This window comes from Spiroplasma endosymbiont of Andrena trimmerana (assembly GCF_964019575.1).
In the GTDB taxonomy this organism is placed as follows: domain Bacteria; phylum Bacillota_I; class Bacilli_A; order Mycoplasmatales; family VBWQ01; genus Spiroplasma_E.
This window is the reverse complement of the sequence record NZ_OZ026455.1, coordinates 980,416-1,038,086: the sequence shown is the minus strand read 5'-3', so window position 1 is coordinate 1,038,086 and position 57,671 is coordinate 980,416. Positions and strand designations below refer to the sequence as shown.

General features: G+C 23.2%; 67 protein-coding genes and 4 pseudogenes (1 of these 71 running past the window's edge). 42 read left to right on the top strand and 29 right to left on the bottom strand.

Annotated elements, in window-relative coordinates; all coding sequences use genetic code 4:
• The 3 genes from AACL03_RS06100 to AACL03_RS06090 all read left to right on the top strand — a co-directional run.
• Window positions 1-450 carry the 3' portion of a hypothetical protein gene (locus AACL03_RS06100; protein WP_339039843.1) on the top strand. Its footprint begins 63 nt before the window's first position, so only the last 450 of its 513 coding nucleotides appear in the window; its start codon lies beyond the left edge, outside the window; the stop codon is at window positions 448-450.
• An 86-nt stretch (window positions 451-536) separates the two neighbouring features.
• Window positions 537-1,487, top strand: coding sequence for an IS30 family transposase (locus AACL03_RS06095; RefSeq protein WP_339038665.1), 951 nt, complete (start codon window positions 537-539; stop codon window positions 1,485-1,487).
• A 202-nt stretch (window positions 1,488-1,689) separates the two neighbouring features.
• Entirely contained in the window at window positions 1,690-3,015 is a 1,326-nt protein-coding gene (locus AACL03_RS06090; protein ID WP_339039842.1) for a hypothetical protein, read from the top strand.
• Here AACL03_RS06090 and AACL03_RS06085 read toward each other — a convergent pair.
• Complete coding sequence (locus tag AACL03_RS06085; protein WP_339039841.1) at window positions 3,012-3,293, bottom strand: hypothetical protein; 282 nt, start codon at window positions 3,291-3,293, stop codon at window positions 3,012-3,014. The genes AACL03_RS06090 and AACL03_RS06085 overlap by 4 nt on opposite strands.
• Window positions 3,294-3,443: 150 nt before the next feature.
• Window positions 3,444-5,150: a hypothetical protein gene (locus AACL03_RS06080; protein ID WP_339039840.1), complete on the bottom strand. Its 1,707-nt coding sequence runs from the start codon at window positions 5,148-5,150 to the stop codon at window positions 3,444-3,446.
• Window positions 5,151-5,223: 73 nt separating this feature from the next.
• Here AACL03_RS06080 and AACL03_RS06075 point away from each other — a divergent pair, with 73 nt between their 5' ends.
• The 3 genes and pseudogenes from AACL03_RS06075 to AACL03_RS10015 all read left to right on the top strand — a co-directional run bounded on the left by AACL03_RS06075 (window position 5,224) and on the right by AACL03_RS10015 (window position 7,727).
• Window positions 5,224-6,165 (top strand): hypothetical protein, encoded by a 942-nt coding sequence (locus AACL03_RS06075; RefSeq protein ID WP_339039839.1) that lies wholly within the window; start codon window positions 5,224-5,226, stop codon window positions 6,163-6,165.
• Between the two features lie 32 nt (window positions 6,166-6,197).
• Window positions 6,198-6,479, top strand: a complete 282-nt coding sequence (locus AACL03_RS06070; protein ID WP_339039838.1) for a hypothetical protein — start codon at window positions 6,198-6,200, stop codon at window positions 6,477-6,479.
• 2 nt (window positions 6,480-6,481) lie between these two features.
• Window positions 6,482-7,727: pseudogene (locus AACL03_RS10015) on the top strand (ISNCY family transposase).
• Window positions 7,728-7,867: 140 nt separating this feature from the next.
• On the opposite strand, the gene AACL03_RS06055 reads toward AACL03_RS10015, so the two are convergent.
• Window positions 7,868-8,179, bottom strand: a complete 312-nt coding sequence (locus AACL03_RS06055; RefSeq protein ID WP_339039837.1) for a hypothetical protein — start codon at window positions 8,177-8,179, stop codon at window positions 7,868-7,870.
• A gap of 127 nt (window positions 8,180-8,306) precedes the next feature.
• On the opposite strand from AACL03_RS06055, the gene AACL03_RS06050 reads away from it, so the two are divergent.
• On the top strand, window positions 8,307-9,023 hold the full coding sequence (locus AACL03_RS06050; RefSeq protein WP_339038935.1) for a hypothetical protein: 717 nt from the start codon (window positions 8,307-8,309) through the stop codon (window positions 9,021-9,023).
• A 12-nt stretch (window positions 9,024-9,035) separates the two neighbouring features.
• On the opposite strand, the gene AACL03_RS06045 is transcribed toward AACL03_RS06050, so the two are convergent.
• Complete coding sequence (locus AACL03_RS06045; protein ID WP_339038665.1) at window positions 9,036-9,986, bottom strand: IS30 family transposase; 951 nt, start codon at window positions 9,984-9,986, stop codon at window positions 9,036-9,038.
• Between the two features lie 295 nt (window positions 9,987-10,281).
• Here AACL03_RS06045 and AACL03_RS06040 point away from each other — a divergent pair, with 295 nt between their 5' ends.
• Window positions 10,282-10,773, top strand: a complete 492-nt coding sequence (locus AACL03_RS06040; protein WP_338980346.1) for a hypothetical protein — start codon at window positions 10,282-10,284, stop codon at window positions 10,771-10,773.
• 141 nt (window positions 10,774-10,914) lie between these two features.
• Here AACL03_RS06040 and AACL03_RS06035 read toward each other — a convergent pair whose 3' ends face one another.
• Complete coding sequence (locus AACL03_RS06035) at window positions 10,915-12,159, bottom strand: ISNCY family transposase (protein ID WP_339038937.1); 1,245 nt, start codon at window positions 12,157-12,159, stop codon at window positions 10,915-10,917.
• 113 nt (window positions 12,160-12,272) lie between these two features.
• Window positions 12,273-13,250, bottom strand: coding sequence for a rolling circle replication-associated protein (locus AACL03_RS06030; protein ID WP_339039836.1), 978 nt, complete (start codon window positions 13,248-13,250; stop codon window positions 12,273-12,275).
• 40 nt (window positions 13,251-13,290) lie between these two features.
• On the opposite strand from AACL03_RS06030, the gene AACL03_RS06025 reads away from it, so the two are divergent.
• Window positions 13,291-14,241, top strand: coding sequence for an IS30 family transposase (locus AACL03_RS06025; protein WP_339038665.1), 951 nt, complete (start codon window positions 13,291-13,293; stop codon window positions 14,239-14,241).
• Window positions 14,242-14,253: 12 nt separating this feature from the next.
• On the opposite strand, the gene AACL03_RS06020 is transcribed toward AACL03_RS06025, so the two are convergent.
• Window positions 14,254-14,970 (bottom strand): hypothetical protein, encoded by a 717-nt coding sequence (locus AACL03_RS06020; RefSeq protein WP_339038935.1) that lies wholly within the window; start codon window positions 14,968-14,970, stop codon window positions 14,254-14,256.
• A gap of 127 nt (window positions 14,971-15,097) precedes the next feature.
• On the opposite strand from AACL03_RS06020, the gene AACL03_RS06015 reads away from it, so the two are divergent.
• Window positions 15,098-15,409 (top strand): hypothetical protein, encoded by a 312-nt coding sequence (locus AACL03_RS06015; protein WP_339039837.1) that lies wholly within the window; start codon window positions 15,098-15,100, stop codon window positions 15,407-15,409.
• 140 nt (window positions 15,410-15,549) lie between these two features.
• Here the strand turns inward: AACL03_RS06015 and AACL03_RS10010 are convergent.
• Window positions 15,550-16,795, bottom strand: a pseudogene (locus AACL03_RS10010) (ISNCY family transposase).
• Window positions 16,796-16,908: 113 nt separating this feature from the next.
• Window positions 16,909-17,886 (bottom strand): rolling circle replication-associated protein, encoded by a 978-nt coding sequence (locus AACL03_RS06000; protein ID WP_339039836.1) that lies wholly within the window; start codon window positions 17,884-17,886, stop codon window positions 16,909-16,911.
• 40 nt (window positions 17,887-17,926) lie between these two features.
• Between AACL03_RS06000 and AACL03_RS05995 the strand changes: the two genes are divergently transcribed.
• The gene (locus AACL03_RS05995) at window positions 17,927-18,877 is read left to right on the top strand and encodes an IS30 family transposase (protein ID WP_339038665.1); all 951 of its coding nucleotides are present in this window, start codon (window positions 17,927-17,929) and stop codon (window positions 18,875-18,877) included.
• Between the two features lie 705 nt (window positions 18,878-19,582).
• Complete coding sequence (locus tag AACL03_RS05990; protein WP_339039835.1) at window positions 19,583-20,869, top strand: hypothetical protein; 1,287 nt, start codon at window positions 19,583-19,585, stop codon at window positions 20,867-20,869.
• Window positions 20,870-20,911: 42 nt separating this feature from the next.
• Here AACL03_RS05990 and AACL03_RS05985 read toward each other — a convergent pair whose 3' ends face one another.
• The 8 genes from AACL03_RS05985 to AACL03_RS05950 all read right to left on the bottom strand — a co-directional run bounded on the left by AACL03_RS05985 (window position 20,912) and on the right by AACL03_RS05950 (window position 28,577).
• The gene (locus AACL03_RS05985) at window positions 20,912-21,862 is read right to left on the bottom strand and encodes an IS30 family transposase (protein ID WP_339038665.1); all 951 of its coding nucleotides are present in this window, start codon (window positions 21,860-21,862) and stop codon (window positions 20,912-20,914) included.
• A gap of 187 nt (window positions 21,863-22,049) precedes the next feature.
• Complete coding sequence (locus AACL03_RS05980; protein WP_339039834.1) at window positions 22,050-22,448, bottom strand: hypothetical protein; 399 nt, start codon at window positions 22,446-22,448, stop codon at window positions 22,050-22,052.
• Window positions 22,417-23,334 carry a hypothetical protein gene (locus AACL03_RS05975; RefSeq protein WP_339039833.1) on the bottom strand — a complete coding sequence of 306 codons (918 nt, stop codon included), beginning with the start codon at window positions 23,332-23,334 and terminating at the stop codon, window positions 22,417-22,419. The genes AACL03_RS05980 and AACL03_RS05975 overlap by 32 nt, the downstream gene beginning before the upstream one ends.
• A 217-nt stretch (window positions 23,335-23,551) precedes the next feature.
• Window positions 23,552-23,674 (bottom strand): hypothetical protein, encoded by a 123-nt coding sequence (locus tag AACL03_RS05970; RefSeq protein ID WP_256468302.1) that lies wholly within the window; start codon window positions 23,672-23,674, stop codon window positions 23,552-23,554.
• Between the two features lie 303 nt (window positions 23,675-23,977).
• Window positions 23,978-24,340 (bottom strand): hypothetical protein, encoded by a 363-nt coding sequence (locus AACL03_RS05965; RefSeq protein WP_252318892.1) that lies wholly within the window; start codon window positions 24,338-24,340, stop codon window positions 23,978-23,980.
• A gap of 24 nt (window positions 24,341-24,364) precedes the next feature.
• Entirely contained in the window at window positions 24,365-24,784 is a 420-nt protein-coding gene (locus tag AACL03_RS05960; protein WP_339039832.1) for an HIT family protein, read from the bottom strand.
• 51 nt (window positions 24,785-24,835) lie between these two features.
• On the bottom strand, window positions 24,836-26,521 hold the full coding sequence (locus AACL03_RS05955; RefSeq protein ID WP_339039831.1) for a hypothetical protein: 1,686 nt from the start codon (window positions 26,519-26,521) through the stop codon (window positions 24,836-24,838).
• Between the two features lie 16 nt (window positions 26,522-26,537).
• Window positions 26,538-28,577: a hypothetical protein gene (locus AACL03_RS05950; protein WP_339039830.1), complete on the bottom strand. Its 2,040-nt coding sequence runs from the start codon at window positions 28,575-28,577 to the stop codon at window positions 26,538-26,540.
• A 305-nt stretch (window positions 28,578-28,882) separates the two neighbouring features.
• Here AACL03_RS05950 and AACL03_RS05945 point away from each other — a divergent pair, with 305 nt between their 5' ends.
• The 5 genes and pseudogenes from AACL03_RS05945 to AACL03_RS05925 all read left to right on the top strand — a co-directional run.
• Window positions 28,883-30,166: an aminotransferase class V-fold PLP-dependent enzyme gene (locus AACL03_RS05945; protein ID WP_338957699.1), complete on the top strand. Its 1,284-nt coding sequence runs from the start codon at window positions 28,883-28,885 to the stop codon at window positions 30,164-30,166.
• Window positions 30,153-30,614, top strand: coding sequence for a Fe-S cluster assembly sulfur transfer protein SufU (gene sufU / locus AACL03_RS05940; RefSeq protein WP_339039829.1), 462 nt, complete (start codon window positions 30,153-30,155; stop codon window positions 30,612-30,614). Before AACL03_RS05945 ends, sufU begins: the two co-directional genes overlap by 14 nt.
• Window positions 30,598-31,158 (top strand): 5-formyltetrahydrofolate cyclo-ligase, encoded by a 561-nt coding sequence (locus AACL03_RS05935; RefSeq protein WP_252319030.1) that lies wholly within the window; start codon window positions 30,598-30,600, stop codon window positions 31,156-31,158. Before sufU ends, AACL03_RS05935 begins: the two co-directional genes overlap by 17 nt.
• Window positions 31,159-31,499: 341 nt before the next feature.
• Complete coding sequence (locus tag AACL03_RS05930) at window positions 31,500-32,579, top strand: SGNH/GDSL hydrolase family protein (RefSeq protein ID WP_339039828.1); 1,080 nt, start codon at window positions 31,500-31,502, stop codon at window positions 32,577-32,579.
• 39 nt (window positions 32,580-32,618) lie between these two features.
• A pseudogene (locus AACL03_RS05925) lies at window positions 32,619-33,938 on the top strand (oleate hydratase); the annotation flags it as partial.
• An 82-nt stretch (window positions 33,939-34,020) separates the two neighbouring features.
• Here AACL03_RS05925 and AACL03_RS05920 read toward each other — a convergent pair.
• Genes AACL03_RS05920 through AACL03_RS05900 form a run of 5 tightly spaced genes read right to left on the bottom strand, consistent with a single transcriptional unit; the run spans window position 34,021 to window position 36,351 of the window.
• Window positions 34,021-34,383, bottom strand: a complete 363-nt coding sequence (locus AACL03_RS05920; RefSeq protein WP_339039826.1) for a hypothetical protein — start codon at window positions 34,381-34,383, stop codon at window positions 34,021-34,023.
• A gap of 9 nt (window positions 34,384-34,392) precedes the next feature.
• A complete protein-coding gene (locus AACL03_RS05915) occupies window positions 34,393-34,881 on the bottom strand; it encodes a hypothetical protein (RefSeq protein ID WP_339039825.1) in 489 nt (162 codons plus the stop codon).
• Between the two features lie 13 nt (window positions 34,882-34,894).
• On the bottom strand, window positions 34,895-35,950 hold the full coding sequence (locus AACL03_RS05910) for a hypothetical protein (RefSeq protein ID WP_339039824.1): 1,056 nt from the start codon (window positions 35,948-35,950) through the stop codon (window positions 34,895-34,897).
• Between the two features lie 2 nt (window positions 35,951-35,952).
• Window positions 35,953-36,144 carry a hypothetical protein gene (locus tag AACL03_RS05905; protein WP_338957709.1) on the bottom strand — a complete coding sequence of 64 codons (192 nt, stop codon included), beginning with the start codon at window positions 36,142-36,144 and terminating at the stop codon, window positions 35,953-35,955.
• Window positions 36,145-36,153: 9 nt separating this feature from the next.
• The gene (locus tag AACL03_RS05900) at window positions 36,154-36,351 is read right to left on the bottom strand and encodes a hypothetical protein (RefSeq protein ID WP_338957711.1); all 198 of its coding nucleotides are present in this window, start codon (window positions 36,349-36,351) and stop codon (window positions 36,154-36,156) included.
• Between the two features lie 756 nt (window positions 36,352-37,107).
• Here AACL03_RS05900 and AACL03_RS05895 point away from each other — a divergent pair.
• The 21 genes from AACL03_RS05895 (at window position 37,108) to AACL03_RS05795 (ending at window position 49,743) form a co-directional block, all read left to right on the top strand.
• Complete coding sequence (locus tag AACL03_RS05895) at window positions 37,108-37,239, top strand: hypothetical protein (protein ID WP_338957288.1); 132 nt, start codon at window positions 37,108-37,110, stop codon at window positions 37,237-37,239.
• A 12-nt stretch (window positions 37,240-37,251) separates the two neighbouring features.
• Complete coding sequence (locus AACL03_RS05890; protein ID WP_339039823.1) at window positions 37,252-37,770, top strand: hypothetical protein; 519 nt, start codon at window positions 37,252-37,254, stop codon at window positions 37,768-37,770.
• A gap of 134 nt (window positions 37,771-37,904) precedes the next feature.
• Entirely contained in the window at window positions 37,905-38,060 is a 156-nt protein-coding gene (locus AACL03_RS05885) for a hypothetical protein (protein WP_339039822.1), read from the top strand.
• A gap of 2 nt (window positions 38,061-38,062) precedes the next feature.
• The gene (locus tag AACL03_RS05880; RefSeq protein WP_339039821.1) at window positions 38,063-38,254 is read left to right on the top strand and encodes a hypothetical protein; all 192 of its coding nucleotides are present in this window, start codon (window positions 38,063-38,065) and stop codon (window positions 38,252-38,254) included.
• Window positions 38,255-38,477: 223 nt separating this feature from the next.
• Complete coding sequence (locus tag AACL03_RS05875) at window positions 38,478-38,771, top strand: hypothetical protein (protein WP_338957297.1); 294 nt, start codon at window positions 38,478-38,480, stop codon at window positions 38,769-38,771.
• A 176-nt stretch (window positions 38,772-38,947) separates the two neighbouring features.
• Window positions 38,948-39,298 (top strand): hypothetical protein, encoded by a 351-nt coding sequence (locus AACL03_RS05870; RefSeq protein WP_338957301.1) that lies wholly within the window; start codon window positions 38,948-38,950, stop codon window positions 39,296-39,298.
• Window positions 39,291-39,428 carry a hypothetical protein gene (locus AACL03_RS05865; protein WP_281747958.1) on the top strand — a complete coding sequence of 46 codons (138 nt, stop codon included), beginning with the start codon at window positions 39,291-39,293 and terminating at the stop codon, window positions 39,426-39,428. The genes AACL03_RS05870 and AACL03_RS05865 overlap by 8 nt, the downstream gene beginning before the upstream one ends.
• Complete coding sequence (locus AACL03_RS05860; protein WP_174480108.1) at window positions 39,428-39,664, top strand: hypothetical protein; 237 nt, start codon at window positions 39,428-39,430, stop codon at window positions 39,662-39,664. Before AACL03_RS05865 ends, AACL03_RS05860 begins: the two co-directional genes overlap by 1 nt.
• Window positions 39,665-39,675: 11 nt before the next feature.
• Window positions 39,676-40,482 carry a hypothetical protein gene (locus AACL03_RS05855; RefSeq protein WP_339039820.1) on the top strand — a complete coding sequence of 269 codons (807 nt, stop codon included), beginning with the start codon at window positions 39,676-39,678 and terminating at the stop codon, window positions 40,480-40,482.
• A gap of 16 nt (window positions 40,483-40,498) precedes the next feature.
• Entirely contained in the window at window positions 40,499-40,657 is a 159-nt protein-coding gene (locus tag AACL03_RS05850) for a hypothetical protein (RefSeq protein WP_174481559.1), read from the top strand.
• Between the two features lie 40 nt (window positions 40,658-40,697).
• A complete protein-coding gene (locus AACL03_RS05845; protein WP_174481134.1) occupies window positions 40,698-40,886 on the top strand; it encodes a hypothetical protein in 189 nt (62 codons plus the stop codon).
• A gap of 1 nt (window position 40,887) precedes the next feature.
• Window positions 40,888-41,073 (top strand): hypothetical protein, encoded by a 186-nt coding sequence (locus tag AACL03_RS05840; RefSeq protein WP_281748210.1) that lies wholly within the window; start codon window positions 40,888-40,890, stop codon window positions 41,071-41,073.
• A gap of 17 nt (window positions 41,074-41,090) precedes the next feature.
• A complete protein-coding gene (locus AACL03_RS05835; RefSeq protein ID WP_339039819.1) occupies window positions 41,091-41,228 on the top strand; it encodes a hypothetical protein in 138 nt (45 codons plus the stop codon).
• Between the two features lie 72 nt (window positions 41,229-41,300).
• Window positions 41,301-42,251 carry an IS30 family transposase gene (locus AACL03_RS05830; protein WP_339038665.1) on the top strand — a complete coding sequence of 317 codons (951 nt, stop codon included), beginning with the start codon at window positions 41,301-41,303 and terminating at the stop codon, window positions 42,249-42,251.
• Window positions 42,252-42,491: a hypothetical protein gene (locus AACL03_RS05825; protein ID WP_339039818.1), complete on the top strand. Its 240-nt coding sequence runs from the start codon at window positions 42,252-42,254 to the stop codon at window positions 42,489-42,491.
• Between the two features lie 313 nt (window positions 42,492-42,804).
• The gene (locus AACL03_RS05820) at window positions 42,805-43,659 is read left to right on the top strand and encodes a hypothetical protein (protein ID WP_339039817.1); all 855 of its coding nucleotides are present in this window, start codon (window positions 42,805-42,807) and stop codon (window positions 43,657-43,659) included.
• Window positions 43,660-43,673: 14 nt separating this feature from the next.
• Window positions 43,674-44,339 (top strand): hypothetical protein, encoded by a 666-nt coding sequence (locus tag AACL03_RS05815; RefSeq protein WP_339039816.1) that lies wholly within the window; start codon window positions 43,674-43,676, stop codon window positions 44,337-44,339.
• The gene (locus AACL03_RS05810; RefSeq protein ID WP_339039815.1) at window positions 44,317-46,584 is read left to right on the top strand and encodes a hypothetical protein; all 2,268 of its coding nucleotides are present in this window, start codon (window positions 44,317-44,319) and stop codon (window positions 46,582-46,584) included. Before AACL03_RS05815 ends, AACL03_RS05810 begins: the two co-directional genes overlap by 23 nt.
• A gap of 200 nt (window positions 46,585-46,784) precedes the next feature.
• A complete protein-coding gene (locus tag AACL03_RS05805; RefSeq protein WP_338957331.1) occupies window positions 46,785-46,907 on the top strand; it encodes a hypothetical protein in 123 nt (40 codons plus the stop codon).
• Window positions 46,908-46,925: 18 nt separating this feature from the next.
• The gene (locus AACL03_RS05800; RefSeq protein ID WP_339039814.1) at window positions 46,926-48,173 is read left to right on the top strand and encodes a hypothetical protein; all 1,248 of its coding nucleotides are present in this window, start codon (window positions 46,926-46,928) and stop codon (window positions 48,171-48,173) included.
• Window positions 48,118-49,743 (top strand): hypothetical protein, encoded by a 1,626-nt coding sequence (locus AACL03_RS05795; RefSeq protein WP_339039813.1) that lies wholly within the window; start codon window positions 48,118-48,120, stop codon window positions 49,741-49,743. The genes AACL03_RS05800 and AACL03_RS05795 overlap by 56 nt, the downstream gene beginning before the upstream one ends.
• A gap of 12 nt (window positions 49,744-49,755) precedes the next feature.
• On the opposite strand, the gene AACL03_RS05790 is transcribed toward AACL03_RS05795, so the two are convergent.
• The gene (locus tag AACL03_RS05790) at window positions 49,756-50,706 is read right to left on the bottom strand and encodes an IS30 family transposase (RefSeq protein ID WP_339038813.1); all 951 of its coding nucleotides are present in this window, start codon (window positions 50,704-50,706) and stop codon (window positions 49,756-49,758) included.
• Window positions 50,707-50,973: 267 nt separating this feature from the next.
• Between AACL03_RS05790 and AACL03_RS05785 the strand changes: the two genes are divergently transcribed.
• On the top strand, window positions 50,974-51,165 hold the full coding sequence (locus tag AACL03_RS05785) for a hypothetical protein (RefSeq protein ID WP_339039812.1): 192 nt from the start codon (window positions 50,974-50,976) through the stop codon (window positions 51,163-51,165).
• A gap of 76 nt (window positions 51,166-51,241) precedes the next feature.
• On the opposite strand, the gene AACL03_RS05780 is transcribed toward AACL03_RS05785, so the two are convergent.
• From AACL03_RS05780 to AACL03_RS05770, 3 genes are read right to left on the bottom strand one after another with little or no spacing between them, the layout of a single operon-like run.
• Window positions 51,242-51,520: a hypothetical protein gene (locus AACL03_RS05780; RefSeq protein WP_338958492.1), complete on the bottom strand. Its 279-nt coding sequence runs from the start codon at window positions 51,518-51,520 to the stop codon at window positions 51,242-51,244.
• Between the two features lies 1 nt (window position 51,521).
• Complete coding sequence (locus tag AACL03_RS05775; RefSeq protein WP_338957603.1) at window positions 51,522-51,866, bottom strand: hypothetical protein; 345 nt, start codon at window positions 51,864-51,866, stop codon at window positions 51,522-51,524.
• Between the two features lie 6 nt (window positions 51,867-51,872).
• Window positions 51,873-52,181 carry a hypothetical protein gene (locus tag AACL03_RS05770; protein ID WP_339039811.1) on the bottom strand — a complete coding sequence of 103 codons (309 nt, stop codon included), beginning with the start codon at window positions 52,179-52,181 and terminating at the stop codon, window positions 51,873-51,875.
• A 296-nt stretch (window positions 52,182-52,477) separates the two neighbouring features.
• Here AACL03_RS05770 and AACL03_RS05765 point away from each other — a divergent pair, with 296 nt between their 5' ends.
• The 3 genes from AACL03_RS05765 to AACL03_RS05755 all read left to right on the top strand — a co-directional run bounded on the left by AACL03_RS05765 (window position 52,478) and on the right by AACL03_RS05755 (window position 55,252).
• Complete coding sequence (locus tag AACL03_RS05765) at window positions 52,478-53,605, top strand: Mbov_0401 family ICE element transposase-like protein (RefSeq protein WP_339039810.1); 1,128 nt, start codon at window positions 52,478-52,480, stop codon at window positions 53,603-53,605.
• Between the two features lie 262 nt (window positions 53,606-53,867).
• The gene (locus AACL03_RS05760; protein ID WP_339038780.1) at window positions 53,868-54,728 is read left to right on the top strand and encodes a hypothetical protein; all 861 of its coding nucleotides are present in this window, start codon (window positions 53,868-53,870) and stop codon (window positions 54,726-54,728) included.
• A 32-nt stretch (window positions 54,729-54,760) separates the two neighbouring features.
• Window positions 54,761-55,252 (top strand): hypothetical protein, encoded by a 492-nt coding sequence (locus AACL03_RS05755; protein WP_338980346.1) that lies wholly within the window; start codon window positions 54,761-54,763, stop codon window positions 55,250-55,252.
• Between the two features lie 140 nt (window positions 55,253-55,392).
• Here AACL03_RS05755 and AACL03_RS10005 read toward each other — a convergent pair.
• From AACL03_RS10005 to AACL03_RS05735, 3 genes and pseudogenes are all read right to left on the bottom strand, one after another.
• Window positions 55,393-56,638: pseudogene (locus AACL03_RS10005) on the bottom strand (ISNCY family transposase).
• A 154-nt stretch (window positions 56,639-56,792) separates the two neighbouring features.
• Window positions 56,793-57,098 carry a hypothetical protein gene (locus AACL03_RS05740; RefSeq protein ID WP_339039809.1) on the bottom strand — a complete coding sequence of 102 codons (306 nt, stop codon included), beginning with the start codon at window positions 57,096-57,098 and terminating at the stop codon, window positions 56,793-56,795.
• Window positions 57,026-57,661 (bottom strand): hypothetical protein, encoded by a 636-nt coding sequence (locus AACL03_RS05735; protein WP_339039807.1) that lies wholly within the window; start codon window positions 57,659-57,661, stop codon window positions 57,026-57,028. Before AACL03_RS05735 ends, AACL03_RS05740 begins: the two co-directional genes overlap by 73 nt.
• Between the last annotated feature and the right edge of the window lie 10 nt (window positions 57,662-57,671).

Here is a 57,671-nt window from a genome sequence, read left to right as displayed (position 1 = left end):
GAAATAGAAAATGATTATTTAATTGATAATATTCCTTATGATTTTACTAATATGATGAGTGCTACTAGTGACCCTGATATTAATAGAGCATACGATGAATTTAAAAAAAGAAAAATTTATATTTATGAAATTGAACGTTTATTTAAAAATAATGAAAATAATAGTTTAAGATTTTCAGCAAATACTATTAAAATTGGTTTTATTGATATTGATAAAGTATTAAAAACTACTGCTGTTGAAACATCTGATTTTACTATGCAATTAAATCAAAGAGCAAGTACTAATATTAATGACAATACAATTGAATATAGTATGACTGATATTAAAAATTTAATTTTTCAAGAAATAAATTTATTAAATCAATTTAAGTTATATGCAGTTAGTATAAATGAACCATTAACTGAAAATAATATTGATAATTTATATATTATTGCTGAGTTATACTTGTAAGTGCAAGTAAATAAAATTGCAAAAAATTCTCATATAAAAATTTCATAATGCTAAATTTAGTTTAGAAAAAAGTAAGGAGTTTTTATATGAGTTATAAACATCTTGGCATAGATGAAAGAATTTATATTGAGAATCAATTGAAATTTAAATTTAAAATTAGTGAAATAGCTAAAAATCTTAATCGAAGTATTAGTACTATTATTCGAGAAATTAATAGAAATAAAGATAATAATCATTATTTTTCATTAATTGCACAAAATAAAGCTGAAAATCGAAAACAATCACATATTAGTTTTCATAAGTTTAAAAATAAGAATTTAGTAAAATATGTACAACAAAAATTACTATTAGGTTGATCACCTGAACAAATTTATGGCAGAATTAAAAATTTTCATAAAGAATGAGTTATTAGTTTTAAAACAATTTATACTTGAATTTATTTTGGAATGCTTGATAAAGTTACTAGTAAAAATTTAAGAAGAAAAGGTAAAAAACGAAAATCTAAAGAAAATCGTGGCAAGTTTAATGGTAAATCAATTAAAGAACGAGATATAAATGTTAATGATCGTATAACACTTGGTCATTGAGAAGGAGATACTATAGTATCATCACGAGGTAAAAGCAAATCATGTTTAATAACTTTAGTTGAAAGAGTATCACGATTTACTTTAGCAATATTAGTTAAAAACAGAACTACTAAAGTTATTAATAAAAATGTCAGTTATTATTTATCAATTCTTCCTAAAAACATTGTTAAAACTATTACTTTTGATCGTGGCAAAGAATTTTCAAATTGACAACAACTTGAAAAAAATTTAGATGTAAAAATTTATTTTGCCAATCCATATTCACCTTGACAAAGAGGTACTAATGAAAATACTAATGGTTTAATTAGAGAAAAATTTCCTAAAAAATTTATTTTTTCAAAAACTAATAAAAATGAAGTTCATAAATTTATATTGTCTTTAAATCAAAAACCGAGAAAAATACTAAATTATCTTTCACCAATCGAATATTTGGATAGAAAAATAATTTAGTTGCACTTACCTTTACAATTTAGCTATTAATAATTATTCAGAACCTTATCAAAATCCAAAAACTAGAAGTACTAAAAGTATTACTATTATTAAAATTAAAGACTTTAAAACAAGAGATGGTTATCCAATTATTATTAAATTACAAAAACCACTAGATAAAGACACCAAAGTTATTGGTTTAAAAATTAAAGCACCTAGAAGCATGATTTTTGGCAATATAAAGGTACTTGGTGAAGTCGACAATATGGAGGTATACCCAAAGTTATTTGTCAAAGATAAGATAGCATTTCCGCTATTATCAATGCCTATTGAAACTCAACCAAAAGTTAGAATATTACAACAATGATTTAGTGAACAAATATTACCTTGAAATTTAGCAAAACAATTTATAGGACAAGAAAAATCAGTTTTAGATTTAATTGCTATTGGTGGTGGTAGAGAAACAAGAAAAGAAATTATTAATAATGCAAGAGTAACTAATGCTAAAATTGGTTATGATGTTTCTAAAAATTCAAAAGTATGACCATTATCTGATGAACTAGAATTAAAAGATAAAAAATTAGAGTCATGATTTTTAGTAAGTGACTATAATTTATTTATTTCTACAACAAATAAATTTCATGATGTTGAACTAGAAATAAAAGATAGACCACCAATTGATAGTTTACAAAAAGTATTATTAGATATGTTAACTTATACATATACTTATAATAGAAACTTTGATGGTGCATCATTAAGTAATGTTTTAAAAGAAATGAATGATTTAGATAAAATTCGTGCTAAGTTTGAAGGACAAAAACCAAATGAAGTTATTACTAATTTATTTAAACAATGAGAATTAGATTATCCTAACTATACAAATTTACCACAAGTTAAAATATTAAAACAAATAGTTATAATGCTATCAAAAAATATTTATTCAACCATGTCTATTAATAACGGTTTAAATGATGACTATAAATTATTATTACCTTATTATTTTGAATTAAAATCAAATCCTATACATTCTACACCTGATAAGATTTGAGAATTTAAAGATATAAAAGTAGTATTAAAATCTGCATATTTTGATTTTACAGATATCAATAACATTAAACTAAAAAACAATGACATTAGTCAAAATGAATTATTGAAATTAGATGATAATCAATTTAACTGACTATCCATAACTAATGAATTAGAAAGCAATAATATACCATCATTAATTCCGGCAGATTGAACATTAGGTAATGGTGAATATGGAAAATATTTTACAAGATTAATTATTAATAAAAATAAAACCGAAAATGCTTTAAATTTATATGGTTCAAATAAATCACAATTATTTTCTAAATTAGAATTTTATAAAGAAGTTTTACAAATTGAAAATCCAATTAATAACTTAAATCGAATTGAAGTTAGCGGACTATTTGGTGCTGGTAATTATGATTTAATTTTAGTAACAAATAAACAAGAAATAAATTTAAATAATATTAATTTATTTGATAAATATAATGAAAATATTTCTTATATAAATTTAGAAATTTAATTATCAAAATATCCATCTGGATAAATACCATCTCATTTTACTGCATCATCAGTTAATTTATTTGATGCTCAGTAAAGAGTAATTTTATGTTTATTACTTACTGGTCTTGCTCAAATAGTTGCCCCCCCCCAGTGTGCTTCATGGTCGTAATCATAAAAATATGTTAATTGATTATTTTTATTATATGAAACTATTCCTAAGATTAAACCGGTAACACCAGTTATTACAGCAAATGATAATGATATTTTTTGAAAATTTGTTTTTATTCATGTTTTCATAATAAATATCTCCTTTTTTCCTTGATTTTACTTTTAAATTGTACTATTTTTGATTATTTTTACAAGTATGCTTTTAAAAGCAAAATAACGCCTAAATTAAAGGTGTTTATTTTTTGATACCTATACTATTAATTGTATTGCGCTTATTTATTATATTGCAAATGTGAAGATACTTTTTTTTACAGTAGCATTATTTTTACCCCTAATTACATTTTTATATGGATATAATGCATAAAATAATGCATCATAAGGGTCTTGATACATATTTTTGTCAGGAATGTTAGTTTTGGTTTGGTCATAACGTAATTCTTCTAAACATTGAGTTGTTTTTGGTAAATCATCTTTATTTGCATAAAAGTTTCCATAACTCATAATATTTCTCATTCAAACTACTCTATTAGTTAATCCGGCTTCTTGATTTAAATTTGAAGCATGTTTAATAGCGGTTTGTGTTATTAAAATAGTATTGTGTTCATCAATTAATTTTTGATTTAATCAATCCATTGCTGTTCTTGCTTTATCATCATAAAAATAAATTGCTTGTTCAAAATTTTCAAAATTATCCATTAATCCTAAAATTTCATTAACATAAGCATTAATTTTTTCATTTTCATTTATAAAATCATTTGGAGTAACTACTAATTCACAAATAATATAAGCATCATAATAACCAGTATTATTATATTCTTTAAAACCAACTACCATAAATACAGTATGGTCTTTTGGTCCCGTAGCTCAATCAATACCAACACTATAAAAATCAAATTTATACATTTCTTTTTCTTGATTATAAAATTGTTTTAAATCATATGATTGTCAATATTTTACTGTTTTTTGAAATGGGAAAATTGTTGCATCGCTATCTAAAAATTCAAAACCATAATAAACAGTATTATATTCATCTGGATTACTTTTTTCCATTTCTAATAATGTTCTTTGTTGAATGTCAGGTAATTTATTTCAAAATGGTTGAATAGTAAATCTTAAAACAAATAAACCTAAACCACTAAACATATCTTTATTTTCATAATAAACTTTACCAACTTTTTTAAGATTTTTCATGACTTCATCATTTAATGGTAAAAATGGTGTACAGTATTTTAAATAAAATGGATGATATTTATCATAAGGATTACATGTAAAAGTAATGAAAAAACTTTTATAAAAATAACGAGTAATCTTTTGTCCAAAGGTAGAACTATATATATTTTTATCAATAAATGTTCAACTTCACTCTTTAATAGGTTTATTTGATACTTTAATACGATTACTTCTAAACATAGAGTTTTGTAAACGTTCATATCGATATGTTAATTGTTTTTCAGTTAATATTTCTTTTTCTTCTGCCATAATAATTTCATCTGTTCTTGAACCTAAAAAACTTGACCCACCTGCTTCTTTTCCAAAAATCTTATTACCATTAGCATAACCAATAAAGTCAATTTGTTGATTACTTGGAAAGATAATACATCCCCCATCCTTAGTAATTTTTCATTTAATGCCATGTGGATTATTAGGTAATAAATTAATATTATATGTATCTAATAAAACTTGACAAACATTCATTAAAGCACCAATTGTAGTTTCACTATGAGTATTTTCATATCTTCTTACTTCTTGAACACTACTATCTCTAAAATTACAACATATAAATAAATCAAATGCTAAACAGTTTCAAGTTTTTCTTGTTCCACGTGCTGTTGGAACAAAACGATAAAAACAATTAGTAGTAAAATATTCTGCTCATTCATCACCAACAAATTCTTTAAAAATATCTCAACTAAAACCATAATTATTATCACTAAAATTAAGATTATATTTTTTATTTAATTGTCCATAACTACTAATAAAAGCCATATTTACTCCTTATTTTTTAAAAAAAATTAAACTTAAATTATTAACAAACAAAAATTAGAAAGGAACATTAAAAATGTTTATATTACCATTCGCAAATCATTTTGATTGAGACAAACATGATTTTAATCAAGATGAATTAAGTTTAAAACAAACAGAAGAATTATTTGCAAAAATAGATGATTATTTATGAAGTATATGTGATAAATCTGAATATAAATCATATAGATTTAGACAACGAAAATTAAAAGCAAAAAAAGGTTTATTAACTTATAAACGACGTATTTGTACACATTATAACACAAAAACACAAAAAATGGAGTACGTATCATTATTAGATAATTATCTTGGTGTTAAAAAATATAGTAAACTTGCACCTAACGTTATTAAACAAATTTTAAAATATTTTGCTGATGGTAAAAAGTATCGTGATGTTTGTGATACTTTTATTGAAGATTTAATAAGTAATAGTACAGTTTGTAGAACATATCAAAAATTTGAATTACCAAAAGCAAATATTCCCAAAATACCATTACAACCAAATCAAAATTTATATGTAAATATTGATGATGGTCATCGAAAATTTAAGTTTAATGAAAAACACAATACTAAAAATTGTAAAAAATGTTCGATGAGATTAATAGTAATGTGTACTGGTAAAAAGAAAAATGGAAAATTAATTAATAAAAGAGCTGTATGTAAAATAAGAGTTTCAAAAACAGAAATTGGTGCTGAAAAAACCGCAAAATTAATAGAAAAATATGGTAATTTATTTTTTGAAAACTTTGACCAAGCAAATGAGAAATATTATCCAAATAATCGTCTTGATAATTTAGAAAATGATTTTCCAGATTGAAATAAAGATATAAAAATTAATTTAGGAAAAATTAATCATAACGTTGATAACGAAATTAAAAGTGCCATAAAGAAAAAATATCATAATTTTAAATTATCAGAAGTTTATTTATTGGATAAATCTAATTACTCACACTTTATTGGCTATTTTGAAAAAAAATAATTGTTGGTACTTTTAGTCCCTATTCTTATGGTTTGACAAAACCAACTTTTACCTATGTAACACAAGATAAATTTAATGAAATTTCAAATATTATAGCAAATGATTCAAAAGTTAAACAATGATTTGCACATATAAATGAATGAAATTCTACTTTACCACAAGCAATCAATAATTCTAAAACATTTAATCCTCAAGCATTATATAATTGAAAAAGACAAGAAAAAGAAATAATAATGTCATTATTTAGTGATAATTTCCTATTAGTTATCGAGTGAAAATTTCCCAAAAGTAAAGTTAAATATACTTGGTGATAAATATGGAAAGAAGCATGACTATGAAAGAAAAATATAAGTTTAATATTATAAATGACATTATTATTAATAAATTATCTAAACATCAAGCTAAGAATAAACTTAACCTAACTATTAGAAGAATTAACCAATTAATTCAAATTTTCAATAGAGAAGGTAAAGTTGGTTTTATTCATAAATCCCGAAATAAAATTTCTAATAAAACAACAAATTTTGAAATCAAAATTAAGATTATAAATTTATATAAAACCAAATATTATAATTTTAATTTTCAACATTTCCATGAGAAATTAAACAATGAAGAAAAAATTAAAATTTCATATAGTACACTTTATACTATATTAATTAAAGAAAAAATTACTTCACCAAAAAGACATAAAAATAAGAAAAATAACTTGCATCCTACAAGAAACCGAAGAACAAATTTTGGTGAATTAATTCAAATGGATGCAAGTAATCATCATTGATTTGGTAAGGATAAACCAAAAGCTTTTTTACATGCTGCAATTGATGATGCTACAGGCAATATTGTCGGACTATGATTTGATCATCAAGAAACATTAGATGGTTATTATAATGTTTTTTATCAAATTTTAACTAAATATGGCATACCAAAAACATTTTATACTGATAATAGAACAGTTTTTGGATATAAAAAAACAAATCGATGCTGGCAAAATAAACACGGAAAATGATACTTATACTCAATTCCAAAAGTCTTGTAATGATTTAGGTGTTGAAATTATTAGAACTTCCATTCCACAAGCTAAGGGTAGAATCGAACGCTTATTTGGAACACTTCAAAGTCGCTTAATTAGTGAACTTAGACTTAATAAAATTAAAAATTTAGAAGAAGCTAATCAATTTCTTAAAATATATATAAGTATTTTTAATAAGCAATTTGCCTTACCTATTGATAATAATAAATCTGCTATGATTAAAGCTCCAAACCAAGAAGAAATAAATATTTATCTTTCAAGATTTTCTAAAAGAAAAACGGATAGTGGTTCAACTATAACATATTATGGTAAAAAGTATTTTCCTTATAAAAATAGCAAAGTTCAATACATACAACCTAGAACTGATGTAATTGTACTTAAATCGTTTATTAATGAGTTATATCTTAGTTATAATCATCAAATATATGAATTAAAAGAAATAGCACCAAAACCAATTATCAAAGAGGATTTGATAAAAACTAAAAAGGTTTATATACCAAATAAAAACCATCCTTGAAGATATGGATACTAATAATACCAAATTAAAATTAGATAAAATTCTTTTTATAAAAGATTATTTTTGTGAATACTTAACTATATAAAATTTTAAATCGTTTGTCGAGCAGCAAATTTGATGGCTTAAAATTGATTTTAAAGATATAAAAAATAAAATTATACACCACCAATAGCACAAGCACCAGAAGCCATTGTTGTAATACCACCAACAACATTACCAATTATGGGAATAGTATTTAAAGCACCATTAACAATAGTTAATGTGTTTTCACAATTTAAATTTGATTTATTTTCTAGATTTAGAAGTCTGTTGTCAAGTTCATTAACTTGTTTTTTTAAAGTTTCAAAATCTGCTTTGATTCCTTGAATATTTTTGTTTAATTCATCTAACTTTAATTCATGTTCAATTAAAGTTGAAATATAACTTCAATCTCTTATATAACCTTTTATTATTTCTTTTTCTGTCAATATCGAGTGAAAATTTCCCAAAAATATTTATCAAAAAAAATAAAAAAGAAGTAAAATTTAACAAATAAAAGTTGCTTTGTTTTGAAAGTAAATATTTTTATATTTACTTTCAAAGGAGAACAAAATTATGAAATATTTTAGTCCAAGTTATTGATTTAAATTGTGAGTATTAACTGCTCCACTTTTAAATAATAAAATACAAGGTATTAATGGTAAGTCAATTGATAATTCAAATATTAAAAATTGAGTTAGAAAAAATACGACTAGTTTAGATTTAGTAAATCAACAATTAAATTTTGCAAGTAATAATCAAACAGATTTTATTATTAACAACCCAACAACAAATAGCAAAATAAATATGAATAAACATCGTCATGAAAAACACAGAAATCGATTAAAAAGAACATTAAATGGTAAAAACGAAATAAGGGGTAGTTGAGGTAAAGTAACTTGTTCATTTACACCAAAAACTTTTGAAGGAATAATAGCTGATTATCATTATTGAAAAGATAATCCTGCATGAGAACTTGGCGAAAAATTTAAAGAGGATATGATGCAACGATATAATTCTAATGATATTTCAATTACTGCAATTTTTCCATGAACATGAAAAGAAATACAACAAGTAGGTAAAACAATTTGAGATAATTTTTCAAAAATTGAAAAAGTATATACAGATAGTTCTAGAAAAGAACGTATAGAAATTGTACTTTATGAAAAACCATTTAATTGATTTGATTTTGAATCAGTAAGAATAATAACAGAAGATGAGAAATATTATCCAAATAATCGTCTTGATAATTTAGAAAATGATTTTCCAGATTGAAATAAAGCTAAATTGTAAAGGTAAGTGCAACTAAATTATTTTTCTATCCAAATATTCGATTGGTGAAAGATAATTTAGTATTTTTCTCGGTTTTTGATTTAAAGACAATATAAATTTATGAACTTCATTTTTATTAGTTTTTGAAAAAATAAATTTTTTAGGAAATTTTTCTCTAATTAAACCATTAGTATTTTCATTAGTACCTCTTTGTCAAGGTGAATATGGATTGGCAAAATAAATTTTTACATCTAAATTTTTTTCAAGTTGTTGTCAATTTGAAAATTCTTTGCCACGATCAAAAGTAATAGTTTTAACAATGTTTTTAGGAAGAATTGATAAATAATAACTGACATTTTTATTAATAACTTTAGTAGTTCTGTTTTTAACTAATATTGCTAAAGTAAATCGTGATACTCTTTCAACTAAAGTTATTAAACATGATTTGCTTTTACCTCGTGATGATACTATAGTATCTCCTTCTCAATGACCAAGTGTTATACGATCATTAACATTTATATCTCGTTCTTTAATTGATTTACCATTAAACTTGCCACGATTTTCTTTAGATTTTCGTTTTTTACCTTTTCTTCTTAAATTTTTACTAGTAACTTTATCAAGCATTCCAAAATAAATTCAAGTATAAATTGTTTTAAAACTAATAACTCATTCTTTATGAAAATTTTTAATTCTGCCATAAATTTGTTCAGGTGATCAACCTAATAGTAATTTTTGTTGTACATATTTTACTAAATTCTTATTTTTAAACTTATGAAAACTAATATGTGATTGTTTTCGATTTTCAGCTTTATTTTGTGCAATTAATGAAAAATAATGATTATTATCTTTATTTCTATTAATTTCTCGAATAATAGTACTAATACTTCGATTAAGATTTTTAGCTATTTCACTAATTTTAAATTTAAATTTCAATTGATTCTCAATATAAATTCTTTCATCTATGCCAAGATGTTTATAACTCATATAAAAACTCCTTACTTTTTTCTAAACTAAATTTAGCATTATGAAATTTTTATATGAGAATTTTTTGCAATTTTATTTACTTGCACTTACAAGTATAACTCAGCAAAGATATAAAAATTAATTTAGGAAAAATTAATCATAACGTTGATAACGAAATTAAAAGTGCCATAAAGAAAAAATATCATAATTTTAAATTATCAGAAGTTTATTTATTGGATAAATCTAATTACTCACACTTTATTGGCTATTTTGAAAAAAAATAATTGTTGGTACTTTTAGTCCCTATTCTTATGGTTTGACAAAACCAACTTTTACCTATGTAACACAAGATAAATTTAATGAAATTTCAAATATTATAGCAAATGATTCAAAAGTTAAACAATGATTTGCACATATAAATGAATGAAATTCTACTTTACCACAAGCAATCAATAATTCTAAAACATTTAATCCTCAAGCATTATATAATTGAAAAAGACAAGAAAAAGAAATAATAAAAGGTTATATAAGAGATTGAAGTTATATTTCAACTTTAATTGAACATGAATTAAAGTTAGATGAATTAAACAAAAATATTCAAGGAATCAAAGCAGATTTTGAAACTTTAAAAAAACAAGTTAATGAACTTGACAACAGACTTCTAAATCTAGAAAATAAATCAAATTTAAATTGTGAAAACACATTAACTATTGTTAATGGTGCTTTAAATACTATTCCCATAATTGGTAATGTTGTTGGTGGTATTACAACAATGGCTTCTGGTGCTTGTGCTATTGGTGGTGTATAATTTTATTTTTTTATATCTTTAAAATCAATTTTAAGGCATCAAATTTGCTGCTCGACAAACGATTTAAAATTTTATATAGTTAAGTATTCACAAAAATAATCTTTTATAAAAAGAATTTTATCTAATTTTAATTTGGTATTATTAGTATCCATATCTTCAAGGATGGTTTTTATTTGGTATATAAACCTTTTTAGTTTTTATCAAATCTTCTTTGATAATTGGTTTTGGTGCTATTTCTTTTAATTCATATATTTGATGATTATAACTAAGATATAACTCATTAATAAACGATTTAAGTACAATTACATCAGTTCTAGGTTGTATGTATTGAACTTTGCTATTTTTATAAGGAAAATACTTTTTACCATAATATGTTATAGTTGAACCACTATCCGTTTTTCTTTTAGAAAATCTTGAAAGATAAATATTTATTTCTTCTTGGTTTGGAGCTTTAATCATAGCAGATTTATTATTATCAATAGGTAAGGCAAATTGCTTATTAAAAATACTTATATATATTTTAAGAAATTGATTAGCTTCTTCTAAATTTTTAATTTTATTAAGTCTAAGTTCACTAATTAAGCGACTTTGAAGTGTTCCAAATAAGCGTTCGATTCTACCCTTAGCTTGTGGAATGGAAGTTCTAATAATTTCAACACCTAAATCATTACAAGACTTTTGGAATTGAGTATAAGTATCATTTTCCGTGTTTATTTTGCCAGCATCGATTTGTTTTTTATATCCAAAAACTGTTCTATTATCAGTATAAAATGTTTTTGGTATGCCATATTTAGTTAAAATTTGATAAAAAACATTATAATAACCATCTAATGTTTCTTGATGATCAAATCATAGTCCGACAATATTGCCTGTAGCATCATCAATTGCAGCATGTAAAAAAGCTTTTGGTTTATCCTTACCAAATCAATGATGATTACTTGCATCCATTTGAATTAATTCACCAAAATTTGTTCTTCGGTTTCTTGTAGGATGCAAGTTATTTTTCTTATTTTTATGTCTTTTTGGTGAAGTAATTTTTTCTTTAATTAATATAGTATAAAGTGTACTATATGAAATTTTAATTTTTTCTTCATTGTTTAATTTCTCATGGAAATGTTGAAAATTAAAATTATAATATTTGGTTTTATATAAATTTATAATCTTAATTTTGATTTCAAAATTTGTTGTTTTATTAGAAATTTTATTTCGGGATTTATGAATAAAACCAACTTTACCTTCTCTATTGAAAATTTGAATTAATTGGTTAATTCTTCTAATAGTTAGGTTAAGTTTATTCTTAGCTTGATGTTTAGATAATTTATTAATAATAATGTCATTTATAATATTAAACTTATATTTTTCTTTCATAGTCATGCTTCTTTCCATATTTATCACCAAGTATATTTAACTTTACTTTTGGGAAATTTTTGCTCGATAACTAATAGGAAATTATCACTAAATAATGACAAAAGTATTATTTTACTTGAAAAAATTTAAAATTAATGTAGAATTCATTTATTTAAAAATATTTTTTCAATTTTACTTTTATCAAAAACTTTATAAATAAAATCTAAAATATCATTTCTATTAAATTTATTTTTTAATCAATATCTAAATCGTAAACTTTCTAAACTAATATAATAGTTAAAATCTTTAAAGTAATCACAACTAGCAATATAATCATAACTTCCGCCAATTAAATAAGTAACACCTTGTTCATTTGATTTAGTTTTAAATAAATAAAATTCTTTTGCTTTTTCACATGCTTGTACTAATTCTTGTAAACTTAACATTTTAGTACCACGAACTACAAGCGGATTTTTACAATTTCTACTAAAAGAATATGCTTGAATACCAACATCTTTTTGATTTAAAGATTTAATATTTTCTTGTACTTTTGTTACATATTTACTCAAATATTTAACCACAAATTCATTTGTACCTTTATGTACAACTTTTAAATCAATACCTTTATTATTACCAACATGTGGTCATCATTTAGTTATCATACTATAAGGTATTTTACGATTAAATAATATATGAAAATGAACTGCACCACGCTTTTGATATTCATAAACATAAAAATATCTTAATTCACCTAAATATTTAGAACGTTTAGGGTCATTTCATCAACGTTTTAAACGTTTAAAGAATAATTGTAAATCATGTTTTGCTTTTCTAATATCAGTTTCATTTTTATGATAAGTTAAAGTTAAAAAACTTAAAACTTTTGCATTATAAAAATTATGTAATGCTTTTTGAACTAATTTACATTTAGTACGAACATTATTATTTCTTAATTTAGTAATATTACCAATATTCTTTATACCTAATTTATTTCTTTCATTTTTTAAAATATCAATAGGTAAAACAACATTTTTAACATAACAAGCATAAAAAATTTTTTTAACATGCTGAGTTATACTTGTAAGTGCAAGTAAATAAAATTGCAAAAAATTCTCATATAAAAATTTCATAATGCTAAATTTAGTTTAGAAAAAAGTAAGGAGTTTTTATATGAGTTATAAACATCTTGGCATAGATGAAAGAATTTATATTGAGAATCAATTGAAATTTAAATTTAAAATTAGTGAAATAGCTAAAAATCTTAATCGAAGTATTAGTACTATTATTCGAGAAATTAATAGAAATAAAGATAATAATCATTATTTTTCATTAATTGCACAAAATAAAGCTGAAAATCGAAAACAATCACATATTAGTTTTCATAAGTTTAAAAATAAGAATTTAGTAAAATATGTACAACAAAAATTACTATTAGGTTGATCACCTGAACAAATTTATGGCAGAATTAAAAATTTTCATAAAGAATGAGTTATTAGTTTTAAAACAATTTATACTTGAATTTATTTTGGAATGCTTGATAAAGTTACTAGTAAAAATTTAAGAAGAAAAGGTAAAAAACGAAAATCTAAAGAAAATCGTGGCAAGTTTAATGGTAAATCAATTAAAGAACGAGATATAAATGTTAATGATCGTATAACACTTGGTCATTGAGAAGGAGATACTATAGTATCATCACGAGGTAAAAGCAAATCATGTTTAATAACTTTAGTTGAAAGAGTATCACGATTTACTTTAGCAATATTAGTTAAAAACAGAACTACTAAAGTTATTAATAAAAATGTCAGTTATTATTTATCAATTCTTCCTAAAAACATTGTTAAAACTATTACTTTTGATCGTGGCAAAGAATTTTCAAATTGACAACAACTTGAAAAAAATTTAGATGTAAAAATTTATTTTGCCAATCCATATTCACCTTGACAAAGAGGTACTAATGAAAATACTAATGGTTTAATTAGAGAAAAATTTCCTAAAAAATTTATTTTTTCAAAAACTAATAAAAATGAAGTTCATAAATTTATATTGTCTTTAAATCAAAAACCGAGAAAAATACTAAATTATCTTTCACCAATCGAATATTTGGATAGAAAAATAATTTAGTTGCACTTACCTTTACAATTTAGCTTTATTTCAATCTGGAAAATCATTTTCTAAATTATCAAGACGATTATTTGGATAATATTTCTCATCTTCTGTTATTATTCTTACTGATTCAAAATCAAATCAATTAAATGGTTTTTCATAAAGTACAATTTCTATACGTTCTTTTCTAGAACTATCTGTATATACTTTTTCAATTTTTGAAAAATTATCTCAAATTGTTTTACCTACTTGTTGTATTTCTTTTCATGTTCATGGAAAAATTGCAGTAATTGAAATATCATTAGAATTATATCGTTGCATCATATCCTCTTTAAATTTTTCGCCAAGTTCTCATGCAGGATTATCTTTTCAATAATGATAATCAGCTATTATTCCTTCAAAAGTTTTTGGTGTAAATGAACAAGTTACTTTACCTCAACTACCCCTTATTTCGTTTTTACCATTTAATGTTCTTTTTAATCGATTTCTGTGTTTTTCATGACGATGTTTATTCATATTTATTTTGCTATTTGTTGTTGGGTTGTTAATAATAAAATCTGTTTGATTATTACTTGCAAAATTTAATTGTTGATTTACTAAATCTAAACTAGTCGTATTTTTTCTAACTCAATTTTTAATATTTGAATTATCAATTGACTTACCATTAATACCTTGTATTTTATTATTTAAAAGTGGAGCAGTTAATACTCACAATTTAAATCAATAACTTGGACTAAAATATTTCATAATTTTGTTCTCCTTTGAAAGTAAATATAAAAATATTTACTTTCAAAACAAAGCAACTTTTATTTGTTAAATTTTACTTCTTTTTTATTTTTTTTGATAAATATTTTTGGGAAATTTTCACTCGATATTGACAGAAAAAGAAATAATAAAAGGTTATATAAGAGATTGAAGTTATATTTCAACTTTAATTGAACATGAATTAAAGTTAGATGAATTAAACAAAAATATTCAAGGAATCAAAGCAGATTTTGAAACTTTAAAAAAACAAGTTAATGAACTTGACAACAGACTTCTAAATCTAGAAAATAAATCAAATTTAAATTGTGAAAACACATTAACTATTGTTAATGGTGCTTTAAATACTATTCCCATAATTGGTAATGTTGTTGGTGGTATTACAACAATGGCTTCTGGTGCTTGTGCTATTGGTGGTGTATAATTTTATTTTTTATATCTTTAAAATCAATTTTAAGCCATCAAATTTGCTGCTCGACAAACGATTTAAAATTTTATATAGTTAAGTATTCACAAAAATAATCTTTTATAAAAAGAATTTTATCTAATTTTAATTTGGTATTATTAGTATCCATATCTTCAAGGATGGTTTTTATTTGGTATATAAACCTTTTTAGTTTTTATCAAATCCTCTTTGATAATTGGTTTTGGTGCTATTTCTTTTAATTCATATATTTGATGATTATAACTAAGATATAACTCATTAATAAACGATTTAAGTACAATTACATCAGTTCTAGGTTGTATGTATTGAACTTTGCTATTTTTATAAGGAAAATACTTTTTACCATAATATGTTATAGTTGAACCACTATCCGTTTTTCTTTTAGAAAATCTTGAAAGATAAATATTTATTTCTTCTTGGTTTGGAGCTTTAATCATAGCAGATTTATTATTATCAATAGGTAAGGCAAATTGCTTATTAAAAATACTTATATATATTTTAAGAAATTGATTAGCTTCTTCTAAATTTTTAATTTTATTAAGTCTAAGTTCACTAATTAAGCGACTTTGAAGTGTTCCAAATAAGCGTTCGATTCTACCCTTAGCTTGTGGAATGGAAGTTCTAATAATTTCAACACCTAAATCATTACAAGACTTTTGGAATTGAGTATAAGTATCATTTTCCGTGTTTATTTTGCCAGCATCGATTTGTTTTTTTATATCCAAAAACTGTTCTATTATCAGTATAAAATGTTTTTGGTATGCCATATTTAGTTAAAATTTGATAAAAAACATTATAATAACCATCTAATGTTTCTTGATGATCAAATCATAGTCCGACAATATTGCCTGTAGCATCATCAATTGCAGCATGTAAAAAAGCTTTTGGTTTATCCTTACCAAATCAATGATGATTACTTGCATCCATTTGAATTAATTCACCAAAATTTGTTCTTCGGTTTCTTGTAGGATGCAAGTTATTTTTCTTATTTTTATGTCTTTTTGGTGAAGTAATTTTTTCTTTAATTAATATAGTATAAAGTGTACTATATGAAATTTTAATTTTTTCTTCATTGTTTAATTTCTCATGGAAATGTTGAAAATTAAAATTATAATATTTGGTTTTATATAAATTTATAATCTTAATTTTGATTTCAAAATTTGTTGTTTTATTAGAAATTTTATTTCGGGATTTATGAATAAAACCAACTTTACCTTCTCTATTGAAAATTTGAATTAATTGGTTAATTCTTCTAATAGTTAGGTTAAGTTTATTCTTAGCTTGATGTTTAGATAATTTATTAATAATAATGTCATTTATAATATTAAACTTATATTTTTCTTTCATAGTCATGCTTCTTTCCATATTTATCACCAAGTATATTTAACTTTACTTTTGGGAAATTTTTGCTCGATAACTAATAGGAAATTATCACTAAATAATGACAAAAGTATTATTTTACTTGAAAAAATTTAAAATTAATGTAGAATTCATTTATTTAAAAATATTTTTTCAATTTTACTTTTATCAAAAACTTTATAAATAAAATCTAAAATATCATTTCTATTAAATTTATTTTTTAATCAATATCTAAATCGTAAACTTTCTAAACTAATATAATAGTTAAAATCTTTAAAGTAATCACAACTAGCAATATAATCATAACTTCCGCCAATTAAATAAGTAACACCTTGTTCATTTGATTTAGTTTTAAATAAATAAAATTCTTTTGCTTTTTCACATGCTTGTACTAATTCTTGTAAACTTAACATTTTAGTACCACGAACTACAAGCGGATTTTTACAATTTCTACTAAAAGAATATGCTTGAATACCAACATCTTTTTGATTTAAAGATTTAATATTTTCTTGTACTTTTGTTACATATTTACTCAAATATTTAACCACAAATTCATTTGTACCTTTATGTACAACTTTTAAATCAATACCTTTATTATTACCAACATGTGGTCATCATTTAGTTATCATACTATAAGGTATTTTACGATTAAATAATATATGAAAATGAACTGCACCACGCTTTTGATATTCATAAACATAAAAATATCTTAATTCACCTAAATATTTAGAACGTTTAGGGTCATTTCATCAACGTTTTAAACGTTTAAAGAATAATTGTAAATCATGTTTTGCTTTTCTAATATCAGTTTCATTTTTATGATAAGTTAAAGTTAAAAAACTTAAAACTTTTGCATTATAAAAATTATGTAATGCTTTTTGAACTAATTTACATTTAGTACGAACATTATTATTTCTTAATTTAGTAATATTACCAATATTCTTTATACCTAATTTATTTCTTTCATTTTTTAAAATATCAATAGGTAAAACAACATTTTTAACATAACAAGCATAAAAAATTTTTTTAACATGCTGAGTTATACTTGTAAGTGCAAGTAAATAAAATTGCAAAAAATTCTCATATAAAAATTTCATAATGCTAAATTTAGTTTAGAAAAAAGTAAGGAGTTTTTATATGAGTTATAAACATCTTGGCATAGATGAAAGAATTTATATTGAGAATCAATTGAAATTTAAATTTAAAATTAGTGAAATAGCTAAAAATCTTAATCGAAGTATTAGTACTATTATTCGAGAAATTAATAGAAATAAAGATAATAATCATTATTTTTCATTAATTGCACAAAATAAAGCTGAAAATCGAAAACAATCACATATTAGTTTTCATAAGTTTAAAAATAAGAATTTAGTAAAATATGTACAACAAAAATTACTATTAGGTTGATCACCTGAACAAATTTATGGCAGAATTAAAAATTTTCATAAAGAATGAGTTATTAGTTTTAAAACAATTTATACTTGAATTTATTTTGGAATGCTTGATAAAGTTACTAGTAAAAATTTAAGAAGAAAAGGTAAAAAACGAAAATCTAAAGAAAATCGTGGCAAGTTTAATGGTAAATCAATTAAAGAACGAGATATAAATGTTAATGATCGTATAACACTTGGTCATTGAGAAGGAGATACTATAGTATCATCACGAGGTAAAAGCAAATCATGTTTAATAACTTTAGTTGAAAGAGTATCACGATTTACTTTAGCAATATTAGTTAAAAACAGAACTACTAAAGTTATTAATAAAAATGTCAGTTATTATTTATCAATTCTTCCTAAAAACATTGTTAAAACTATTACTTTTGATCGTGGCAAAGAATTTTCAAATTGACAACAACTTGAAAAAAATTTAGATGTAAAAATTTATTTTGCCAATCCATATTCACCTTGACAAAGAGGTACTAATGAAAATACTAATGGTTTAATTAGAGAAAAATTTCCTAAAAAATTTATTTTTTCAAAAACTAATAAAAATGAAGTTCATAAATTTATATTGTCTTTAAATCAAAAACCGAGAAAAATACTAAATTATCTTTCACCAATCGAATATTTGGATAGAAAAATAATTTAGTTGCACTTACCTTTACAATTTAGCACATAAAAATTATATGAAATATTCATTTATAATCATCTCGGACAAGAATTTTTAATAAAATTAAATGATTTATAAAAAAATATAAATCTTTAATAAGCATATCATAAAAAAATGATAAAATTTTAATTATCATTAAAAATTAAAAAAAGAGGTATTTATGAAAATTTTTAAACGCATTATTAGTTCTATTTCTATACTTTTATGTATCACAATTATTTGAATTCCTATTCATTTTTTCTTAAAAACTTTAATGTATGGAGATAAACGAGAAAATCAAAAAAATAAAAAAGAAAACATCAACTAAGATGTTTTTTTAAAATTCTAAACTTGCGGTGAAAAATGATACTTAACTAAAATAAGAGGATTAAAAAACTTTATATTCTTTTGTAGAATATTATCATAATAATAATATTTTTCCAATAAATAAATTATTATTTTTTTCATTGGGTTATAAATAAATATTATAACTTAAAAAAGAACTTATTTAATATGCAAATTATTAATATTGAAACATATTGTAAAGTACATTTAATACACATTATTTATTTAAGTTTTTTAGTTTTTGCTAATTTCAAATAAAATGTTTATAATTAAATCAACACTTTTTAATGACTAAAGTGTTATAAAATATATAATTATTAATTTTTTAAATAATTATTTAAAAAATAGAGGTATAAAATTATGAATAAATATTTAATTTTTTTAAGTGTGATACCACCTTTAACTTTTTTAGGAAACAATATTAATAATAAAAATATTGAAAATACTGTACTAATAAATCAATTAGAAGAAAATAATACTTCATTCAATAACCAATTTAACTATTTAAGCAATAGTGAGTGAATTACTAATCAATCAATAACAGATCATAAATTTTATAGTTATGATACATTATCTTTAGCAAAATACACTTTTCCTAAAGCAAGGAATACTTTTTTAGTAGATAACTATGGTAACCTAGTTTATAACCCTAATATAAATATTCCTGATAAAGATAAAGTAAATATTGAAAATACAAAACAAGAAATGAACAGCCACAAAAAAGTAACTATTATTAAAGATGATTATAATCCATATAGTAAAAGTGAATATTCTGATTCATACTTTACTGGTTATAATAATTGAAAATATATTCAACAAGGTGATATTGAAAAACATATTGATATTTCTAATCAAGCAGGTGCTGATAAAGTTGAACATAGCAATAATCTAAATGAAACACTAGGTTTATATTATATTGCTAAAGCAACACATGATAATAAAATTAGTAAGACAATAGCTAATAACTTAGCAGTGTATTTTATTAATCAAACTAGTTTAAAAGGGCAAATTAACAATCAATTAACTAGTGACATTATTAATTTAATTATTGATAATCAAAATGTTTATAATTTTTTGAATAAATCACCACTAACATTAACTACTAAAAACTATTCATTAAATTGAATTTTTGATAAAAGTAATAATCTAGTGGCTATTTATTATAATAATTGAAAAAACACTAATAATATTATTAATGATAAAATAAATTATTCTTTTTCAGATTGACATAATGGAACATCAATCGCTACTGATAATTCTAATGTTTATAATATTCTTAAGTGAAGCAATTACGCGAGAGACTGAAATACCTTCACTAATATGTATCCAACTTTTTCTTTTATTAATTCATATTTCAAAGTATCAACTTCAACAGGAATTGAAAGTAGTCCAACACTAGCAACTAATACTGCAAAAATTGAACAATATAAAAACCCTGGTAATGCTAATGTTCTTTTTATTGCTTATATTAATACTAAAGATGGTGGAGGATGAGGAACAGAAATTGCTCTTAACTTAGATCTTTGACATTATAATGATAATATTTACTTTCAATGGTATTGTTTTTTAAATTCTTCATTTGGTCGTATGACATATGTTAACATTGCATTAAACAATATTAATTTTCATAACATAATGAACAATTAATAACTTTATTTACAATTTGCTAAATTGTAAAGGTAAGTGCAACTAAATTATTTTTCTATCCAAATATTCGATTGGTGAAAGATAATTTAGTATTTTTCTCGGTTTTTGATTTAAAGACAATATAAATTTATGAACTTCATTTTTATTAGTTTTTGAAAAAATAAATTTTTTAGGAAATTTTTCTCTAATTAAACCATTAGTATTTTCATTAGTACCTCTTTGTCAAGGTGAATATGGATTGGCAAAATAAATTTTTACATCTAAATTTTTTTCAAGTTGTTGTCAATTTGAAAATTCTTTGCCACGATCAAAAGTAATAGTTTTAACAATGTTTTTAGGAAGAATTGATAAATAATAACTGACATTTTTATTAATAACTTTAGTAGTTCTGTTTTTAACTAATATTGCTAAAGTAAATCGTGATACTCTTTCAACTAAAGTTATTAAACATGATTTGCTTTTACCTCGTGATGATACTATAGTATCTCCTTCTCAATGACCAAGTGTTATACGATCATTAACATTTATATCTCGTTCTTTAATTGATTTACCATTAAACTTGCCACGATTTTCTTTAGATTTTCGTTTTTTACCTTTTCTTCTTAAATTTTTACTAGTAACTTTATCAAGCATTCCAAAATAAATTCAAGTATAAATTGTTTTAAAACTAATAACTCATTCTTTATGAAAATTTTTAATTCTGCCATAAATTTGTTCAGGTGATCAACCTAATAGTAATTTTTGTTGTACATATTTTACTAAATTCTTATTTTTAAACTTATGAAAACTAATATGTGATTGTTTTCGATTTTCAGCTTTATTTTGTGCAATTAATGAAAAATAATGATTATTATCTTTATTTCTATTAATTTCTCGAATAATAGTACTAATACTTCGATTAAGATTTTTAGCTATTTCACTAATTTTAAATTTAAATTTCAATTGATTCTCAATATAAATTCTTTCATCTATGCCAAGATGTTTATAACTCATATAAAAACTCCTTACTTTTTTCTAAACTAAATTTAGCATTATGAAATTTTTATATGAGAATTTTTTGCAATTTTATTTACTTGCACTTACAAGTATAACTCAGCATTTTTAATTAATAAACAAAATTAATAATAAGGACAAAGTTTATTTTGTCCTTATTATGATTATAAAGATATATTTTTTGTTATTATAATAATTTAAGTAAATCTATTCGAAAAAATTTATCTAATTTTTCTCATCCAAGATCACGATTTTGTTCAGGAGTCATTATTCAACGACCAAAAGCTTCTGGAAATAAATCAATATATGATGTTCTTCCATATCAACTTCTAACAATACCATAACTTAAAAGTTTTTGATAAGATTTGTTATTAATCTTAGTTCCGTTTGCTAATGATGAAATCATATATTTTCTTGCATCAAAATTATTATTTTGTTTATTACGAATTAAAGAATCCAAAATATGACCATATTCATGTACCATAACTTCCATTCCATACTTTATATCTCTAAAATCTGTATCAAGTATTATTTTAGTATTACACATATTATCATTACAAGAACCAAAATATGCTTCTCCTGACATATTTATTTTTAGATTGTTCTCACAACTTTTGATCTAATTCAATTTTTTCTAACATTTTAAAAACATTATTTTTTCCATATAATTGAGCTAAAATATTATAAAACCGACATATTCCTGTTTTTAATTCATCAATGTTTGCATTTATATGATAATTACTAATTGTTTTAATAAATGATTCAAAATCAATTTTGCCATCAAATAAAAGATGATGATCATTAAATTGTTTTTTTAAATCTTCAAAATCTTTAAAATTATCATTATTATTTTCTAACTTTTTAAAAGCATTATTTGATTCTTCACTTGCTTTAAATTTAACTTGTTCATTTAAAATATTAATAAAATCATTTACAGCAGGTAAATTTTTAAATTCATTATCATTTAAAATATCATTTTTTCCAAATAAAATTTCTTGATGATGTTGATAAGAGTAAGTAGGAACTTGTTTATCTCTTATATTCAAATCAGGAACAATATAATCTAACGTTACAAAAGATCTATTAGGACTATACTTAAGCTTTACTGTTCCAATATAGATATCTTCATTTATTGAAGTAATTATTGCTTCATTTTGATTAGTAACAATTTTAATTTCCAAACTAGTTACATCTATATTATATTTATTACTAAAAATATCTATAATTTCTTTTTTTACTTTTTCATCATCATTTATAGTAGTTATGTTTTGTCCAATATAAATTTTACCTAAATTTCTTTTTCCTTTAGGAAAAATTATTTCTAAGTTTTTTTTCTTTTCAATTTCAATTTCTTCTTCAATATTTTCTTCCATTTCAGAATTATATAAAATACCAGTAGTTGCACCACTAATTAAAACCGCAGAACTAATTATTCCAGCAATAATTTTTGAATTTTTATTTTTTTTAGACATATAATACTCCTCCATATTTTGATTTCAGAAATAAGTTCTTTATATTCTTGCCTTTGATATCAATAGATATAGACTAGTATTGTTTTTAATTCTAATTTGTTTTATTAACAATTAAGATGAAAATTGTTTTAGATTTCTAAAACAATCAGTAAAAATTTTTAAAATTAGTTGATAAGGGCTATTGATAATAGTATAAATTTTATTAATAATCAAAAAATTATTGATTAGCACACTCTGGGCATTTCATAATTTTTCTTGCTGTTTTTGAGTTTGAAGCTAAATCATTACCATTAATTTCTTTATTACAACTTGAACAATGTAACACTTTTCTTTTTTTCATATCTCAATCTCCTTTATCTTTTTTTATTAATGCTTAAAATTATAGCATCATTAATAAAAAATGCTTTTTTGATGAAAACAAAAAGGTAGTTATGCCACTCATCAATTAATAATTTTTATAAAATTTGATAATAATAACTATTATAATATTTTTTTCTTATTATTTATGTTGAAAATAAACTCTAAAAATATTATTAATTATTTATTAAAAATTGATTTAATACTATTTTCAACCAAAATTATAAAAAAAATATTGGACAATATATTATCCAATATTTTAAGTTATTAATAATTATTTTATGACTTATTTACTATTAAATATTCATAAAATAGAGCCAAACGCCATGATAATATGTGGTAAAGCATTAATATAAGTTCATGTTGACTTATAATCTACATCTTTGCCAACAAATAAACCAATAACTATTATAACTGAAAGAAATGATATAAATAGTGCTCATAGTCTTGATCATAATCCGGGTTTAACTGAAAATGGTATTAGAATATAAATAATACCTATTATAACTAATGTAGCTCCATTTTCATTTCAGCCATAGAAACTATAAGTTATAACTCCCGCTGCATACAATAAACTAAAAACAATAATTCATACAGCACCAATTAGCATTAATATTTTAGGTAAAGTTAATAACTTAAGACTTTTCATTTTTTTCCTCCTTAAATATTTGTTTTACATTAATTGTGATTTTAGTATTTTTTTAAGATTATTAATATCATCAATTGTAACATTTTCTTTTGTCCTATTAATTAAAAACCCTTTTTCACGAATATATTTTGGAATAATATGAACATGATAATGAAATACTTCTTGAAATGCTTCGCTACCATTATTAGTTAAAATATTAAATCCTTTAATTTCGGGAATAGTTTTTATTAGCAAATTAGCAATTTTATGAGTTGTGATACTAACATCGCTCACTATTTTAGGTGTAGTATCAATAAAAGTTTCAAAATGTTGCTTTGGAATTACTAGAATGTGTCCTTTAGTTATGGGATTGATATCCATGAATGCTGCTGTATTTGTATCTTCAAAAATTAAGTTATTTGTATCTTTAATAATTGTACAAAAAATGCATGCTTTATTTGTCATATATTTCACCTCAACTTACTTTATAAGTATAACTTAAAATATTAAGTATTATTATGGATAAAACTCTTTTACCTTATTTCAAAACTCTTCTTCATATATATTATTTTTTGGAATATATGTTGGAAATAAATTTTGGGCAGCGATTTTAAAGTTTTCAGCTGCTGGTGAATCTTTAGTTGCAGAATCACTAGCAGATATAGAATATAACATTTGTCAAAATATATTTCACTTTGTTTCTTGGGTAATAGTGCTTTCCTTACCATCAGCTCTTATATACTTAGAGAAATCTGTCTTAAGACTAGCATTACCACTAATGTTTCATGAATGAATTAAATTACTAATTTCTGGAACTCAGCCTTCGTTTTTATTACTTAAAAAACTAAAATCTAAATTTTGTAGAAGGTTTAGGAAATAAATAGGAGCAGAGTAAGTAAATGTAGCAATATTATTATTCGTAGTGTAATGTAATCCACCATTAGATACTCAACCTGCAGCCAATTGATTATTAGTTGCAGTACTTAAGAAACCATTAGCACCAAAATTAGGATCAATTTCACTAATAGTTGAGGCATTACCGCTTGTTAATTGAGTAAAAAAATCAGAATTTAAAGTTTTTCCTTTTCCTGAATCATCATCTTTAACAATTGACTCTCACTTTGGAGGTTCAGAAGGACTACTATTTCATTTTTTATCAATGCTTTGCGCATTTGCTAAATCAGTAGTAAAGTTTCAATTTACATTATAGTTACTCTTTTGTCAACCAGTAGTATCTTGTAATTGACTTATGTAAAGGTTATTTGTTTGGGTTGAAATTATAGGTTTACCTGCTTCATTATCTTTAATATCAACAATATTGTCTAAAATATAAGACATTGTAAATAAAGTTTGATTTAATGCTGGTAAAATTTCATATTGATAATATTGTTGATAACGAAAACGTAATCATCATTGGAAACGTTTTAAATATTTTGAATAAGTTGGAATATCAGTACCAGCACTACTATTTCATTTTTTAGCATCATTTGGTAATAATTTACCAATTTCATTACTATAATTGTCATCTGGATGTTTAGCAATGGCAGCTAATTGTTCATCAAAAGCAGCATCTTTATCACCATAATCTTTATATAAACTATCAGGAGTAAATATTTGATCAGGATCATTAACTTTACCAGTATCTTTATTTTTTTCTTTATAAAAATCTACATTTTGATAATTAAATTTACTTGTACCATCCTGATGTCAACTTTGATTTTGAAATAATAACTCATTATTATCTGCTGCTGATACTTTATCTAGTGAATTAGCTGTATTAATACCACTTAAGTACTTTTGAGTTAATAAACTTAATCCTAAATCATCTTTAAGTTTTATAAAAGCTTTATTGGCTTCTCCCATTATTGCAGTAGTACCATCTGCATTTTTTGTGTCTTCACTATAATGAAGTTTCTTATGAAAAAATTCATAAAATTTTTGCTGAGCAATTGTTCCTTCAACATCTTTTAAAATAAAATCAAGACCTTGTGAATAAGTATTCTTAAACTGAGCAGAAATTGTTTCATTAAAATTTACTCCTAAAAAATTAAATAATACACGATTTTTATAATCATCAGGAATTTTACCACTAGGTAAATTACTCATATCACGTTCATTATCACAAGCAACTAATAATAATACAGGGCCAGATAAAAGAGTAACTGAAGTTAATAATGGTAAAATCTTTTTTATCTTTTTCATTTTTAATACCTCCCGTCTAAGAACTAATGATACTTGGATCATATCATCATAATGTTCGTTTCCCAACAACATCTAGATAATTAGCAATATTAGTATCCATACGAGCAACTGGTGCATCTTGTGTAAAGCCATCTCATGTATTATTAGTTTTTATAATATTATCCTTAAATGTTGCATTAATATTAATACCTTGTCTATTGTTTCAACGATTTTCTTTAGTTTTATCAAATCAACTTTTCATTTTTTCAACAAAGCTATTAATTTTCGTATCAGTTGGATCAAGAGGACTTGAACCAAATATATCCTGTAAATTTCAATGAATTAAACTCGAGTTATTATTAAAGTATAAATTATAATCTCATCAAGTTGCATCACCAAGGCTACCAGTACCTCCAGTAAAGGCTGTTAATGCATCATTTAAATTAAAAGTAAGAGTTGTATTTGGAGTATATTTTTGTAGTAAAAAACCAGTTTGTAAATAATCAAGATAAGGAGAATCAGATAATCCACCTGGACGCTCAGATAACGGTGCTAAGTCTTTTCACTGATAAGTATCTTTTCTATGATTTTTAAATGTTTTAATTATATTATAAGTTGATTCATCGCTTTTAGGTTTGTCTTGCTGTTGATATGTGATACCTGGCGTTTGAATAAAATGAATACCACCAGTATCAATAAAAATGCCAACTCCAGGTCCATTATTAACTGCAGCATCAGGAAGTTGTGGTCCTTTTATATCTTTCATATAAACTAAATCATTATATTGGCTAGTACCATCTTTACCTTTATCTTTAATACTATCACGGTCTATATAAGGAATTAAGTCATCTAAACCCTTTTCCTTGTCAGTTGGTGAAGTAAATTGTGTTAATTTATATGGTTGAATACCATCAACATTTTTACCAACACCTTCAGCACTAGTTACATAACGATATAAGTAATAATAAAAAGGACTATTCTCTTGTGAAGATTTAGTAATATCCATTAATCCTAAATCACCAGTTTTACTAACATCAGTAGTAGCGGCCCCTTTTTCTTCAGTGAATGTTTGATCAAAACCATTAGTTCTAATATTCTTTAAAATTTCATTAATTTTAGTTTTATTTTGAGAAAACTGAGAAGCACTAATCTTTTCTTGTAAAGGTTTAGCAGTAGAATCAAAAGGAATAACAATTTGACGAGTTCAAATTAATTCTTGATTTCTTAACATTACTTTAGCTATTTTAGATTGATTATCACTTAATAAGCCATCAATAGTATTGTATGAATCTGTTTCATAATTACTATCATTCTTATCATCACTAGTTTTTACAACAGGGAAACTAATATTAACACCAGTTCATGTTTTAGCAGCTTTAACAGCATCATCTAATTGTTTAAAATCAGTAAGATCAGAATTTAAACTATTGGCATTAGCAACAACTCAAATTTTGCTAGAATATTTACCAGCATCAGTAATACTTGTTTTACCATTAATGTATTGTTGTACACTATCATAAGTACCATTTGGATTGTTTTCACTCTTTACTTGTTCTCATAAATCCTTTAATCAAATATTAATTTCATTTTGATTGTAGTATTTATAATCCTTATAATTACTAGTAACATAACTACGTTGAATAATACCTAAAGCACTCTTTTTTAAAATATTATCAATGTAAGTATTAACATCATCATCGCCCAATACTTTCTTTCATTGTTTTTCTCATGAACGACCATATTTTGCTTGTAATGATTTTATTTTATTTTCCATCTCAGATTGAGCTGCTGTCAAAGCAGCAAGATAATCATCTTTATATTCTGGAGTATTTTTTAAAATTGAAAGATTAATATATTGATTAATATCAGTATATAATGTTTTACCTCATCCACTATTGGGATTATTTAATAAGTAATTAAAAAAGGTGTCAGTCGTAGTACTTGTATCTATAAAAGCACTATTTCAGTCGAAAACATTAGTTGTGCCTCTTTCATTTGAATTATTACAAGCTATAATAGACATAGTTGATGTTGATGATAACGTGAAAGCTGCAACTAAGGCAAGAATATTGCGCACTTTATTCACTCCTTTTAATTAAATCTATAGCAAAAAAAGATTTTTTAATTTATTTTACTAAGATATCTTAACATAAAATTTATATTTAAGGGATAGTTTTTTCTAATTAATTTTAAAATGAAATAACTAATTACCAATTATTTATTTTAAAAAATTTAAAATATTAATTTTTTTAAATATTATTACTTTATAGTGCACAAATAATATTTTATTCATTTTTTAATTTTAAGAAAATTAGCACAAAATTAAGTGTATAATCATTAGTATAAGTATATTATATTTGGTGTAATGATATAGGAGTAAATATGAATAAAAAAATAAACATTAATGATAATACCTTTAAAACTGATTTTCCCTTTTTTAAAAATAATCCTGATTTAGTTTATTTAGATACAGCGGCTTCTTCACTAAAACCACAAATAGTTATTGATGCTGTTAGGGATTATTATGAAAAATATTGTATTAATCCACATAGTCAAGATTATCAACTTGCTGTTAAGGGAAATGATATATTTGAAGATACTAGAAAAACAATTAGTAAATTTATTAATAGTAACGAAAACGAAATAGTTTTTTGTCCTTCAGCAACTTTTGCTTATAATCAAATTGCTTTTGGCTTAGAAAAATATTTACAAGAAAATGATGAAATTTTATTAACCACTTTAGAACATAGCTCATTACTCTTACCATTTTATCGTTTGATACAAACTAAAAAAATTAAAATAAAATTTATTGAAACAAATAAACAAGGAGTCATTACTGTTGAAAATTTAAAAAAAGTTTTAACACCTAAAACTAGAATAGTTGCTTTTGCAAATATTAATAATTCTTTAGCAATAAAAAATGATACTGAAACATTAACTAATTTTATTAAAGAATATGGTAAAAAAAATGTTAAAAGTGATAATTGAATTTTTAAAAATATTTTAGTAATAATAGATGGTGCACAATCAATAGGACATATAAAAACCGATGTTAAAAATTGAAATATTGATTTTTTTGGATTTTCTGGTCATAAAGTTTTTGGTCCAACTGGAATCGGTGTCTTTTGAGGAAAAAACGAATGATTAAATATGCTAGATCCACTAATATTGGGTGGAGGCATGAATGGTGATATTTATGAAAATGGTAAATTTAACTTATTAGATAGTCCTTATCGTTTTGAGGGTGGAACACAAAATATTGCGGGTGTATTTGGGCTAGGTGCAGCTATTAAGTATTTATTAAACATTGGTATTGAAAATATTAGAAATCATGAAATTTTACTAAAAAAATACGCAATTGAACAATTAACAGCGCAGTTAGGAAATAACATTGAAATTTATAATATTGATGGCAATAGTAGTAACATAATATTTAATATTAAAAAAGTATTTGCACAAGATGTTGCTAATTTTTTAGGAACACAAAATATATGCGTACGCAGTGGAACTTATTGTGCTAAATTATTACCTAATATAATTAACGCTGAAGTAACAATTCGTCTTAGTTTTTACATATACAATTGCAAAAAAGATATTGACTTATTAGTAATAGCTTTAAAAAAAGGGATTAATGAAGGAGGAGATTTTTTAAATGAATTCTTTTAATAACAATCAAGACTATTATCGCAAACTAATTGTTGAACACTATAGTAATCCAAAAAATAAAGGTTTTAAAAATTTACCAAATAGTTTGACATATCATCAAAACAATGAATCATGTGTTGATAATTTTCATGTTGAAATTTCTATTAAAAATAAAGTTATTAATAGCGCACGCTTTACTGGAATTGGGTGTGCTATTTCAACTGCAGCAACCGATCTTTTTTGTATTTTAATTGAAGGTAAAACAATATCACAAATAAAAGAAATTATTATTAATTATCAAGCAATGTTATCAGAAAAGCAATTTTTTAATGATAAAATAATTGAAAATATGATTGCTTTTAAAAATGTACCAAGACAACGTAATCGAATTAAATGTGCCCTTATTGGTATTAATGGTATTAATAAAATAATTGAGAAAGAATGTGAAAAAAATGGAAATGGAAATTAAGGATAAAATTAGTTTAAGAACCATTTATTTAAAAAAATTAAAAAATGTTTCTAAAAATAATTATCAAAAGTGAAATAAAATTATTTTCAATAAATTTAATGAATCACATTATTTTAAACAAAATAATGTATTTGCTCTTTATAATTCCTTACCATATGAAGTAGAAACTAAAGAAATTATTGAATTATTATGAAAAAATCTAAAACAAGTTTGTTTACCAAGAATGAATGGTGAGCATTTGGAATTTTACTTTATTAATAGTTGAAACGATATCGTATTTGATAATGATTTTAAAATTGGACAACCAAGTTTAAATTGCCAAAAAGTTATAGGAAGTCAAATTGATTGTATGTTAGTACCATTGATTGCCTTTGATAAAGATTATTATCGTATTGGTTATGGTAAAGGTTTTTACGATCGTTATTTATCTAAAAATAAATTTAACTTTAGTAAAATAGGACTTGGTTTTGCTATTCAAAAAATTCCTTATATAATTAATCACGATAATTGAGATATACCATTAGACTATATTTTTACTAATTAATATTTTAATCTAAAAATTAAATACACTAATCAATAAATAAAAGATAGTTTAATTAATCAAATTATCTTTTTTTATTTTTATTGTATATTCATTTTTTTAATTATAGACTTAAATTAAGATTTACTTAGAATAATTATTTTAAAAAGACTAAAACTAATCATTAGTTTAGTTTATACACACTTGAATTTTATAAAAACTGAATCAATTAAAATTATTTTATATTTTTTATCAAAATGAATCCAAAAATAAATAATAAAAAATGATATTTTTAGTAAATCTTAATACTAAAAAATAAATATTTCTAAAAAAATAATGAAAAAATACATAAGAGGCAAATAAACATGCGTTGATATAACTTAACATGTGCTACACTTTTAAGTTCATTATCATTATTAACTATTAATTCAAAGCATTGTTATTTAAATAAAGAAGAACAAGCTATAGAACAAGTTGATAATTTATACGTTATTGGTGATAGTTTATCAGATAATGGTGCACTTGTTGGAGCTGGAACACAATTTTTTAAAGGTAATAAAATCCTTCCAAAAATTCAAGAAATTAAAATGGAAGAACCTTATCATAATAATCAGTTTTGTAATGGTCCAAATGCAGTTAGTGTTGTAGCAAATTATTTTCATAAACCTTTAACACCAGCATGGAAATTTCAAAAAATACCATTTGTTGGCAAAACTTATCAACAAATTGGCGAAAATTATGCTGTTGGTGCTGCTAGATTAGGATATAGTATTTATCCAGGTGGATTTTTTGTTAGTAAATTTTCAGCACAAGCACAAGTTACTTCTCTACTTTCACAACATAAAAATATTAATGATCATGATTGAGTACTATATGTAATGGGGGCTAATGATCTTTTGGCAGTAATGCAAGATACAACTTCTCCTTTCTTAACATGAAAACTTTATTTAGATTTTGCAATCCTTAATGAAAAAATATCACTAATGCGACTACTTAAACATCATGTAGCGAATATTGTTGTTACTGATGTTCCGGATATTAGTGAAACTCCTGCTTATAATAATGATCCTATCCTAGAGACAAAAGCAGCAGCAGCTTTTAAATATTTTCATTCACAATGAAAAGCAATGATAAAAACTTTAAAAGAAGATTACCCAAAACAAATTAATGATTTTGAACTTTCATCAGTTGTTAAACAAACATTAAATGATTTAGGTAAAAGAGGAATGAATATTAAAGAAGGAGCTAGTGATATTAGTTTTTATGAATCATTTTTAAAAGATGGAATTTTACAACCCAAATTAAATCCGGGGGTAACTTTAGATACAGTTAATAACTACTTTTTTGTCGATACTGTTCATCCAACTGAAATACCATCAAAAGTAATTGGTATGCAGTTAGCTCATTTTATTACTAATAAAATTAAACAAAATTTAAATGATTAACAAAAAAATAAAAAATAACAAATAGGAGGTACAAATTATATGTATAAAAGCAATGGAAATTATGAAGCATTTGCACAACCTAAACCAGCACAAGAAATAGAAGATAAAAAAGCATTTTTAGTAGGAGCAGGATTAGCTTCTTTAGCCGCTGCTACATTTTTAATCAGAGATGCAAAAATGAATCCAAAAAATATCCATATTTTTGAAGAATTAAGTATTGCTGGTGGTAGTTTAGATGGGATTTTAAATCCAGATAAGGGTTTCATTAGTCGTGGTGGACGAGAAATGGAAAACCATTTTGAATGTCTATGAGATTTATTTCGCTCTATTCCATCTTTAGAAATTGAAGGGGCTTCAGTTTTAGATGAATTTTACTGATTAAATAAAGAAGATCCAAATTATTCTAAGTGTCGACTTATTCATCAACAAGGGAAAAGAACAGAAGATGATGGTAAGTTTACTTTGAATGAAGAGGCTTGTAAAAAAATAATTGAATTATTTTTAACAAAAGAAGTAAATCTAAATAATAAAACAATCGAAGAAGTATTTCCAGAAGATTTTTTTAAATCAAATTTTTGATGATATTGATCATCAATGTTTGCTTTTGAAAAATGACATAGTGCTATGGAAATGAGAAGATATATTATGAGATTCATTCATCACCTTGGTGGATTACCAGATTTATCAGCACTTAAATTTACAAAATACAATCAATACGAATCACTTGTTTTACCATTAATTTCTCACTTAGAAGAACAAGGTGTTGTTTTTCACTATGAAACAATAGTAAAAAATATTATAATTTCAGAAAATGAAAATAAAGAAAAAATTGCAAAAAAAATCATTTTTCAAAAAAAGAATAAAGAACAACAAATAATATTAAAAGAAAATGATTTTGTTTTTGTAACTAATGGCAGTATTACTGAAAGTACAACATATGGTGATCATAATACTCCAGCACCAATTAGTGAACAACTCCAATTAGGTGGAAGTTGAGAATTATGAGAAAATTTGGCAAAGCAAAGTAAAGATTTTGGAAAACCAGAGAAATTTTATGCAAATTTACCAAAAGAAAGTTGATTTATCTCAGCAACATTAACAACTCTAGATAAAAAAATGGCACCTTATATTGAAAAAATCAGTAAAAGAGATCCATATGCTAAAAAAGTTGTAACTGGTGGAATTGTTACTGCTATCGATTCAAGTTGAATTTTAAGTTATACCTTAAATCGTCAACCACACTTTAAAAGCCAATCAGATGATCAATTAGTTGTTTGAATCTATGGATTACTTTCAAATAAGGAAGGAGATTATATTAAAAAAAGTATTACTGAATGTTCTGGCATGGAAATAGCTCAAGTATATAGGGACTACGTCCCTCGCCACTACGTGGCTCACCCAAATTATAGTCGCAGTAGGTTCACTGCGACTATAACTATTTTTATTTATCTTTATTTTTAGGTTTACCTTTTTTCTTTAAAATATTATCTAATTTATCTAAACCAGCAGACTTAATATCAGTATAAGTCATATCAATACTACTTGCTTCTTTAAGGTATTTTTTAGGTGACAATTCACTTTTAAGTTCATGCACATAATGTAAAGCACGTGAATTATACCTTTTTAACCAGTGTCTAGGAAAAAATAAAGTCATAGCCATTGCTTCACCACTATAACTTGGAGGCATAATGCCTTTTTTAATCATTTTCTTTGTTCTACGTCGTGAAAACACTACTTTATTATAATCATCAATATTAGTATATAAATTAAGATTAAATATAACAACAAAGCCCAAAAAACGCATTCTTTTAACTTACACAACATACTCTACTTTTTCTCTTGCTTGTACTGGTATTCTATTAGGATGTTGTTCAATCAAATACATAGTACCATTAAACATATGACCTATTAACTTACAAAATTGTCCTAAACTTTCTTGTTGATTTTTAAACTGTACTCCTAAATCATTAGAATTTATCTTTAATGCTAATTCATCTAAAATTATTAAATCTTCTTCTTCAAAAGCATAATTACTTGCTAACTGATTAAAAGTAAAAACATCATTATAATTAACCAAATAAGAATAACCATTTTTTAATTTAATAGGAAAAGGACTAACTACTCGTTTTTTATGAGTTTGTGCTAAACAACAAGCAAGAGCAGATTTACCAGTACGTGGTGGCGCTGAAATAATATAACTACCAACTCGTTTTAAAATTTTAACATTACGAATAGTTATAAGAATTGGATAAATAATCATAATCAAACCTATAACCAATAACACGTAACCATATCAAGGCATTATTTCACAACTCCTAACCTATAATTAAACTAATTGCTCTAACAAATAATCATAAAGGTATAATATTTTCTATTCCACTAACAATATCAACATTTAAAGCAGTACTAATCGTATCTGAAAAAATATGTCGTAATAAACTATCTGTTGTAAAAAGAAATTGTCTTAATGGTTCAACTGGTAAAACTTTACCAACAACACCATAAAGTACTCATCTAAAAGCATTACGCAAATGACCAAAAACATCATATCAACTAACATGTTCATAATCAGGGTTAAAAGGACTATTTGGTGGTACTGGTACAATATCTTTGGAAGAAAAAATGTTCATCTGCCCAAACTTAACATGCAAACCGTCACGATTAGTTAACGAAGATAAATCAAAATCAATTGTTAAATGCTTTAAATTTGGAACACGAACCGGCATAGTAACAAAATTATATTTTCCTAAATTGTAAACACTATCTTTATCATTTAATACACCTTTAAAATTATAACGAATATTACCTTCATAATCTAAAAATGAAAATGTATAAATAGAAGAAAAATAACTAAAATATTCAGCAGAAATATAAAACATAAAACCTTGTATATAAAAACTCAAAGGTTTTGTAATTTCAAAAGTCAACTTAAAACTTAAATTATTAGAAACATTATAATTTCAAAAAACTAACTCATTAAACTTACCAGTTTGTATATAATTATGATTAAATAAAATAAGAAATAACTGTTCTAAATCTTGCTCTGTAAAATCATAATTTGTAGATAAATCACTAACTCGTCTATCAAAATTACCTACAACATCAGAATGAAATTGAATTGAATAAGGAGTATCAGTAGTTTTATGTACAACAGCAGAAACTAATTTTAAATCTGGTTGGCCAACATCAAAATAAGCAGAGTTTCATGGAATAGTTGCTCAATCATTAAAATCATTATATTTAACGGGTTTAACCATATCGCTAGTTATAGTGTAATTACTTTCACTAGGTGCATTAGAAACAATTAAACTAGTTGGTGCTTGAACAGTACTATTTACAACAAAAAATAATTTAGCAAACTTAAATCACATAATTATTTACCAAATAAACATTTTAAAATTCACCATGAACCATAAAATATAATAAATCCAATAAAAAACTGAGTTCCATAAACCACTAAATTTCATAAAATAGTAGTAAATTGGTCAACTGGACTACCTATAAACATAGTTCAATAATCAACTATACATTGATGTATTTTATTGTAAATATCTCAAACACTCATAATTAACACCTACCCAAACAATGACCTAAAAACAAATTTAATACTACGATAAATAAAATTAAAAAATACAGCTAATACCAACCAAAAAGTCAAATTAAACAAAATATAAACTTCATCAGTAATATTTGGTTGATTTAAAAATATTTGAATATCTTTACTAGAAAATATAAAAATTAAATGTAATATACTATTCACAAAATCACTCATTCACAAAATCACTCATAATTAATTTAAACACCACCTAATGTATAAGCATAAGAATAATCCCAATTTAAACTTGCTCTATCTAAATTAATCTCAGGGACGGTTGTCAAATTTACGAAATAATTAATTATTACATTAGTAACTTATTTTCAAAAATGAATTATTTGAAAAATAATGAAAATTAGACAAAATTACTCTCTTTAACCCTTAAATTTTTAAATTTATATTCGACGTATTTTAAAAAATATACATTTAAAAAAAATAAAAATTATTATCAAAGTTATTAAGGAAAAAGACAAGATTATTTCTTGTCTTTTTTTGTAATTGTAAAATTTTAAAATTTTTAATAATTTTCTTTAATACTATTATCAACACGTGTTAAGGAATTAAAAAAGTGAACCACAACACAGTTGTTCAAAATAGTGGCTAGCATGTGGACTTGCATGGATAAATAAGAAGTGGATGATGCCTAATAAAATATACTAACCAGAAATGGTAATTCTTGGGGTGGGAGCGAATTGGAAACTAGTATATATAGACCTGTTGTAGGGACCCATTGTATTAATTCTATTCTTTATTTAACCAACCTTGCCACTCCCCAGTGAGCAAGTGTTGGTTTTATTTTTTATTTTTTTTGAAAAATTTTTTTGGGCGAGAAAATAAATTTAAAACTTGTAAAAAAAATTGAGCGGGACCGGTTCAATTAAAAATATTAATTTGCTAAACGCAAATTAAATAAATATTGAATCGAATGCCTCAATGTTTTTTAAAATTTCACAATTTATTTTTGAGCCCAGAATTGCTGGAATGAATAAAACGAATAGTAGTATTATTAATAATCTAAAAATCAAAATATATGTTCTTTATGCTAGAAGCAACAGAACATATTAGGAAAGGATTATTATGCAAATAGAATTTAAAAAAGAACAAATTGTTAAAGATAGACCACAATCTATTCTTATTGATTATGGTGAATATAAATTACAATGTCCAAAATGAATGGTTAAAAATAATAGTTTTATTGCTGATGATAAATATACATATTGAGTTTTTAATTTAGAAAATATTAAAAGAGAATTAAGTGGTAATGAATTAATAAAATTATTAGAACCATATATTAAAGACCAAAAAATAACTGTTAATAAACCAACTGCTCCAAAAGAATATTATCTTAATGATATAAAACTTGAACCATTAACATTTTATGAACAGCATAATAGTTGATTTATCGGTGAAATAACAGATAACAAAACTAAAATTACTAATCCTTGTTTTAAATATAACATTACGTGAGAAGAAAACAGAAAAGATTTTAAAATAAATAATCCATATAAACATGATGATTTACCAATTAATTATTTAGTTACTTCTTATAAGGAAATTTCAACTCATAATGAAAAAGTATTTTTGTTGAACATGTAAACAAAATAAATTAGATTATTTATTCTTTAATACTAATGATATAAAAACAAGAAAATATTTTTTAAGAGATAAAAATGGTAAAGCAATTTGTTATGACTGTATTTTAAATGTTAGGTTAAGTAGGAGGTATAAATATGGATAAAGAAAAATTAATTTATTATCTTGATAATGAATTTATGGAATTACTTAAAGATGATATTAGTGATGAAATTAAAATTAATATTAATAATTGAAAACTTAAATTAATAATGAAATTACAAGAAAAAATTCAAAATGGTGAATTTGATTAATTATGCAATATGACTTAATTATTGGAATTGACCCCGCTGGAATTGGTAATAATGGAATTGTTATATATTCAAATGAAACAAATAGAATTATTTATATGGAAACATTCAACACAACACATGTTTTTGAAAGTAAAAATCGTTTTAAAAGAATACTATCGATAATTAAAGAACAATTTTTTGATAAAAAATATTAGTTATTGTAGAAAATTTCTTTTTAAGTTCAAAGCAGTTATTAACTAATCCATTAGCAACTCCTAAAATTATTGGCGCGTTAATGGTATTAGTTCAAGATATTATGTCAAGAAAGTGAACCAAAAAATAAAAATAAAATAGAAAATTATAAAGGAAATATAAAATTAACAAAACATGAACAAGATGCATATAAGCATATTCAATACTATTTAAGGAATTATAAAAATGAAAGATAAAGCCAATTATGTCAAATTAACAGTAAAACTAAGTAACACTATTGAAGCAAAATATTACGAAAAAGGTAATAAGGAATTATATTATAGTGTTCGTGCTCAATGAAATGGATTAAACTATGTTACTTTAATTTTTAATAAACCAAAACTTTATAATCGATGTATTTTATTAAACAAAAATGATGAAATTTTAGTAACTGGTCAAATTTTTAATACTTTAAATATTCCTAAAAATCGTGCATTTTGTTCAATCAATGTTAAATGATTTAAAAAATGAAAAGAGTAAAAAATGATATTATGAAAAATTTTATTAATAGTACCAATATTAATAACAAGCATAACACTAATAATATTTTTAATATTTATTATTAAAGAATTAAAAAATGAATATAAAGTTTTAAAATTATTAAATTCAATTGCAAAAAATTTAGAAAAAAAATAATCAAATAAGGAGAATAAATAATGAATAGATGTACATGAACTGAAACAATAACATTTGAAAAATTTATTCATGAACCATATTATGATGAAATTAAAAATGAACAAAGACAAAGACAATGTGAAAATATGACAGATGAGCAATTTGATGAATATGGAAGAGCATATTGTAAAGAACATAGAATTAAAGTTGATGAAATTAATAAATCAAGACATAAAAATTGTATTAATAAAGAAAAATTAATTAATTTTATTATAACAACTCTAAAAGAAAATAAAGAATCTAATTCTAGTAATTTATTTAAAATAGGAAAAGAAAGTGTTTTATTTAATCTTCAGATTTATATTAATGAGGGAGACTTTGATAATGAATAAAGAAAAATTACTTAAATATATGAAAGATATAATTAAATGAACTAAAAAAATTAATTATACAAACTCTGATTTTGACAAAAATATTTTAAATTTATTAATTGAAAAAATAGAAAAAGGTGAATTTGACTAATGATAATATTGCCTACTTTATTTGAAAATAAAGATGAAATTGAAATATTATCACCATTTCCAAAAGCAATTCATACAAGTAATGATATTAGAGCAATTATTTTAAGACAATACCCAAATGTTAAATCAAAACATATAATTGTTTCTGACCCAGAAAGTAATGTTGCATTAATAGTTGGTGATAATGATGTTTATCAAGGTTGAATTAAAGTAACAATTAAAAAATTAGAAAATTAAAGGAGAATAAAATGCCAAGTATAGAAAATCAATCAAATTATACTTTAACTAAATTAATTAGAATTGGAATAAGTCCAATTTGTGCAATGATTGGTACAAGTGCTTATTATGGTCAAGTAATTGCAAATCCAGTATTAGGTTCAATTAATAGTTTATTATTTGGTAAAAAATTAGGTTTAGATATTTGAAATTTAAATCAAAGACCAAATACTAAAACTAAATTAATTAATAGTAGTAAAAAAATATTACTAGGTTTAGGAACAATTGGATTAGCAAATTATAGTAAATGAACAGAAAATAATATTAATCCTATTATTCCAACAACACCAACTCCAATAACTACTACAACTACAACTGAGGGTCCTCCATGATTACTATTAGATAAACAAGAACATCAGTCATTAATGGATTGAGATACATATATTAGTTTAAATGCTTATGGTATTTCAAATCTTATTAGTGGTTTAACTGAGTTAATACCTAATAAATTTGAAGCAATAAGAAAGATTTGTAATATGGCTACTGGTGGTTGTTTAATATCAAGTGGTGTAGCAATGGGTATAAATAATGATTTTAATAATGCTTATGCAATACCTACTATAATTGCTGGTGCAAGTGAAATTATTCATAATTTATTACCTATGGAAAATACAAATCATATTGAAGAAATGCAAGAAACACCATTTACAAATGAAGCTACAAGATTAATTAATGATAATAGATTTACTATTAATAGTGAAACTGCAAGTCAATATTATGGTAGTGATAATATGAGCGAAGTACCATTAAATTGAGATTATAATCACATGAGTTTATAAAGGAGGTGAATAATTTATGAATAAAGAAAAATTAATTGAATATTATAATAATGAAATTCAGACATATAAAGAGAGAATGGAACAGTTAAATAAAGAAATGGCCTTATTAGTAAGCATTATAAGTAATTCAAAATCGATGATTGAAAGAATTAATGGTGGTCAATTTGATGAATAATTAAAAATTAAAAATAAATAGTTGAAAGGAAAATATTCAAATGAAAGAATTTTTACATGAATTAATAATTATTGGAACAAGTGTTGGAACATTAATTTGTAGAGAAATTATTGTTTTATTAAAAAGATTTATCACAACTCCAAAACATGTTAGAGCAAATAACAAAATTATTAAACATCAAAAAAAATTAGCAAAGTTAAATGAAAAGATTAATAAAGGAGAAAAATAATATGACAAAAATTGAATTTAATGAAAAATATAGAAAACAAGATATCAGTATTGATAGAGATTTTGATTTACATATTGATAATTGTTTTAAATTTTCTGATATTGATACATTAGAAAATGCAGTTAATGATTATAAAAAATTAATAAGCGAAATGCCACAATTAGTTAAAGATTGATTATTAGGATAAGATTAGGAGAATATTAAATGTTAGAAAATGAAAATAATGTTCAACAAACAACTGAACCTTTAACTGAAAATAATGCTTCTTCACAAGAAATAGAAAATAAAGTTAATGAAGCAGAAAATAAATGCTGAGTTATACTTGTAAGTGCAAGTAAATAAAATTGCAAAAAATTCTCATATAAAAATTTCATAATGCTAAATTTAGTTTAGAAAAAAGTAAGGAGTTTTTATATGAGTTATAAACATCTTGGCATAGATGAAAGAATTTATATTGAGAATCAATTGAAATTTAAATTTAAAATTAGTGAAATAGCTAAAAATCTTAATCGAAGTATTAGTACTATTATTCGAGAAATTAATAGAAATAAAGATAATAATCATTATTTTTCATTAATTGCACAAAATAAAGCTGAAAATCGAAAACAATCACATATTAGTTTTCATAAGTTTAAAAATAAGAATTTAGTAAAATATGTACAACAAAAATTACTATTAGGTTGATCACCTGAACAAATTTATGGCAGAATTAAAAATTTTCATAAAGAATGAGTTATTAGTTTTAAAACAATTTATACTTGAATTTATTTTGGAATGCTTGATAAAGTTACTAGTAAAAATTTAAGAAGAAAAGGTAAAAAACGAAAATCTAAAGAAAATCGTGGCAAGTTTAATGGTAAATCAATTAAAGAACGAGATATAAATGTTAATGATCGTATAACACTTGGTCATTGAGAAGGAGATACTATAGTATCATCACGAGGTAAAAGCAAATCATGTTTAATAACTTTAGTTGAAAGAGTATCACGATTTACTTTAGCAATATTAGTTAAAAACAGAACTACTAAAGTTATTAATAAAAATGTCAGTTATTATTTATCAATTCTTCCTAAAAACATTGTTAAAACTATTACTTTTGATCGTGGCAAAGAATTTTCAAATTGACAACAACTTGAAAAAAATTTAGATGTAAAAATTTATTTTGCCAATCCATATTCACCTTGACAAAGAGGTACTAATGAAAATACTAATGGTTTAATTAGAGAAAAATTTCCTAAAAAATTTATTTTTTCAAAAACTAATAAAAATGAAGTTCATAAATTTATATTGTCTTTAAATCAAAAACCGAGAAAAATACTAAATTATCTTTCACCAATCGAATATTTGGATAGAAAAATAATTTAGTTGCACTTACCTTTACAATTTAGCAAATTAAATAAACTTAATCAAGAAATTAAAGAAAAAGAAATAATTAATATATTTAAAAAATATCAAGTTAAAAATGAATTTTATGATTATTTAAAATTTAAAACTAATAATTTAGAAAATTCAAAAATTGAAGAAACTATTAAAAAAATGATTAAAGAGCAACCAGTATTTAAACAAACAATTAATACAGGTGGTAATAAACAAATAATTATTTAATCAAAATTTAGACAATACAGAGAGATTAGTAGAAGCACCAGAATTTATAGAGTTTTTTAAAATTTCAAATAGTCCATGGGCAAACTTTTTTCCTACTGAAATTGTTGACTCAGTAAATATTGAGTTTATTGTTAAAAAACCAAAAAAACCGGAAGTAAAAATTATTGCTTGGGATGATAAAAGTAAAAGATATGAATTACCATATGTTGATACAGATAAAATTAGTAAAAAAATAACTAAAAAATATCTTGCAGGAGAAATTATTGCAGATGTAGATTTAAAAGCAAATAATGGACAAAATTTATTAGATAGTATGCAATATGAAGTTGCAAATGATTTAGCAGATAAATTGGCAATTGATGATACACAAGCAATTGCAAAATTTGCTACTAAAATTGATATTGAAGATACAACACCAGTAGGCTATTTAAAATCAATGTTATCTGCTTGAAATACTTTGTTTCAATTTAGAAATATTGCAAATAGTAAATTTTTTATTACTAATGGTCTTTATGATAGTTTAGTTTATTTAGCAGATAATAAAGGTTTAATTACCGATAATCAGTTGGCACAACAATTACGTTTAAATGGAAATAATTTATATGTAAAAGGTGTATTATGTGAAATCGTTCTTGATGACTATATGATTTTTACTAATGATAAAAATGAACAACAATTAATGACCTTTATTTTAGCAACACCAAGAGCAATGAAAAGATACATGATAGAAAATACAGTTATTTATGTAGATTTTATTAAAGATGATAAAGCAGGAAGAGCATATAAAGTTGCTGGTGAAGTTGTTGGAGAAGCAATACCATATATTTCTAATAATGAAACAACATCAAGATGAATGTTATGTGGAGTTATTAAAACAGAAAAAACTGATTTAAAAACTAAAATTACAAGTTTAACAATTGATATTACTGCAAATGTTAATAACAATAATAGTGAATTAAATACACAAATAAAAAGTACTAATGAACTTAAATCATTAAATCCAAATTTAACAAATCCAACTATTAAATATTTTAGTGATGCACAAAGAAAAACTAATGTAAGTAATCAAAAACAAAAAGCGGGTGACTTATACATAGTTATTTCTTCAAATGTTAATGATTTAAATTATAAAGGTTCAACAAATCCAATTAAAATAACTCTTAAATAAAGGAAATTAATATCATGCCAATTGGTACAACTAGTACAGCAATACTTTTAAACATAAATAAACCAAAACATACTAGAACAAGTAACCAACAAGAAAATAAAAGTTTTTGATGAGAAATTTTAGAAATGATTGGTGTACAAGTTATAGCAGTAGCACTTGCTCCTTTTACTGGTGGATTAAGTGAAAGCGTAGCCCTTGGATTAGGTGCAAGTGATTTAGTTGCTAGTATTAGTGCTGTTGGTGTAGAATTTTTAACTGATTTTACTATTAATCAAGTTTATGATTATTTAAAAGGAAATGTAACAAAATTAAATACTTTTTTTAATATATTACCTGCATTTGCTGGACTGAATAAAATTAGTCGTGGTTATCGTACAAATAAATTTATTAAGTTAGCACAAAAAACTAAAACATTAGAACAAGTTGGTATTAAAGAAGCCAAAAATTTACAAGAAGTTATTAGTCAAGTAAGTGGAAAAGAAATTTTAACAGATAAAATTATTGGTAATAAACGTTATTTAATGAATTATAGTTTTACTCCTAATCGTGAAACAGTATTACGAGATTTAGGTTATGTTGCTGAAAGACAATATAAAAATAATTTTCAAAAATTAGAAGCACAAGAATTAAAAGATTATTTATTATTACAAAATACTTATGGTTGAACATTGAGTATTTAATCGTACACCAATTGAATTTAATGTTGATGCAACTATTCAATTTAATAATGGTACTCAATTTAGTGCAAATAGTACTCCTACAATTAATGTTTGAGATTTAGCACCTAGTAGAATGAAAATATGAGCAAGATTAACAGAATTAAAACAAATATTTTCAAGTTATAATGATGATGAAATAGATGTTGAAAAAATTGACTTAAAAGCATTTTATACTAGAAATCAAGTTAATGAATTAATTCAAGAACAAAAAGAATTTACATTATCAAAGCAAATAAAATTATATGATGATTTAGTTGATGATAATGAAAATGAAATATATAGAGGTCCTGTTAGTAAATTTATTAATAAAGGTTATGTTGCAACTGATTATGATAAAGAAACTGAAACAATGATTTTAGATTGACCTGATGAAATTGGTACATTACCCCCCGAAGCATTACAAAATAATCCACAAATTGGTGATTATACGCATGCACCAACTTGTGATTTTTCTGCTAAACAACAAAAACGAATTACTACTAATGAAAATGAAATTACCAAATTAAATACTGAATTAATTAAAGCAAATGAAAATATTAATGATGTTAAAAATAATTGATTTAATATTGAAACTAGTCCTTTATGAAAAAAAATTAAAAATGAAAATATTAAAACAGATACATGATATATTATTGATTGAACATATTATTTTATCGATAGTAACGAACTTATTATAAGCAATAATAAATTAACTAAATCTAATATAAGAATTACTAATGGTCAAATAGAACAAAAACAAATAATAATTGAAAATATTGATGTTAATATTGACAAAGTAACATTATTATATGATGTTGATTTAATAAAGTTTACTATTATTAATAGCACAAAAAAGTATACACCAATAATTCATAATATATATCAATATCAAGGAACTGGGACACCAACTGAATTTATAGGAGAAGAAGGTACTGAACGTGATTATTATACAAAAATAGAAACTAATAATTTATTAGATAAAAAACAAGATAAATTAACTGCTGGTGAAAATATAACTATTGATGAAAATAATAAAATTAGTGCTACTAGTGGTAGTGGTGAATCATTATGAGAAATAGACCCTAATAGTTCAAATATAATTCAACCTAAAGAAAAAAGATTAATTACTGCTAATAATAAAAGAATTGTTTATATTGGTGAACCAGAACAAGAAAAAGATGCAACTACAAAAAAATATGTTGATGAAAAAATTGACAAAAAACAAAATAAATTATTATTGATAAATGAAAATATGGCATATGGAGAATTAAAATATAATAAATTACCAGAGGGAAAATTTGGTGATGATTTAGGAATACCACCTAATAAAGTTATTAAAGAATGAATTAGTGAAAATGTAAATAAAAAACAAGATAAAATAGAGAATTTACAAGATAAGATTTTTAATAATAAAGATGATAAAGATAGTAGTACAAGATTAGTTAATGAAATTATTAAAACAAATGTTGGTGGTAAAACTTTAATTTATAGAAATAATCCAGTTATAACTGATGATAATGATATTCCAAATAAAAAATATATAGATGATAAAATACCTAATTTAACTGATTATTATAATAAAACTGAGATAGATAAAAAATTAGCAGATTTTAAAATTATTAAATGAAAAGTAATAGGTAATAGAATTGATGATAAAACATGAAAAATTACATATGCACCATTATATCAATATATTTATCGAGTATTTGTAACATGAGAAGTTGCAAATGAAAAACCATTAGAAAAAGGTTATCAACAAGTTATATTTTTTAAATCACCAAGAGTAACGGGTACTGGTAATTGAAGAATTGCTTCGGGAAAAATTGGTAATAGTGATGCTACATTAAATATTAATTATGATAATACAAATTGAACTTTAACTTTAAATGGTGGTAATGGTGGAGCAATTATTAATTTTGAAGTATTAGAACAATCAGATGATAATGTTTATCAAATTAATAGTAAAACATTAAATATTATTGCACCTGAAAAAATTGATATAGAAAAACCTATTAAAATTAATTCATATAGTTTAGAAACTAATGAAATTAGAGAAAATGAATGAGATATTGAATTAAAAAATAATCCAACACCAACTATTCCACAATGAAAAGAAGTAGGAGAAGTTATAACAGATAAAAATAATAATAATCAAAATTATATAAAATATATATTTAAAGATAAAACACATTATAGAATATATAAGTTATGGTGATTATACAACTAAAGAAAATAATAAAAATTATAGTTGACAAATAATTAATTTTTATTATCAATTAGATACAAGCGTTGTAAAAAGTAGTTTATGAATAGCAAATAATAACAATAACCAACAAACTGAAATTAATATTTATAACAATAGAATAATGGGGGGTATGGGTAGAGATTATATTTTTAAAAAATTAGAAGAATTACAGGAATAATATTATGATTTGAAAAATTATAAAGATTATTTTAGGTTTGATTGGAGTTTTATTATCTTCTGCTGTTGCTGGTTTAATTATATTTATTATTGTAAAAATTATATTAAAAATTAATCAAATATTTTAAAGAAAGGTGGTGAATATTATGTTAGGTAGATTTTTTAGAAAAGATAAAACAAATATTAGTGATAATCAAAATGAAAAAGTAAAATTTTTAACCAATAAAAATAAAAGTACTCATGCTTCTATTTTAAATTATTTTGGTTTTAATGATTTTAATCATGAAACTTATTTTACTGATTTTGTAGCAGAAAATAATGCTAATTTATATAATGCTCCATTAGATATTAATAATGAAACTATTAAACAATATTTAATTAAACAAGAGTTTTATAGAAAAAATTGAAATTCTATTTTTAAATTAAGCAAATTAGGAATTAGTGGTTATTTAATTTATATTGCTAATGATGATTTATATTTTCAAGTAGTAGATATACAACAAAGAGTTTATGATATTACTGGCAAATTAATTCAATGTACTATTTTTTATGATAGTTATCAACAAAATGCACAAACTGTAAGATTATTTGAAATTTATACATTAAATAATGAACAAGTAACTATTAATCGTGCAATTTATAGTATTAGTGATAATAAAAAACAATTTCCATTAGATTTTAAATCATATATTAATAACCCTAATTTAGAACAAGAACAAACATTAAATATTAATTATATACCAATATCAATTATGCGAAATAAAGCAAATGAGTTAGCAGATTGTAATAAAGTAATGGATAAGATTAAAGCATTAGATGTTATTTATGAACAAATTGTTTTAGATACCATTTTAAATTCACCTAAATTTATATTTAGTCAAACTTATGGTAATGTTCAATCTTTAATTGAAGATGCAGTAAGAACATTAGTTACTAAAAACTACATATTTAAAAGTGGTGGAGATAATAATGAACAAAACGAAAATATCAATATGACAAATAGTAATTTTAAAGGTAAAAATTTAACTGATATATATGATTGAAATGTTAATGAAATATTTAAACGTTGTGGTATTCATATACCAAGTCAAAAGAAATCTGCACAACAATCAGTACCTGAAAGTACAGCAGTAAATATTTCAACTATTAATTATATTGAACAAAAATTATGACAATTTAATATTGATATTCTTAAATTTATTCAAATATTAGTAAGTATAGATAAAGATTTATTAAATAGTAAAACATTTAATATTAATGATGAACAAGAAATTAATAATTTAACAGTTAAATTAAAATTATTTAATCCAGAAAATAACCAATTAATAGGAGATAACAATGGAAGACAACAACAAACCACAAACAAAGTTTCCACAGAAACAGAAGCAAACTAAACTTAATCAAGCAGAAGTAGAAAATGATTATTTAATTGATAATATTCCTTATGATTTTACTAATATGATGGGTGCTACTAGTGACCCAGATATTAATAGAGCATACGATGAATTTAAAAAAAGAACAATTTATATTTATGAAATTGAACGTTTATTTAAAAATAATGAAAATAATAGTTTAAGATTTTCAGCAAATACTATTAAAATTGGTTTTATTGATATTGATAAAGTATTAAAAACTATTGCTGTTGAAACATCAGACTTTACTATGCAATTAAATCAAAGAGCTAGCACAAATATTAATGATAATACAATTGAATATAGTATGACTGATATTAAAAATTTAATTTTTCAAGAAATAAATTTATTAAATCAATTTAAATTATATGCAGTTAGTATAAATGAACCATTAATTGAAAATAATATTGATAATTTATATATCATTAATAATTATTCACAACCTTATCAAAATCCAAAAACAAGAAGTACTAAAAGTATTACTATTATTAAAATTAAAGATTTTAAAACAAGAGATGGTTATCCAATCATTATTAAATTACAAAAACCATTAGACAAAGATACCAAAGTAATTGGTTTAAAAATTAAAGCGTCTAGAAGCATGATTTTTGGAAATATAAAGGTACTTGGTGAAGTTGACAATATGGAAGTATACCCAAAGTTATTTGTTAAAGATAAGATAGCATTTCCGCTATTATCAATGCCTATTGAAACTCAACCAAAAGTTAGAATATTACAACAATGATTTAGTGAACAAATATTACCTTGAAACTTAGCAAAACAATTTATAGGACAAGAAAAATCAGTTTTAGATTTAATTGCTATTGGTGGTGGAACTGAAACAAGAAAAGAAATTATTAATAATGCAAAAATAACATATGCAAAAATTGGTAAATATGATGGACCAGCACCAGTACCTAAAAAATTAGATGATTTTGAAATGAAAAAGAATGAACAATATATATTATATAGTCATAGAGAACCAACCCCACCATATCCTAGTAAATATATTGCTATTGAATTATCACAGAACTTTAATGATATTGAAATTGAAATAAATGATAAACCACCAATTGATAGTTTACAAAAAGTATTATTAGATATGCTAACTTATACATATAATTATAATCGTAATTTTGATGGTTTTAAACCAGATAATTTAGGCAATAAAATAGCAGAATTACGTGCAAAATTTGAGGGACAAAAACCTGATGAAGTAATTACTAATTTATTTAAACAATGGAAATTAGATTATCCTAATTATATTGATTTAGAGCAAGTAAAAATATTTAAGCAAATAGTTATTATGTTATCAAATAATATTTATTCAAGTATGTCAATTAATAAAGGTTTAAATGATGATAATAAGATTTTATTACCATATTACTTTGAGTTGAAATCAAATCCAATACATCCTAATAAAGACGAAATTTGACAATTCAAAAATGCAAAAGTAATATTAAAATCTAATTATTTTGATTTTACAAATATAAATAATATTAAATTAAAGAATAACGATATTAGTCAAAATGAATTATTTGCTAAATTGTAAAGGTAAGTGCAACTAAATTATTTTTCTATCCAAATATTCGATTGGTGAAAGATAATTTAGTATTTTTCTCGGTTTTTGATTTAAAGACAATATAAATTTATGAACTTCATTTTTATTAGTTTTTGAAAAAATAAATTTTTTAGGAAATTTTTCTCTAATTAAACCATTAGTATTTTCATTAGTACCTCTTTGTCAAGGTGAATATGGATTGGCAAAATAAATTTTTACATCTAAATTTTTTTCAAGTTGTTGTCAATTTGAAAATTCTTTGCCACGATCAAAAGTAATAGTTTTAACAATGTTTTTAGGAAGAATTGATAAATAATAACTGACATTTTTATTAATAACTTTAGTAGTTCTGTTTTTAACTAATATTGCTAAAGTAAATCGTGATACTCTTTCAACTAAAGTTATTAAACATGATTTGCTTTTACCTCGTGATGATACTATAGTATCTCCTTCTCAATGACCAAGTGTTATACGATCATTAACATTTATATCTCGTTCTTTAATTGATTTACCATTAAACTTGCCACGATTTTCTTTAGATTTTCGTTTTTTACCTTTTCTTCTTAAATTTTTACTAGTAACTTTATCAAGCATTCCAAAATAAATTCAAGTATAAATTGTTTTAAAACTAATAACTCATTCTTTATGAAAATTTTTAATTCTGCCATAAATTTGTTCAGGTGATCAACCTAATAGTAATTTTTGTTGTACATATTTTACTAAATTCTTATTTTTAAACTTATGAAAACTAATATGTGATTGTTTTCGATTTTCAGCTTTATTTTGTGCAATTAATGAAAAATAATGATTATTATCTTTATTTCTATTAATTTCTCGAATAATAGTACTAATACTTCGATTAAGATTTTTAGCTATTTCAATAATTTTAAATTTAAATTTCAATTGATTCTCAATATAAATTCTTTCATCTATGCCAAGATGTTTATAACTCATATAAAAACTCCTTACTTTTTTCTAAACTAAATTTAGCATTATGAAATTTTTATATGAGAATTTTTTGCAATTTTATTTACTTGCACTTACAAGTATAATTCAGCATTTAAACTGGATGATAACCAATTTAACTGATTATCTATTACCAATTAATTAGAAAGTAATAATATTCCATCATTAATTCCTGCTGATTGAACATTAGCAAATGGTGAATATGGAAAATACTTTACAAAAACAATTATTGAAAAAACAAAAATTAAAAATGCTTTGAATTTATATGGTTCAAATAAATCTCAATTATTTTCTAAATTAGAATTTTATAAAGAAATTGCACAAATTGATAATAATAGTGAATTTGAATTACAAATTGAAAATCCGATTAATAACTTAAATCGGATTGAAATTAGCGGTATATTTGGTGCTGGCAATTATGATTTAATTTTAATAACTGATAAATAAGAAATACAATTAAATAATATTAACTTATTTGATAAATATAATGAAAATATTTCATATATTAATTTGGAAATTTAGATTATTTATTAAAATATCCATCAGGATATATACCATCCCATTTGGTATCACCTTCATTTTTTGGTTTAATGCCAAAATATAAATCTATTTTATGACTATCATCTCTTGGATGTTCTCATATAGTTGCCCCCCAAGTCACTGTATAATCTCAATTTAAAAATGACTTATAATTATTAGTTTGATTATATGCTATTGCACCTAAAGTTAAACCAATACCACCAGTAATTACAGCAAATGATAACGCTATTTTTTGAAAATTTGTTTTTATTCATGTTTTCATATTAAATTACTCCTTTTTTTAAGTATATTAAATTATTTGTATATCAGCCAGTAGTTCATGCTTTATTTTGATTAATATTAATATATGTTCAATATTGTGTTCCTTGGCCATAAATTGTTGTTTTTAAAGGAATATCGCTTATAAAAATATTTGATTCATGTATATGACTATCTATTGTAAATCCTATTATGTATGATTGTTTTTCTTGAAAATTATATATTATTTCTCCTTGTTCGTTTATTTTATATTTTTCTTTATCTAAATTAGGTTTTTCACATGCAATAACATTTGAAGTTATAATACAACCTAAAGTTATTACTCCCAAAATAGTTAATATATTTTTCATTTTAAATTACTCCCTATATTTTTTGCTTGCTTCAATTATTTTTATTGCTTGTTCTTTTGGTAAATTATCTATAATACTTGGTAACTCTTCTTCATATTCATTTGCATGTTTATGACAGAAAAAAAATTTACCAAATTCATCTATATCTATAACATTAGTTCATTCTTTAAAACATCCTTCTTTTTGACAAAAAATAAGTTTATTATTTTCAACTTCATATTTATTTACAAGTATTTCATGATTTTGATTTTTAAATTTATTTTGTTTTTTTGGTTTTTTAATTTTTATTTTTGTCTTACATCTTTTTTTACTCATAAATTCTCCTTTTTTCATTGATTTTACTTACAAATTGTACTATTTTTGATTATTTTTACAAGTATGCTTTTAAACTCAAAATAATGCCTAAATTAAAGGTGTTTATTTTTTGATACCTATACTATTAATTATATTGAAATTGTTTGTTATATTTTAAATATGAAAGTGGTTTTTTAAATAATTTTTATTTTATTTAAAATTACACTTATATATTTATATAATAATTAAGTAAATTAATTTTTTAAATATATTTACAATAAATTTAGATTTTTTTAAAATAGTTAGGAGAAGTAAATGTGAATTTTAATTATAAATGAAATTTTAGAGAACAAAGTGCAAAAATTGATAAATTAGTTTTAGAACATATAACAAAAAAATGAGAAAAATGAGATTGAAGAATAAAAAATACAAGAGATAAAAAGAAATATAAAATTGTTGATTATCAATATCGAACAAGAAAAATAATGTATGGATTAGTAACTTATAAAAGTAGAATTTATGAATATTTTGATGAAAAATTACAAAAATGAGTTCGTGTTTGTTTAGTTGATGAATGACTAGAATTACCTAAATATAAAAGAATTGGTGAAGATGTTGAACAAACTATTATTGAATATTTTGCTGATGGAAAAAGATATCATGATATTTGTGCTATTTGTAAAAAAGCAGGTATTAGTGTTAGTACTGTTCATAGAGTTTTTAAAAATTTAGAAGTAATTGAAGCAAATCCAGTAAAAGTAAAATTAGAAAAAAATCAACCTATTTTTGTAGCAATTGATGATGGACATCGAAAGTTTTGAGATTTTAAACGTAAAGGTATAAAACACTCTATGAGATTAATAACAACATATACAGATAATATTAATCATAAAGTACAAAATAAAAGAGTAAAAGCAATTATTATTATTAGACCAACAAGAACAGCAATTGGAGTTAAAAAAACTGCTGAATTTGTTAAAGAACATTGTCAAAAATTTTATGAAAATGTTGAACAAGCAAAAATAATTATTTGTGGAAATAGTGCTGGATGAATTAAAGATGTAGCAGATTATCTTGGTGCTGAGTTTGTTTTAGATAAATTCCATTTAATTAGAACATTATATCTTGGTATAATGGCGGGAAATAAAGGAAAATATTGAAGTGAATATAATAATTGTAAAGATTTCATTAATAATGGTCAATATGAACAATTAATTGATTATTTATATAAAGAATTAGATAATCATAAAAAGTTAAAAAAACAATATTTTAAAAATAATAAAAAAGGTATTGTTAATCAAGGTGCAAAATGAAATATTGGTTGTTTTACTGAAACAAATATTTGACATGTTTTAAAAGAAATGATTGTTAATAGAACATATAGTATTTTTATTTATATAAAAATGGTTATTTTTAAATGTAATCAAATAAATTTAAAAACATAATTTTACTTATTTTAAAATAAAAAATTAAAAAAACTTATTAAATTAAAAGTTAATAAGAATTTTTGTTATATATTTATGTTAATTAAATTATTAAAATGTTTTTATAATTTATAAAATTGAGTATTTTAATGTCAATATCGAGTGAAAATTTCCCAAAAATATTTATCAAAAAAAATAAAAAAGAAGTAAAATTTAACAAATAAAAGTTGCTTTGTTTTGAAAGTAAATATTTTTATATTTACTTTCAAAGGAGAACAAAATTATGAAATATTTTAGTCCAAGTTATTGATTTAAATTGTGAGTATTAACTGCTCCACTTTTAAATAATAAAATACAAGGTATTAATGGTAAGTCAATTGATAATTCAAATATTAAAAATTGAGTTAGAAAAAATACGACTAGTTTAGATTTAGTAAATCAACAATTAAATTTTGCAAGTAATAATCAAACAGATTTTATTATTAACAACCCAACAACAAATAGCAAAATAAATATGAATAAACATCGTCATGAAAAACACAGAAATCGATTAAAAAGAACATTAAATGGTAAAAACGAAATAAGGGGTAGTTGAGGTAAAGTAACTTGTTCATTTACACCAAAAACTTTTGAAGGAATAATAGCTGATTATCATTATTGAAAAGATAATCCTGCATGAGAACTTGGCGAAAAATTTAAAGAGGATATGATGCAACGATATAATTCTAATGATATTTCAATTACTGCAATTTTTCCATGAACATGAAAAGAAATACAACAAGTAGGTAAAACAATTTGAGATAATTTTTCAAAAATTGAAAAAGTATATACAGATAGTTCTAGAAAAGAACGTATAGAAATTGTACTTTATGAAAAACCATTTAATTGATTTGATTTTGAATCAGTAAGAATAATAACAGAAGATGAGAAATATTATCCAAATAATCGTCTTGATAATTTAGAAAATGATTTTCCAGATTGAAATAAAGATATAAAAATTAATTTAGGAAAAATTAATCATAACGTTGATAACGAAATTAAAAGTGCCATAAAGAAAAAATATCATAATTTTAAATTATCAGAAGTTTATTTATTGGATAAATCTAATTACTCACACTTTATTGGCTATTTTGAAAAAAAATAATTGTTGGTACTTTTAGTCCCTATTCTTATGGTTTGACAAAACCAACTTTTACCTATGTAACACAAGATAAATTTAATGAAATTTCAAATATTATAGCAAATGATTCAAAAGTTAAACAATGATTTGCACATATAAATGAATGAAATTCTACTTTACCACAAGCAATCAATAATTCTAAAACATTTAATCCTCAAGCATTATATAATTGAAAAAGACAAGAAAAAGAAATAATAAAAGGTTATATAAGAGATTGAAGTTATATTTCAACTTTAATTGAACATGAATTAAAGTTAGATGAATTAAACAAAAATATTCAAGGAATCAAAGCAGATTTTGAAACTTTAAAAAAACAAGTTAATGAACTTGACAACAGACTTCTAAATCTAGAAAATAAATCAAATTTAAATTGTGAAAACACATTAACTATTGTTAATGGTGCTTTAAATACTATTCCCATAATTGGTAATGTTGTTGGTGGTATTACAACAATGGCTTCTGGTGCTTGTGCTATTGGTGGTGTATAATTTTATTTTTTATATCTTTAAAATCAATTTTAAGGCATCAAATTTGCTGCTCGACAAACGATTTAAAATTTTATATAGTTAAGTATTCACAAAAATAATCTTTTATAAAAAGAATTTTATCTAATTTTAATTTGGTATTATTAGTATCCATATCTTCAAGGATGGTTTTTATTTGGTATATAAACCTTTTTAGTTTTTATCAACTCTTCTTTGATAATTGGTTTTGGTGCTATTTCTTTTAATTCATATATTTGATGATTATAACTAAGATATAACTCATTAATAAACGATTTAAGTACAATTACATCAGTTCTAGGTTGTATGTATTGAACTTTGCTATTTTTATAAGGAAAATACTTTTTACCATAATATGTTATAGTTGAACCACTATCCGTTTTTCTTTTAGAAAATCTTGAAAGATAAATATTTATTTCTTCTTGGTTTGGAGCTTTAATCATAGCAGATTTATTATTATCAATAGGTAAGGCAAATTGCTTATTAAAAATACTTATATATATTTTAAGAAATTGATTAGCTTCTTCTAAATTTTTAATTTTATTAAGTCTAAGTTCACTAATTAAGCGACTTTGAAGTGTTCCAAATAAGCGTTCGATTCTACCCTTAGCTTGTGGAATGGAAGTTCTAATAATTTCAACACCTAAATCATTACAAGACTTTTGGAATTGAGTATAAGTATCATTTTCCGTGTTTATTTTGCCAGCATCGATTTGTTTTTTTATATCCAAAAACTGTTCTATTATCAGTATAAAATGTTTTTGGTATGCCATATTTAGTTAAAATTTGATAAAAAACATTATAATAACCATCTAATGTTTCTTGATGATCAAATCATAGTCCGACAATATTGCCTGTAGCATCATCAATTGCAGCATGTAAAAAAGCTTTTGGTTTATCCTTACCAAATCAATGATGATTACTTGCATCCATTTGAATTAATTCACCAAAATTTGTTCTTCGGTTTCTTGTAGGATGCAAGTTATTTTTCTTATTTTTATGTCTTTTTGGTGAAGTAATTTTTTCTTTAATTAATATAGTATAAAGTGTACTATATGAAATTTTAATTTTTTCTTCATTGTTTAATTTCTCATGGAAATGTTGAAAATTAAAATTATAATATTTGGTTTTATATAAATTTATAATCTTAATTTTGATTTCAAAATTTGTTGTTTTATTAGAAATTTTATTTCGGGATTTATGAATAAAACCAACTTTACCTTCTCTATTGAAAATTTGAATTAATTGGTTAATTCTTCTAATAGTTAGGTTAAGTTTATTCTTAGCTTGATGTTTAGATAATTTATTAATAATAATGTCATTTATAATATTAAACTTATATTTTTCTTTCATAGTCATGCTTCTTTCCATATTTATCACCAAGTATATTTAACTTTACTTTTGGGAAATTTTTGCTCGATAACTAATAGGAAATTATCACTAAATAATGACAAAATTGAGTATTTTAATTGTAATATTTTTAAATTAGTAGTAAGATAAATTTACAATTTCATAAAAATCCAAATTATTTCTTGTCTAAATTTATAATAAGACTACAACGATTTAATTTATTCCGGATTTTTGACAATCTCCCTAATCCAGACATACTATCATCGTTTAAATCAACTTCAACCATACCGTCATCTGTACTTTGATAATCATTAACACTGTTATTAATTATTCTTGCTCTTTCATCAGTAAATACTTCTTGTAATTCTGTATTATTATGTGTACTTCCAAATGGTAATAATAAAGTATTTATAATCTCACTTGCTCCGGCAATAATCGTAGGAATAGCAAAATAATTATTAAAATTATTATTAATACCCATAGCAACACCAGTTGAAATCAAACAACCCCAGTTCCCATATTTGCTATTTTTCTTATATTTTGAAATTTATTAGGTATTAATTCAGTTAAACCACTAATAACATTCGCTATACCAAAACTATTTAAAGATATATAAGTATCTCAATCTACAAAAGGCACATCAATTATCGGTTTAACAGTTGTAAATGGTGGATACGTTGGTCTTGGGGGTTCAGTAGGGCAAGGTGGTCAAAAACATGGTTCATCTCTTAATAAAGAAACTGACTTATCTACATACTGAACAAACTTAACATAATTAATTAAACCAATTGTTCCTAAACCTAAAAATATTTTTTTATAACTATTAATAACTTTATTTCTAATAGTTGGTCTTTGATTAATATTCCATATATCAATTCCTAACTTTTTACTAAATAACAAAGAATTAATAGAACCTAAAATTGGGTCTTTTAAATATTGACCATAATAAGCACTAACTCCAACCATAGCACTTAAAGGACTTAATCCAGTTCTTAAAATTTTAGTTAAAGTATAATTACTAGTTTGTTCTAACTCATTAGGCATAAATAAAACT